At 43.7% G+C, this 57,671-nt stretch carries 48 protein-coding genes and 2 riboswitches (2 of these 50 cut by a window edge); of the genes, 30 read left to right on the top strand and 18 right to left on the bottom strand.

What is annotated here, in order from left to right:
- From ACHZES_RS21355 to ACHZES_RS21380, 6 genes are all read left to right on the top strand, one after another.
- Nucleotides 1–413 carry the 3' portion of a carbohydrate ABC transporter permease gene (locus ACHZES_RS21355; RefSeq protein WP_038280075.1) on the top strand. It extends 412 nt beyond the left edge of the window, so only the last 413 of its 825 coding nucleotides appear in the window; the start codon falls outside the window, past its left edge; it ends in the stop codon at nt 411–413.
- 15 nt (nt 414–428) lie between these two features.
- Complete coding sequence (locus ACHZES_RS21360) at nt 429–2,945, top strand: glycosyl hydrolase 2 galactose-binding domain-containing protein (protein ID WP_395546567.1); 2,517 nt, start codon at nt 429–431, stop codon at nt 2,943–2,945.
- Between the two features lie 17 nt (nt 2,946–2,962).
- On the top strand, nt 2,963–4,084 hold the full coding sequence (locus tag ACHZES_RS21365) for an alanine racemase (RefSeq protein WP_395546568.1): 1,122 nt from the start codon (nt 2,963–2,965) through the stop codon (nt 4,082–4,084).
- The gene (locus ACHZES_RS21370) at nt 4,081–5,691 is read left to right on the top strand and encodes an amidohydrolase family protein (RefSeq protein ID WP_395546570.1); all 1,611 of its coding nucleotides are present in this window, start codon (nt 4,081–4,083) and stop codon (nt 5,689–5,691) included. The genes ACHZES_RS21365 and ACHZES_RS21370 overlap by 4 nt, the downstream gene beginning before the upstream one ends.
- A 76-nt stretch (nt 5,692–5,767) precedes the next feature.
- Entirely contained in the window at nt 5,768–6,226 is a 459-nt protein-coding gene (locus ACHZES_RS21375) for a RidA family protein (RefSeq protein ID WP_038280072.1), read from the top strand.
- 22 nt (nt 6,227–6,248) lie between these two features.
- Nucleotides 6,249–8,624: a glycoside hydrolase family 9 protein gene (locus tag ACHZES_RS21380; RefSeq protein WP_395546571.1), complete on the top strand. Its 2,376-nt coding sequence runs from the start codon at nt 6,249–6,251 to the stop codon at nt 8,622–8,624.
- 120 nt (nt 8,625–8,744) lie between these two features.
- On the opposite strand, the gene ACHZES_RS21385 is transcribed toward ACHZES_RS21380, so the two are convergent.
- From ACHZES_RS21385 to ACHZES_RS21395, 3 genes are all read right to left on the bottom strand, one after another.
- Nucleotides 8,745–9,602, bottom strand: coding sequence for an ABC transporter permease (locus ACHZES_RS21385; protein WP_395546572.1), 858 nt, complete (start codon nt 9,600–9,602; stop codon nt 8,745–8,747).
- Nucleotides 9,599–10,513 carry an ABC transporter ATP-binding protein gene (locus ACHZES_RS21390; protein WP_154523635.1) on the bottom strand — a complete coding sequence of 305 codons (915 nt, stop codon included), beginning with the start codon at nt 10,511–10,513 and terminating at the stop codon, nt 9,599–9,601. Before ACHZES_RS21390 ends, ACHZES_RS21385 begins: the two co-directional genes overlap by 4 nt.
- Before the next feature lie 172 nt (nt 10,514–10,685).
- A complete protein-coding gene (locus tag ACHZES_RS21395) occupies nt 10,686–11,483 on the bottom strand; it encodes a class I SAM-dependent methyltransferase (protein WP_395546573.1) in 798 nt (265 codons plus the stop codon).
- Between the two features lie 490 nt (nt 11,484–11,973).
- Between ACHZES_RS21395 and uvrA the strand changes: the two genes are divergently transcribed.
- The 3 genes from uvrA (at nt 11,974) to ACHZES_RS21410 (ending at nt 18,416) form a co-directional block, all read left to right on the top strand.
- Nucleotides 11,974–14,814 (top strand): excinuclease ABC subunit UvrA, encoded by a 2,841-nt coding sequence (gene uvrA, locus ACHZES_RS21400; protein WP_038280069.1) that lies wholly within the window; start codon nt 11,974–11,976, stop codon nt 14,812–14,814.
- Nucleotides 14,815–15,026: 212 nt separating this feature from the next.
- On the top strand, nt 15,027–16,568 hold the full coding sequence (gene guaA, locus ACHZES_RS21405) for a glutamine-hydrolyzing GMP synthase (protein WP_353655173.1): 1,542 nt from the start codon (nt 15,027–15,029) through the stop codon (nt 16,566–16,568).
- Between the two features lie 1,152 nt (nt 16,569–17,720).
- A complete protein-coding gene (locus tag ACHZES_RS21410) occupies nt 17,721–18,416 on the top strand; it encodes a hypothetical protein (protein ID WP_395546574.1) in 696 nt (231 codons plus the stop codon).
- A 120-nt stretch (nt 18,417–18,536) separates the two neighbouring features.
- Here the strand turns inward: ACHZES_RS21410 and ACHZES_RS21415 are convergent, their stop codons facing one another.
- Entirely contained in the window at nt 18,537–19,403 is an 867-nt protein-coding gene (locus tag ACHZES_RS21415) for a MerR family transcriptional regulator (protein WP_395546575.1), read from the bottom strand.
- Nucleotides 19,404–19,850: 447 nt separating this feature from the next.
- Here ACHZES_RS21415 and ACHZES_RS21420 point away from each other — a divergent pair, with 447 nt between their 5' ends.
- On the top strand, nt 19,851–20,846 hold the full coding sequence (locus tag ACHZES_RS21420; RefSeq protein WP_395546576.1) for a helix-turn-helix domain-containing protein: 996 nt from the start codon (nt 19,851–19,853) through the stop codon (nt 20,844–20,846).
- A 173-nt stretch (nt 20,847–21,019) separates the two neighbouring features.
- Here ACHZES_RS21420 and ACHZES_RS21425 read toward each other — a convergent pair whose 3' ends face one another.
- From ACHZES_RS21425 to ACHZES_RS21460, 8 genes are all read right to left on the bottom strand, one after another.
- Entirely contained in the window at nt 21,020–22,234 is a 1,215-nt protein-coding gene (locus ACHZES_RS21425) for a cation:proton antiporter (protein ID WP_395546577.1), read from the bottom strand.
- Between the two features lie 52 nt (nt 22,235–22,286).
- Nucleotides 22,287–22,363: riboswitch (Fluoride riboswitch) on the bottom strand.
- Between the two features lie 258 nt (nt 22,364–22,621).
- Nucleotides 22,622–23,155, bottom strand: a complete 534-nt coding sequence (locus ACHZES_RS21430) for a methyltransferase family protein (protein WP_395546578.1) — start codon at nt 23,153–23,155, stop codon at nt 22,622–22,624.
- 188 nt (nt 23,156–23,343) lie between these two features.
- The gene (locus ACHZES_RS21435) at nt 23,344–24,819 is read right to left on the bottom strand and encodes a TrkH family potassium uptake protein (RefSeq protein WP_395546579.1); all 1,476 of its coding nucleotides are present in this window, start codon (nt 24,817–24,819) and stop codon (nt 23,344–23,346) included.
- A gap of 5 nt (nt 24,820–24,824) precedes the next feature.
- On the bottom strand, nt 24,825–25,490 hold the full coding sequence (locus ACHZES_RS21440) for a potassium channel family protein (RefSeq protein WP_395546580.1): 666 nt from the start codon (nt 25,488–25,490) through the stop codon (nt 24,825–24,827).
- Nucleotides 25,487–25,972: a TrkA family potassium uptake protein gene (locus ACHZES_RS21445; protein WP_038280054.1), complete on the bottom strand. Its 486-nt coding sequence runs from the start codon at nt 25,970–25,972 to the stop codon at nt 25,487–25,489. Before ACHZES_RS21445 ends, ACHZES_RS21440 begins: the two co-directional genes overlap by 4 nt.
- Nucleotides 25,973–25,974: 2 nt before the next feature.
- The gene (locus ACHZES_RS21450; protein WP_038280053.1) at nt 25,975–26,367 is read right to left on the bottom strand and encodes a hypothetical protein; all 393 of its coding nucleotides are present in this window, start codon (nt 26,365–26,367) and stop codon (nt 25,975–25,977) included.
- Nucleotides 26,368–26,536: 169 nt separating this feature from the next.
- Entirely contained in the window at nt 26,537–27,235 is a 699-nt protein-coding gene (locus ACHZES_RS21455; protein ID WP_038280052.1) for a response regulator, read from the bottom strand.
- Nucleotides 27,228–28,745 (bottom strand): DUF4118 domain-containing protein, encoded by a 1,518-nt coding sequence (locus tag ACHZES_RS21460; protein ID WP_395546581.1) that lies wholly within the window; start codon nt 28,743–28,745, stop codon nt 27,228–27,230. Before ACHZES_RS21460 ends, ACHZES_RS21455 begins: the two co-directional genes overlap by 8 nt.
- 264 nt (nt 28,746–29,009) lie before the next feature.
- On the opposite strand from ACHZES_RS21460, the gene ACHZES_RS21465 reads away from it, so the two are divergent.
- Nucleotides 29,010–29,567: a ClbS/DfsB family four-helix bundle protein gene (locus ACHZES_RS21465; protein WP_051835123.1), complete on the top strand. Its 558-nt coding sequence runs from the start codon at nt 29,010–29,012 to the stop codon at nt 29,565–29,567.
- Here the strand turns inward: ACHZES_RS21465 and ACHZES_RS21470 are convergent.
- Nucleotides 29,514–30,401, bottom strand: coding sequence for a DMT family transporter (locus ACHZES_RS21470; protein WP_395546582.1), 888 nt, complete (start codon nt 30,399–30,401; stop codon nt 29,514–29,516). The two genes, ACHZES_RS21465 and ACHZES_RS21470, sit on opposite strands and share 54 nt — an antisense overlap.
- A 232-nt stretch (nt 30,402–30,633) precedes the next feature.
- Between ACHZES_RS21470 and recQ the strand changes: the two genes are divergently transcribed.
- The 12 genes from recQ (at nt 30,634) to ACHZES_RS21530 (ending at nt 46,945) form a co-directional block, all read left to right on the top strand.
- Entirely contained in the window at nt 30,634–32,469 is a 1,836-nt protein-coding gene (gene recQ, locus ACHZES_RS21475; RefSeq protein WP_395546583.1) for a DNA helicase RecQ, read from the top strand.
- Between the two features lie 131 nt (nt 32,470–32,600).
- Nucleotides 32,601–33,770 carry an exonuclease SbcCD subunit D gene (locus ACHZES_RS21480; RefSeq protein WP_395546584.1) on the top strand — a complete coding sequence of 390 codons (1,170 nt, stop codon included), beginning with the start codon at nt 32,601–32,603 and terminating at the stop codon, nt 33,768–33,770.
- On the top strand, nt 33,767–36,940 hold the full coding sequence (locus ACHZES_RS21485) for an AAA family ATPase (RefSeq protein ID WP_395546585.1): 3,174 nt from the start codon (nt 33,767–33,769) through the stop codon (nt 36,938–36,940). The genes ACHZES_RS21480 and ACHZES_RS21485 overlap by 4 nt, the downstream gene beginning before the upstream one ends.
- Before the next feature lie 76 nt (nt 36,941–37,016).
- A riboswitch (Fluoride riboswitch) is annotated at nt 37,017–37,090 on the top strand.
- 117 nt (nt 37,091–37,207) lie between these two features.
- Nucleotides 37,208–38,434, top strand: a complete 1,227-nt coding sequence (locus tag ACHZES_RS21490) for a chloride channel protein (protein ID WP_395546923.1) — start codon at nt 37,208–37,210, stop codon at nt 38,432–38,434.
- An 80-nt stretch (nt 38,435–38,514) separates the two neighbouring features.
- Nucleotides 38,515–39,135 carry a hypothetical protein gene (locus tag ACHZES_RS21495; protein WP_395546925.1) on the top strand — a complete coding sequence of 207 codons (621 nt, stop codon included), beginning with the start codon at nt 38,515–38,517 and terminating at the stop codon, nt 39,133–39,135.
- 21 nt (nt 39,136–39,156) lie between these two features.
- On the top strand, nt 39,157–39,648 hold the full coding sequence (locus tag ACHZES_RS21500) for a dihydrofolate reductase (protein WP_038280046.1): 492 nt from the start codon (nt 39,157–39,159) through the stop codon (nt 39,646–39,648).
- A 207-nt stretch (nt 39,649–39,855) separates the two neighbouring features.
- Entirely contained in the window at nt 39,856–40,746 is an 891-nt protein-coding gene (locus tag ACHZES_RS21505) for a sulfide/dihydroorotate dehydrogenase-like FAD/NAD-binding protein (protein ID WP_038280045.1), read from the top strand.
- Complete coding sequence (gene gltA / locus ACHZES_RS21510) at nt 40,746–42,134, top strand: NADPH-dependent glutamate synthase (RefSeq protein WP_038280044.1); 1,389 nt, start codon at nt 40,746–40,748, stop codon at nt 42,132–42,134. Before ACHZES_RS21505 ends, gltA begins: the two co-directional genes overlap by 1 nt.
- Nucleotides 42,135–42,273: 139 nt before the next feature.
- Nucleotides 42,274–43,653, top strand: coding sequence for an MATE family efflux transporter (locus ACHZES_RS21515; protein WP_154523690.1), 1,380 nt, complete (start codon nt 42,274–42,276; stop codon nt 43,651–43,653).
- Between the two features lie 104 nt (nt 43,654–43,757).
- Nucleotides 43,758–45,008, top strand: coding sequence for a C40 family peptidase (locus tag ACHZES_RS21520; RefSeq protein WP_038280043.1), 1,251 nt, complete (start codon nt 43,758–43,760; stop codon nt 45,006–45,008).
- 158 nt (nt 45,009–45,166) lie between these two features.
- The gene (locus ACHZES_RS21525; protein ID WP_013273550.1) at nt 45,167–45,859 is read left to right on the top strand and encodes an iron-sulfur cluster assembly scaffold protein; all 693 of its coding nucleotides are present in this window, start codon (nt 45,167–45,169) and stop codon (nt 45,857–45,859) included.
- A gap of 75 nt (nt 45,860–45,934) precedes the next feature.
- Nucleotides 45,935–46,945 carry a GGGtGRT protein gene (locus ACHZES_RS21530; protein ID WP_038280042.1) on the top strand — a complete coding sequence of 337 codons (1,011 nt, stop codon included), beginning with the start codon at nt 45,935–45,937 and terminating at the stop codon, nt 46,943–46,945.
- A 155-nt stretch (nt 46,946–47,100) separates the two neighbouring features.
- Here ACHZES_RS21530 and ACHZES_RS21535 read toward each other — a convergent pair whose 3' ends face one another.
- Nucleotides 47,101–47,736 carry a superoxide dismutase gene (locus tag ACHZES_RS21535; RefSeq protein WP_038280041.1) on the bottom strand — a complete coding sequence of 212 codons (636 nt, stop codon included), beginning with the start codon at nt 47,734–47,736 and terminating at the stop codon, nt 47,101–47,103.
- Nucleotides 47,737–47,961: 225 nt separating this feature from the next.
- Here ACHZES_RS21535 and ACHZES_RS21540 point away from each other — a divergent pair, with 225 nt between their 5' ends.
- Nucleotides 47,962–49,269 (top strand): O-acetylhomoserine aminocarboxypropyltransferase/cysteine synthase family protein, encoded by a 1,308-nt coding sequence (locus ACHZES_RS21540; protein WP_395546586.1) that lies wholly within the window; start codon nt 47,962–47,964, stop codon nt 49,267–49,269.
- A 103-nt stretch (nt 49,270–49,372) separates the two neighbouring features.
- Nucleotides 49,373–50,287, top strand: a complete 915-nt coding sequence (locus ACHZES_RS21545; protein ID WP_038280038.1) for a LysR family transcriptional regulator — start codon at nt 49,373–49,375, stop codon at nt 50,285–50,287.
- 322 nt (nt 50,288–50,609) lie between these two features.
- On the opposite strand, the gene ACHZES_RS21550 is transcribed toward ACHZES_RS21545, so the two are convergent.
- The 3 genes from ACHZES_RS21550 to ACHZES_RS21560 form a co-directional block, all read right to left on the bottom strand.
- Nucleotides 50,610–51,023 (bottom strand): hypothetical protein, encoded by a 414-nt coding sequence (locus tag ACHZES_RS21550; protein ID WP_395546588.1) that lies wholly within the window; start codon nt 51,021–51,023, stop codon nt 50,610–50,612.
- Nucleotides 51,024–51,040: 17 nt separating this feature from the next.
- A complete protein-coding gene (locus ACHZES_RS21555) occupies nt 51,041–51,892 on the bottom strand; it encodes a hypothetical protein (protein ID WP_395546589.1) in 852 nt (283 codons plus the stop codon).
- Between the two features lie 178 nt (nt 51,893–52,070).
- Nucleotides 52,071–52,661 (bottom strand): hypothetical protein, encoded by a 591-nt coding sequence (locus ACHZES_RS21560; RefSeq protein ID WP_395546590.1) that lies wholly within the window; start codon nt 52,659–52,661, stop codon nt 52,071–52,073.
- Between the two features lie 275 nt (nt 52,662–52,936).
- On the opposite strand from ACHZES_RS21560, the gene ACHZES_RS21565 reads away from it, so the two are divergent.
- From ACHZES_RS21565 to ACHZES_RS21575, 3 genes are read left to right on the top strand one after another with little or no spacing between them, the layout of a single operon-like run.
- The gene (locus tag ACHZES_RS21565) at nt 52,937–53,350 is read left to right on the top strand and encodes a BlaI/MecI/CopY family transcriptional regulator (protein WP_038280033.1); all 414 of its coding nucleotides are present in this window, start codon (nt 52,937–52,939) and stop codon (nt 53,348–53,350) included.
- A gap of 1 nt (nt 53,351) precedes the next feature.
- A complete protein-coding gene (locus tag ACHZES_RS21570; RefSeq protein WP_154523708.1) occupies nt 53,352–54,512 on the top strand; it encodes a M56 family metallopeptidase in 1,161 nt (386 codons plus the stop codon).
- Nucleotides 54,496–54,762 (top strand): hypothetical protein, encoded by a 267-nt coding sequence (locus tag ACHZES_RS21575; protein ID WP_038280031.1) that lies wholly within the window; start codon nt 54,496–54,498, stop codon nt 54,760–54,762. The genes ACHZES_RS21570 and ACHZES_RS21575 overlap by 17 nt, the downstream gene beginning before the upstream one ends.
- 186 nt (nt 54,763–54,948) lie before the next feature.
- Here the strand turns inward: ACHZES_RS21575 and ACHZES_RS21580 are convergent, their stop codons facing one another.
- Nucleotides 54,949–55,380, bottom strand: coding sequence for an Rrf2 family transcriptional regulator (locus tag ACHZES_RS21580; RefSeq protein WP_089987545.1), 432 nt, complete (start codon nt 55,378–55,380; stop codon nt 54,949–54,951).
- A gap of 208 nt (nt 55,381–55,588) precedes the next feature.
- Between ACHZES_RS21580 and ACHZES_RS21585 the strand changes: the two genes are divergently transcribed.
- Together ACHZES_RS21585 and ACHZES_RS21590 are read left to right on the top strand one after the other, a co-directional pair.
- The gene (locus ACHZES_RS21585; protein ID WP_395546592.1) at nt 55,589–56,743 is read left to right on the top strand and encodes a trans-sulfuration enzyme family protein; all 1,155 of its coding nucleotides are present in this window, start codon (nt 55,589–55,591) and stop codon (nt 56,741–56,743) included.
- Nucleotides 56,736–57,671, top strand: the 5' portion of a protein-coding gene (locus ACHZES_RS21590) for a MalY/PatB family protein (protein WP_395546594.1). 249 nt of this gene lie beyond the right edge of the window; only the first 936 of its 1,185 coding nucleotides appear in the window; its start codon is at nt 56,736–56,738; the stop codon falls past the right edge of the window. Before ACHZES_RS21585 ends, ACHZES_RS21590 begins: the two co-directional genes overlap by 8 nt.

Raw genomic sequence — 57,671 nt, forward strand, 5'->3', positions numbered from 1 at the left:
TTCCCCTGATTCTTCCGGCATTTTTTGGAAAGGCATATTATATTGTTATTGTCCGGCAGTTTTTTGCAGGTATTCCAAACAGTCTGATTGAGGCAGGGAAAATCGACGGAGCTACGGAATTCCAGCGTTATTATAAAATTGCACTTCCCCTTTGCAAGCCGGTTCTTACCACCATCGGGATATATGCATTTTTGGATGCCTGGAGTGATTATTTATATCCTTTGATTTTTATAACAAAGCCTGGTATGTATACACTTTCCCTTGGACTTCAGCAGTATATGAGTGAATATTCCGTGGACTGGGCAAGGCTGATGGCAGCAGCGGTTGTATTTGTTCTTCCGGTCATTGTCTGCTTTGCGGTATTCCAGAAAAACTTTGTGGAAGGAATTGCAACCAGTGGTTTGAAGGCGTAATGAGCAGGTGAAACTATGCGAAAAATACAATCATTAAATGGAATTTGGCAATGGCATTCCGAAAGCGCCTCCCACGATGCCGTATATACGGGAGAAGTGCCGGGAACGGTGATCAGCCATATGCTTCAAAATAAGCTGATCGAGGATCCTTATTGGAGAAGCAACGAGTATGCTGTCCGGGAATTGATGGCAAATAATTATCTTTATGAAAGAAACTTTACGGTATCAGGAGAGGATTTGGATTTTTCCTGCGCAGAACTTATCTGCGACGGGATCGATACCATTGCCTCTATCAGTATCAATAGCCGCCTGGTGGCAGAAACCAGGGATATGCACAGAACCTACCGTCTCCCTGTAAAAGAATTTTTGCAGGAAGGAGAAAACCGGATCGAGGTCTTCTTTCACTCCCCTCTGGACTTCGTAAGGAAAGAGGATGAGGGAAATGATATCTTCTATGCCTCCACCGGATGTATCCACGGGAATGCAGCCCTTCGCAAGGCTCATTATATGTTTGGATGGGACTGGGGTCCTCAGCTTCCGGATATGGGGATCTTTCGCAATATAGCCATCAAATATTTCAGTGAAGCAAAAATCCAGGATGTCCAAATCAGACAAGAGCATGGGAGCAGCGGCAGCGCAGGGCTGAAATTTGAAGTAAAGATAAAGCAGCTTTCCTCTTATGAAAACAGACAGGAACAAAGGCAGACATGGTTTACCGAGACTGAAATAACAGATCCGGAAGGCGGGTTAGTATCCAGGACAGTTCGAAACAGCAGGGAATGGCAGTATGAAGAAACCATTCCGGAGCCCCGGTTATGGTGGCCCAACGGTTTAGGTGAGCATCCATTATACAGGGTGAGCATCCGCCTGTTAGATGAGGCGGAAACCTGTCATGACACCTATGAGTGCCGGATCGGTCTTCGGACCGTGACCGTTAGCACGGACAAAAATGAATACGGAAATGAGTTTGCCATTACGGTGAACGGAATTAAAATATTTACCATGGGAGCAAATTACATCCCGGAAGATAATATTTTAACAAGAGTGACGAAGGAGAGGACTGCACAGCTGATCGAAGACTGTGCCGCCGCTAACTTCAATTGTTTAAGAGTCTGGGGCGGAGGTTATTACCCTGATGACTATTTTTATGATAAATGCGATGAAGAAGGAATATTAATCTGGCAGGACCTGATGTTTGGATGCAATGTCTATGCATTAAACGACACATTTGAAGAGGACATTGTAGAAGAAACAAAGGACAATGTACGCCGTTTAAGGCACCATGCCTGTCTGGCCCTGTGGTGCGGTAATAATGAAATGGAATGGGGCTGGGCCGATGAGTGGGCAAGACTGAAAGGCCATCACCCCAGATATAAAGCGGACTATACAAAAATATTTGAATATATTCTCCCCCGGGCAATTAAGGCCTGTGATGATACCACCTTTTTCTGGCCGTCATCTCCGTCCTCAGGAGGAGCCTTTGACAATCCCAATGCGACCAACCGCGGGGATCAGCATTACTGGGAGGTCTGGCATTCAGGAAAGCCATTTACGGAATATGGAGATTTCAGTTTTTGTTCCGAATATGGATTCCAATCCTTTCCCCACAGCAAAACCATAGCCTCCTTTACCCTGCCGGAGGACCGGAATATTTTCAGTAAGGTTATGGAATCCCACCAGAAAAACCCGGCAGCTAACGGGAAAATATTAAACTACATAGCAGATTACTTCCTTTATCCAAAGGATACGGATTCCTTGGCATATATCTCTCAGATTCTTCAGTTAAAGGCCATTGAGTACGGCGTGGAACACTGGAGAAGAAAACGGGGGCAATGCATGGGTTCTCTCTACTGGCAGCTCAATGACTGCTGGCCGGTGGCTTCCTGGGCGAGCATTGATTATTACGGACGCTGGAAAGCGCTCCATTACGGGGCCCGCAGGTTTTATGCGCCCTTTACCATTTCCATCGGTGAAGAGAAGGAACTCTCTCCTCATGTTTCCTATTACGTTCATAATGATACCAGGGAGGAACAGCAGTGCAGAGCGGATATTCTTCTTATGGATCATGAATTTAGGGTATTATGGGAAGAAGCATGGGAAGGCGGCTTGCCGGCGTTGTCGGTGTTAAAGTGCAAGGAAACAGATTTTTCTCCATGGACCGATGATGAGGCCCTTTGTTCTTCTGTTTATTCCGTATTCCGGTTATTCAGGGGAGAAGAGCTTCTTACGGAACGGACGGTATTGTTTGTGAAGCCAAAGCATTTTGATTATCATGCCCCGGCTTATGATGTTTCAGTTACAGAGTCAGAGCATAGCTTTGATATTACGGTGAAGGCTTCCTGCTTCTGCCAGTATGTGGAACTTTATTTGAAAGACTTTGACGTTATTTTCTCTGATAACTTTTTTGATATCACATCACCGGAAGGAGTTACGGTTCACGTAAGCAAAAAAGACTTTAAAGACCATATGAGCCCAGACCTGGTGAAAGAGAACCTGGTGGTGCGGAGTGTGGCTGACAGTTATGGAAGCTGAGACGGGAGGAAATAAGGATGGAACTTACACAGGAACAGATACAACAATTAGAGACACCCTGCCTGGTGATTGATGTGGAACTGGCGGAAAAGAACATAAGACGAATGCAGGAAGCAGCTGATCAAGCCGGCTGTCGGCTGCGTCCTCATATCAAGACCCATAAAATGCCCTTATTTGCCGAAATGCAGATGAAGGCCGGTGCAAGCGGGATCACCTGCGCCAAAGTAAGTGAAGCTGAGGTCATGGCTGACGGAGGCATGGAGGATATTTTCATTGCTTATCCTATGGTCGGAAATTTCCGTATCCAGAGGGCGATTGCGTTAGCAAAAAGGATCAAACGGCTCATTTGGGCCATTGACAGCCTGGAAGGTGCTAAGTCGCTGAATCAGGCAGCTTCAGACCAGGATATGATCCTGGAAGTCCGTATGGAGATTGATACGGGAGCCGGACGCACAGGAGTGCCCATGGACCGGGCGGTGGAGCTGGCCCTTGCCCTTAAGCAGATGAAGCATTTAAACCTGACAGGTATATTTACATTTAAGAGCCTGATTCTGTCCGGCAAGCCAACGGAGGACAATATGCTGGCTGCTGAGGAAGAAGGAAACATGATGGCTGAAGCTGCTATGATGTTAAAAAAAGCAGGAGTAGAGATTCAGGACATCAGCGCTGGTTCGTCCCCCACCGGTGTTCAGGTTGCACAGACGGGAATGGTAAATGAGATCCGCCCTGGTACCTATATTTTTGATGATTTTATGCTGACTAAGGAAAAGGTAGCCGATATCAGTGAGATCGCTGTCCGGTTCTATGCGACGGTAGTCAGCTGCCAGCATTCGGATTATGCCGTTGTAGACGGAGGAACCAAGTGCTTTCCAACGGACGTGGTTCCTGGGCAGCCGCCGTTTTACTATCCCGGATATGCGGTGGTGGAAGGCGATGACAATCTTAAGTTATCACGAATGAATGAAGAGCATGGGATCATTACAGCTGTAAACGGGGAGACCGGGCTGCATGTGGGTCAGGTTCTGTCCCTGATCCCCATTCATGTATGTACGGCTGTTAATATGCAGAATACTGTATACATTCTGGAGAACGGTTCTCTCAGAAAACAAAAAGTAGATGCAAGAGGGATGCTGATATGAGTTACATTCTGATCAAAAACGGATTGATTTATGACGGAAGCGGAGAACAGCCGTATCAAAGTGATGTTCTGATCGAGGGGGAAAGAGTGATTGAAATTGCCCCGGATATTGAGAGGGAAGATGCCCAGGTGATCGACGCTTCCGGGAAGGCGGTAACTCCCGGTTTTATTGATATTCACCGTCATTGCGATATTGCGCCTTTTACCAATCCTCATTTCGGGGAAATAGAACTGGCCCAGGGAATAACAACCACCTTTGTGGGCAACTGCGGTCTTGCACCTGTGCCTTCGGTTCCCTCATGGCGGAAGGAATTATATGATTACCTGGAACCGGTAATCGGAAGACTTCCTGATGATATGGCCTTTGAGACCTATGAAGATTACAGGAAAGCTCTGGAAGCAGCAGATCTACCACTCAACATGGGATTTTTTGCAGCTTCGGATAGTATCAAAGTAGCTCTAAAGGGGTTTGGGAGCAAGGCCTATACAGCAGAAGAGCTTAAAACAGCTCAGGAGTACGTGAAAAGCGCATTAGCCCAAGGAGCCTTTGGGGTTACACTGGGAATCATGTATCAGCCGGAATGCTATTCAAACAGGGAGGAACTTACAACGGTTGTAAAGGCAGTTGCCGGAAACGGCGGCATTCTCTGCACCCATATCCGGGGAGAGGGAGACAGCCTGGTGGAGTCTGTGGAAGAAGTGATCGATGTGGCGGCAAAGGCAGGGGTTCCCCTAAATATCAGCCATTTAAAATCAACGGGTATCAAGAACTGGAATAGCAGGATCTTTGAGGCGATTCAGAGGATTGAACAGGCCAGGGAATCAGGGCAGGATGTCACTGCAGATTTTTATCCCTATGACGGCGGTTCCACCACCCTCCAGTCCTTACTTCCGCCAACTATTATGGAAGAGTCCTTCGAGGCTCTGGTAAAAGGTTTATCAGGCCCAGAAGGGAAGCAGAGGCTACGCTCAGAGCTAAATAAGGTTCACCAGGGCTGGGATAATATGTCGGAAAGCATTGGCTGGGACCGGATCATCATCAGCTCCGTCACCCTCGAAAAGCATATATTTATGCAAGGACAGACAATCGCAGCTCTGGCGGAAAAGCTGGGATATGAAGAGCCTTCTGATCTTGTGGCAGACTTACTTGTGGAGGAAAACGGGAAAGTGGGAATTATTGTGTTAAGCATGTCCCAGCAGGATGTGGATGCAGTGGCCCGTCTTCCCTTTACCCTTTTGATTTCTGACTCCCTGTACGGCGGTGACGGAAAGAACGCTCATCCCCGTCTCCTTGGGACGACTGCAAGATTTTTAAATGATTTTGTAATAAAGCGAAAGGTGCTGTCCATGGAGCAGGCCATCAGTAAGATGACTTATCAGCCTGCAAAACGGATGGGCCTGGAGGACAGGGGGCTTTTAAGGCCCGGATACCAGGCAGATGTACTGGTATTTCAGCCGGAGAGTTTCTTAGATCATGCAGATTACACCGGAAAACATGACCTGTGTACGGGCATGGACCTGGTGCTGGTGGGAGGAAAACAGGTGCTGGCAGACGGCATTCTTGTGGACCGCACCAGTGGGAAGCTGTTAAGAAAGGGCTTTAATTAAATAGTAGGAACCCCCTTCCAGGCATATATATATGCCTTAAGAAGCCGGGCAGAAAAAAGGAAAGAAGGAAGCAGACATGAATATTTATGAAAAACTGAAGGAACTTAATTTGGAGATCCCGGCAGCTCCGCCTAAAGGAGGAGTATATGCCCCGTGCCAGGAATTTGGAAATAACCTGGTGTACATATCAGGCTGCGGGCCGGTGATCGGAGGAGAAGGGATTAGTGGAAAGCTTGGAAATGAGTTTACCACAGAAGAAGGAAAAACCTTTTCCAGAAATGCCATGTTAAATGTTCTTGCAGTGTTACAGGATAAAATCGGGGATTTGAACCGGATAAAACGTGCAGTCAAAATTCTTACCTTTGTAGCAAGTGAGGATACCTTTTATGAGCAGCCGGCAGTGGCTAACGGAGGAAGTGAATTACTGCTGCAGCTTTTGGGGCAGGAGAATGTACCGGCCCGTTCAGCCATAGGTGTCAACGTATTACCTGGAAATATTCCTGTTGAGACAGAAGCTATTTTTGAAATTGAATAATAATCTTTGATGAGGGATAAAAATGGATCGCCAATTTAAAAATAATTTAATAGAGTCATTATACGTACATTACCCATTAAAACCGGAGTACGACAAAAGCATGGAGACTTATAATTTGAAAAAGCCGGTTTTGTCTTCCGTGAGTTTATGGGATGGAACCAGCCTGGAGCCATGGAGCTTTGACGGTGAGGGTGAAGTTCAGGTAAAGGATGGAAAAATATTGTTCCTGGAAACAAAGTCACGGGCAGACCATTGGCCGGATAATGAAGTCAGGGCAAACGATGCGGCAGCAGGACTTTACGCCACATTTGGAAGCTATATTGCAAAGCTTAACGTGAAAGGGCTGGAACTTGGAAAAGGAAACCGGATATGGTTTAAAATCCGTCCCATTTGCCCTGGCCTTCACAGCCCAATCGTGCGTGTTGGATTTGTCAATAATGGGGTAACCAAGATACCGGATGTCTATTCAAGAGAAGGCTTTAATGCCATCAATTTAAAAAATAATGAATGGAATACCTGTACCTGGGAGATTGATTCCATTGCCCATGATGCAATCGAGGAGCTATCATTTAACATTCACCGATATGGCAAGGAAGTGAGCACTGGAGATGATCTAAGATTTGAGCTCTGTGATATTCAGCTTCAGGAGGTAAAACCAGGAGTTGTTCATGGATGGCAGTGTGAGGAAGAGGAAGTAGTATATTCTACAACCGGTTACTTTACAAACGGGAGAAAAACCGCAATTGCCAATACCTCAGCCAAAGAGTTTGAAATCGTGAGGGAAGAAGACGGCTTAGAGAAAGAAGTGGCATACCGCGGGCAGATTGAGAAGGTGGAAAACCACCTGGGAAGCTTTAGGGTATTGGATTTTTCAGACTTAAAAACCGAAGGCACATACAGGATCCGGTTTGGAAATACGGTAAGTGAGCGGTTTATCATAGGAAATGACTTATTGGAAAGTACCTTGTGGAAGCTGACCAATTTCATGTATTGTGAGCGGTGCGGCTATCCGGTACCTAACTGTCATGGAACCTGCCATCAGGATGTGATCGCAGAACACAACGGGGTGAAATTGGTATATGCAGGCGGCTGGCACGATGCGGCAGATGTTTCCCAGCAGACCATGCAGACGGCAGAGATCTTAGATGCCATGATCGCTTCCGCAGGGAAGGTGAAGGATTCTGATCCAATGCTGTACCGCAGAATGATGGAAGAAGCAAACTGGGGACTGGATTTTGTGCTTCGAATGCGCTTTGGAGACGGCTACCGTGCATCCCATGCGGCCATCCGCAGGTGGACCGACAACTTCATAGGAAATATGGATGATTGTGAAGCAGATGTTCACAACCGGTCCTTTGAAAACTTTGTTTTTGCTGCAGTAGAGGCCGGTGCCGGAGAAGCGTTTAAGGAACTGGATCAGGAGTTGGCATGGAAGTGCGTAGATGCGGCGAAAGAAGACTTCCGTTTTGCAGATGAACGGTTCCGGGAAGTTGGAGTGGAAGGACCGTATCATTTACTGGAACATACGGCAGGCTCCAGCCTTTCCCAATACTATGCTGTTGCAGCATGGGCTGCAGGCAGGATATACAAAATTACCGGAGACAGCTATTTTTATTATAAGGCTGCCGAGTATGCGGATAAGGTAATTTCCTGTCAGGAAACCAGGAATGACCTGCCCATGAGGGGATTCTTCTACAGAGATGAAACCAAAACCCATATCGTCCATTTCTCCCATCAGGCGAGGGATCAGGTTTTTGCCATGGCCCTGGCAGAGGTTTGCGGTGCCCTTTCAGAGCATGAAAACAAGGCGGTGTGGGAAGACGGCTTAAAGCTCCATGGGGAATATTTTAAAGGCCTTCAGAAGTATACGGCTCCCTATGGCATGCTGCCGGCCGGAATCCATCACATCAGCGAGGCAGATGACCAGGAAGCCTTCCATGTGGTGCATCCAAAGGTTGATTATGAGAGAGAACGGATCAATTATGTGGAGCAGTTAAAGCAAGGGACTGACCTGGGTAACGGATACTATGTAAGAACCTTCCCGGTTTGGTTTTCCTACCGTGGAAATTCCGCAATCCAGCTGTCTATGGGAAAAGCGGCTTCAATCATAGGAACGTATTTTGGCGATGGGGAGTTAATTGAAATTGCCAGAGAGCAGCTTTACTGGACCCTTGGAAAGAACCCATTCGGTCAGTCATTGATCTACGGAGAAGGAAACCATTATGGACAGGAATATACGGCTCTGCTTGGAGAAACGGTTGGAGAGATGCCGGTAGGTGTACAGACCAGAGGAAACGAAGACCTTCCTTATTGGCCGCCCGCCAATATTGCGACCTATAGAGAAGTGTGGACAACGCCGCCGGGACGTTTTATGTGGGTCGCAGCTGATTTGATTTAAATTAAGGATGTCTCAAATGTATTTTTAAACTCATTACTATTTACATTGTATAAAGTTGAAATTCACATTTGAGACATCCTCTTTCTTTTTGTATGAACATGGAAATAAGCCAGGCTCTCCCTATCTGTGTTTTCTCAACATATTAAAAAGGGAAAGACTATAAAATACAACAGCAGTACAAAGTAAGATCACAATGCTGGCAGTCGGTGTCACCTCATGCCCTCCAAAGCGGAATGTTACGCCCATATACTCTTTAAATTCCTCCAAATAAATGGCTGGTATTCCATCAAAGGAGTTCTGCATGGGCACCTCCATCAATACCTGACGAAACAGTGATGCGCCATGGGAAACAGGAAATACTTTTATAACCGTTTGCACTGATGCAGGCAAAGTTCCTACGGGAAGATAGATACCGGTTAAAAATCCAATCAGAGTGCCCAGAATAGTACTGGCTGTGCTGAATGCGCTATGACTCTTGAAAAATGACACAACAAAGCAAACCAAAGAAGTGTTAGTTAATGCCGTAAGAAGTATTAGCAAGAAGACCTTCATACAGGCAATGGGAGTAAGCCATTCTCCTCCGCTGTGCACGATATAAATTTCTGCGACCACAGCCGTAACAAGGGCCATGATCACGCCAATTAAAAAGGAGCTTCCAATATATCCGCCAGTGATGCTGCTTCTTTTAATGGGGGAAGAATCAAAATCCTTATTGATTTTTTGCACTTTGTCATCGATCATAACACCAAACGCACCCATAGTGGTGGTCTTAGAAGTAACTGTAAGAAGTCCTGAAACCAGCCAGCTGTTCATCATAGTCTGTGCATTCTTAAGATCCTTCATGGAATCGTTCATCCATACATCTCCTAAGAACAACGCATAAAGCCCAATAATAATGAAAACGGACAGAAGAGAGAAAAATACAGCGAGCCTGTCACGAAAAAATAACTTCAAATTACGTTCAATAAAAACTATCATTGCCGCAGCTCCTTTCCTGTAATGCTGATAAAGGCCTCATCCATGGTTCCCTGAAGGACCTGAAAGCTATTAATATAACTTTGGCATTTTTCTACAATGGGAATAGCAGCCATGGTATCCGGCAGCTTTACAACAAACTCGCCCGCCGATACGGTGAAAACCAGCTCTAGTTCCTCCATGGTTTGCCGCAGGGCTGCTTCATTCAGTACGGACATTCTTAAGGTATCAGTGGTATACTGTGTTTTTAATGCGGCAGGCGTACCCTTTGCTGCAATTTCCCCGTGATCGATGACAATCACATAATCTGATTCGGCCGCTTCCTCCATGTAATGGGTGGTCAGAAAAACCGTCATACCTGTTTTCATTTGAAGCTGTCTGATTGTATTCCAAATGCTTTTCCTGGTTTGAGGATCAAGGCCAGTAGTAGGTTCGTCAAGGAACAGGATTTGAGGCGTATGGATCAGCGCGCGGGCAATATCTGCCCTTCGCCGCTGACCGCCAGAAAGCTGCCCGTAAGGCCTGTCTGCTAATTCATTTAATTCTGTTGCTGCTATGGCTTCATGTACGGCATTTTTGATCCTGGCTTTATCCGATGTGTATAAGCCAGCCCGGATGGTCAGATTTTCTCTTACGGTGAGTAACGTGTCAAGTACACTATCCTGAAATACTACGCCGATCATTTCCCGGATAGCCTGATTATCGTGCCGAAGGTCAAGCCCGTTGATCGTGATTTCCCCTTTATCAAAATCCAATAAGGTACATAAGATATCAATGGTAGTTGATTTTCCTGCACCATTAGGACCAAGAAAGGAAAACAGCTTTCCTTGCTCCACATAAAAACTGATATCTTTTACGGCAGTTAGTTTGCCGTAATTTTTTCTTAGGTTGGCTACTTCTATAATCTTTTTCATATATGATCCCCCTTAAAGCAAGTTGTAAAAAGGACGGCAAGCTTAATCAGCCAACCGTCCAGGCATTATAAGTACATTGGTAATGTCGTTTCAGGCTTTCATTAAGTTGACCTGCCAGTGATTGAACCTCATTAAGCAGCGAAGCAGATTGCGAATATCCGATTGACTAACTCTATTTGTCATACACGGTTGCTTTTATGCTAAAGGACATTGGGAACTTATCCGTATTATAATCGTAGTTAAATAGTCCATCTCCTATATTGTGCAAGCCGCCAGCATCAAAGAAGTTTTCCTTAAATTCATTGAAATGTTCAATATGCAGTCCCGCAGAAGTAAGGGAATTGATTAAATCTGAAACCGTATACATCCAAAAATATGCCTTAACACCATGCTTTGGTTCAGAGGCATATCCACCTATAGAATCTTCAACATCGGGTTCTTTTCCGAAATAAGGATACTTTACTTCCATCACATTGTTGGAAAGCTTTTGTTCATCCATTGCCAGAAAGAACGGATGGCTGTCAAATACATAGAAAAATCCATCATCCTTGAGTAAATGACGTATGGTTTGTCCCCATTTTTTAAGATCAGGAAGCCAACCGATCGCCCCCTCGGATACGAACACGACATCATATTTTTCATTATGACAATCCATGAATTTCATGATATCGGATTCTATAAAATCAATATTTGTAATATTCAAATCCTCTGCCAGTTTTTTTGCATAGTGAATATTATCCGGCACCAAGTCAACACCTGTTGCACTGGCTCCCATTCTTGCTAGCAATATCGTATCTGCGCCGGTGTTACATTGTAAATGAATAATCTTTTTTCCGCTCAAATCTCCAAGTTCATTTTTAATATATTTATTGAACTTATGGCTGCCATCTAAAAGAGATTTTTTAAATGCAATGTAGTGGTCTTGTGAAACTTGGCTCCATGCGTGTTTGTTTGAATCTACCTCTATCATATTCCAACCTCCGTAATTAATAAAAGTGTAAATTTCATTTGGTAAATATCATTTAGCAAATCAATACAGTTAATACCCTTTTGCCGGACGTTTTGGCCTAAAGAGCATGATTCCATATTATACCATTCATTGTATGACAGAACAAGCTTTGCATGATGATCCAATATGCAAATAAATGCAGGGATTTGAGGCGGCAAAAAAAGAGGAAATGCAGCACCCATGAGCGGAATGGGCAATTAAACGCGCAAGAATCAATATTTAACAGTATTTAATGTCCATGGCTGGTTCATTCTATTTGAAAAGGATCATGGCTGGTCATGGCATGAATCGTGACTGAAGTTAAGGATTCCTCGAACAAATGTTTGCAATAAGGAAAAAGATATGATATAATGAAGAAAATCGGTTGCTAAATGATTCAGGTGCGGGCTAGATATGGTCCGCATTCTATTGTTCTCATATTTAGAATTATAGTTTATTACAGGAGTATATTATGGCAAAACAGTATATTAAGATAAGAGGTGCCAATGAGCACAACTTAAAGAATATTTCCGTGGATATTCCAAGAAATGAGCTGGTTGTCTTAACCGGCCTCAGTGGTTCGGGAAAGTCTTCCCTGGCTTTTGATACCATCTATGCTGAAGGGCAGAGACGATATATGGAGTCTCTTTCCTCCTATGCCCGGCAGTTCTTAGGGCAGATGGAAAAGCCGGATGTGGAAAGCATTGAAGGACTTTCACCGGCCATTTCCATTGACCAGAAGTCTACCAACCGTAACCCTCGTTCGACAGTGGGTACGGTTACAGAGATTTATGATTATATGAGGCTTTTGTATGCCAGGATCGGAATTCCTCACTGCCCCAAATGCGGGAGGGAAATCCGCAAGCAGACCATTGATCAGATGGTGGATCAAATCATGGAACTGCCAGAGCGGACGAAGATCCAGCTTTTGGCCCCTGTTGTCCGTGGACGGAAGGGGGAGCATGCGAAGGTTTTAGAGCATGCCCGGAGAAGTGGATACGTAAGGGTACGCATTGACGGAAATCTATATGAGCTTTCCGAGGAAATAAAGCTGGATAAGAATATCAAACACAGCATTGAGGTGGTAGTGGATCGTCTTGCGATTCGAGAAGGAATCGAAAAGCGTCTGACCGACTCCATTGAGACAGTTTTGGAACTGGCAGGCGGACTGATGACCGTAGATGTAGTGGATGGACAGCCCATTAATTTCAGCCAGAGCTTTTCCTGTCCGGACTGCGGCATCAGCATTGATGAGGTGGAGCCCAGAAGCTTTTCCTTTAACAATCCGTTCGGTGCCTGCCCGGATTGTTTTGGGCTTGGATATAAGATGGAATTTGACGAGGATCTGATGATCCCGGATAAGAGCTTAAGCATTGACCAGGGAGCCATAGTGGTGATGGGCTGGCAGTCCTGTACGGATAAGGGCAGCTATACCCGGGCTATTTTGGAGGCCCTTGCAAAAGAATATAAATTCCGACTGGATACTCCTTTTGAGGATTATCCGAAGGAAGTCCATGATGTTCTCATCAATGGAACCAATGGGAAGGAAGTCAAGGTTCATTATAAGGGACAGAGGGGAGAGGGCGTTTACGACGTGGCATTTGAAGGCCTTGTCCAAAATGTTGCCCGTAGATACCGGGAAACTTACTCCGACTCCTCCAAGGCGGAGTATGAATCCTTTATGCGGATCACGCCCTGTCCTTCCTGCGGAGGTATGAGACTTAAGAAGGAATCCCTGGCGGTAACGGTTGGAGATAAGAATATTTATGAAGCTACCAACATGTCAATTGTTAAGTTCCGTAATTTTATGGACGAAATGGTGCTGACCCCTATGCAGCACGCCATTGGAGACCAGATTTTAAAGGAAATACGAGCTAGAATATCGTTCCTTATTGATGTTGGACTTGACTATCTGTCCCTGACCCGTGCTACAGGAACTTTGTCCGGCGGCGAAGCTCAGAGAATCCGTCTGGCGACCCAGATCGGTTCCGGCCTTGTAGGTGTTGCTTACATTCTGGACGAGCCAAGCATAGGGCTTCACCAGAGGGATAATGATAAATTGTTAAAGACCCTCTTGCACCTTCGCGATTTGGGAAACAGCGTGCTCGTGGTGGAGCATGACGAGGATACCATGATGGCAGCAGATTACATTGTGGATATCGGCCCTGGAGCCGGGGAGCACGGTGGAAATGTGGTCGCTACGGGAAATGCCAAGCAGATCATGAAGAATAAGGATTCCATTACTGGCGCCTATTTAAGCGGACGGATTAAAATTCCGGTTCCCAAGGAGAGAAGACAGCCTACCGGCTATCTGACCGTAAAAGGAGCAGCGGAAAACAATCTGAAAAACATTGATGTGACCTTCCCGCTGGGAGTTATGACCTGCGTGACCGGTGTATCCGGTTCTGGGAAGAGTTCTCTTGTCAACGAGATCCTTTATAAATCCCTGGCGAAAAAATTAAACCGTGCCAGGATCATTCCAGGAAAACATAAGGCAATTGAGGGAACGGAGCAGCTGGATAAGATCATCGCCATTGACCAGTCCCCCATTGGACGGACGCCTAGGTCCAATCCGGCAACTTATACAGGAGTATTTGATTTGATCCGTGACTTGTTTGCTTCCACTTCCGATGCAAAAGCAAAGGGCTATTCCAAGGGGCGTTTCAGTTTTAATGTAAAAGGTGGACGATGCGAAGCCTGCAGCGGCGATGGAATCATTAAAATCGAGATGCATTTCCTTCCGGATGTTTATGTTCCCTGCGAGGTCTGCGGCGGTAAACGGTATAACCGTGAAACACTGGATGTAAAATACAAGGGAAAAAATATTTATGACGTCCTGAACATGACAGTAGAGGAAGCACTGAAGTTTTTTGAAAATGTTCCTTCTATTGCAAGGAAGATCGCCACACTCAATGATGTAGGGCTTTCCTATATCAGGCTTGGGCAGCCGTCTACGGAGCTTTCCGGAGGAGAAGCCCAGAGAATCAAGCTGGCTACAGAATTGAGCAAGCGGGGAACCGGAAAGACCATTTACATTTTAGACGAGCCTACGACCGGCCTTCATTTTGCAGATGTTCATAAGCTGATCGAGATTTTACACAAGCTTTCGGAAGGCGGCAATACGGTTGTTGTTATTGAACATAATCTGGATGTGATCAAGACAGCGGATTACCTCATTGACATCGGACCGGAGGGCGGCGAAAAGGGCGGTACGATAATTGCCCAGGGTACGCCGGAAGAGGTTGCAGAATGTCCTTCCTCATATACAGGGTATTATGTGAAAAGGTTTTTGAGTAGGCCGCTGGCTGAATGAGATAAGGTATAAAAGTACTTCTTTAAGCTTTGAGTTTGTGAATCAAGTAGATGTGTAAATATGTCTACTTGATTCATTCGTTTATAAAAATGTTAAAAAGATGGAACAATAGAGCAGGGAAGATTTCAAGAAAATACTTGTCAAGCAAGTGGAAGTAGAATATAATGTAACCCAAAGCTTTATTTGTTAAAGATGAAATTAGGAGGAATACCGTGGAGAGAGAAATGATTATCGTTCTGGATTTCGGTGGACAATACAACCAGCTGATTGCCAGAAGGGTTAGAGAATGCAATGTTTACTGTGAGGTTCATCCCTACACACTGTCACTGGACAAGATTAAGGAAATGAATCCGAAAGGAATTATTTTTACAGGCGGTCCAAACAGCGTGTATAAGGAGGATTCCCCACTTTGTTCAAAGGAAATCTTTGATATGGGAATACCGATTCTGGGAATCTGCTACGGTACTCAGGTTATGGCATATATGCTGGGCGGCAAAGTTGCTACAGCACCTGTTAGTGAATTCGGAAAGACAGAAGTTAACGTGGAAACTGACAGCAAAATTTTAGAAAATGTAAGTTCCAAGACGGTTTGCTGGATGAGCCATACGGATTACGTAGAGAAGGCACCGGAAGGGTTCCATGTTACTGCTCATACACCGGTATGCCCGGTTGCTGGTATGGAATGCGAAGAACGCGGCCTTTATGCCGTACAGTTCCATCCTGAGGTTATGCATACCCAGGAAGGCGCCAAGATGCTTTCCAATTTTATTTATAATGTCTGTAAGTGTTCCGGCGACTGGAAGATGGACTCCTTTGTTGAGGCTTCCATTGAGGCCATCAGGGAAAAGGTTGGAGACGGCAAAGTACTTTGCGCCTTATCCGGCGGTGTAGACTCTTCCGTAGCTGCGGTTATGTTAGCGAAAGCTGTCGGAAAACAGCTTACCTGCGTATTTGTTGACCACGGTCTTCTTCGTAAGAACGAGGGTGATGAGGTTGAGGCCGTATTTGGACCTGAGGGACCTTATGATTTGAACTTTATCCGCGTTAATGCCCAGAGCCGTTTCTATGACAAGCTGTCAGGGGTAGAAGATCCTGAAACAAAACGTAAGATCATTGGCGAGGAATTTATCCGCGTATTTGAGGATGAAGCTAAGAAGATCGGAAAAGTGGATTTCTTTGTACAGGGAACCATTTATCCTGACGTGATCGAGTCTGGCCTTGGTAAGTCAGCAGTGATCAAATCCCATCATAATGTGGGAGGACTTCCAGAGCATGTAGATTTTAAAGAGATTATCGAACCTTTGAGACTTCTGTTTAAAGATGAGGTTAGAAAAGCAGGTCTGGAGCTTGGTATTCCGGAATATCTGGTTTACCGTCAGCCATTCCCAGGTCCAGGACTTGGTGTTCGCATTATCGGTGCAATTACTCCTGAGAAAGTAAGAATCGTTCAGGAGGCAGATGCAATCTATAGAGAAGAGATTGCCAAGGCTGGTGTAGATAAGGGACTGGGACAGTACTTTGCAGCACTTACCAATATGCGTTCTGTAGGCTGCATGGGAGACGAAAGAACCTATGATTATGCCATTGCATTAAGAGCGGTGCTTACCTCTGACTTTATGACGGCTGAATCTGCAGAACTGCCTTGGGAAGTTTTAGGGACAGTGACCAGACGGATCGTAAATGAAGTGAAGGGCGTGAACCGAGTGCTTTATGATTGCACGGGGAAACCGCCGGCTACAATTGAATTCGAGTAACAAACAGTTTCGGGAACCCCTGTGTTTATGCGGGTTCCCGAACTTTTTTTATGGCAAGTGGTACCCAAATAACACCCAAAATACCAGATGTTTGAATATGGCATTATAAGTGTAAATGATTTTCTCTAAATTTTACATCATGAAAGTGGTTCTAACCAGTTAAGTGTGCTTCACCAGAAAACGCAGCAAAACATTGATTATGGGGATTTTGTTCGGGTTCTGCTGTATGAACGCTTTTGAACCTCAAGTCCATTTTGAACTTAGCAAATTGATTGTAATAGTTTAATTAATAAAGCGGGCCCGGAGTACCAAGGCCCGCTCTTATCATTAACATCTTTTTGTCTTTCCCCAGTTGTCCTTTAAGTCTTACCAGTAGGTTTCTTTTATTTCTTATATTCACCATTCACGTTCATGTTCGCATTCACATTCACATTCACGTTCATTTTCATATTCATATTCATATTCACGTTCATGCTCACATTCACATTCGTGTTCGCGTTCGCATTCGCATTCGCATTTTGGTTTGCATTCGTGTTTGCATTCGCATTCACATTTTGGCTTGCATTCCCATTTTACTTTGCATTCGCATTTTGATTCGCATTCACATTTTGGTTTGCATTTACATTTATGCTCACATTCACGTTTTGGTTTGCATTCGCATTCACGTTTTGGTTTGCATTCGCACTCACATTTTGGTTTGCATTCGCGCTCGCGTTCACGCTCGCATTCACATTTTGGTTCACAATTCTTACAAATTATTCTACATTTCATAGCTTCGTTTTTCATATACTATGACTCCTTTCATGCTGTTACATTAATAGTATATGGGACAAGCAGGCAAGGTGTGAATTTTGAGAATGGCTTACTTTTATCTCCTGAAGGCAGTCAAATAATGATACGATACTATGAATCGGCGAACCAGTTACCGGTTCCCCGCCCATTTGTATTACCGCGTTTCCATCCAAAACGTCTATTAAAGCAGCACATAAATTGTGTATCGTCCAAAGAAATTCGTACTATAATGTATGAACTAAATAGACAAAGTGTGTTAATAGCGGTTTGCCCATGACAATTCAACCAGCTCTGGATAATTTGAGTCCTAGACCTTGCAAACTGTATAATGCAAGTGTTTTCTTTAGGGAATATGGGTACTTGGAAAATTATCGTAAGTTTTATAAAGAATCAGGAGTGGTTCGGGTCAGGCAGGGTAACTTTGGATACAGTGTATTGAGAGAAAAGGATGAATTCCTCTATTTAAAATGGAAATCAACTCTAATTTATGTACGGATTGGAGAAAGCATAGGGTATAACAGGGATTTTCAAGTGACTGATATGAAGGTGATGATGGAAGAGAAGGAATATGAGCTGTCTTCAACCGTGGAAAACCGCTATTACCTCCCCTGGAAAGAGGCTCCGGATACCAGTGATTGGTGGAAAATGGACCATACGGAACGAGAGGTGCTGGTAAAGGGTGCTGTGAGGCTGTGGGTAGGAGTGACTGAAGTAGAGGGCGGCGCAGAGTTATCTCTAAAAGCAGAGGGGATAAGCCGTGTACCTATTCGGCTTCAACTGTGTGTACCGTCTGGTGCAGTGTTAGAGAGTAAGAGTTTTTGCATGGATACTTATCCGGGAGCCTCAATGATTCTGCGGGATGGGGATGTTGTTCTTCTTCATGAGGGACAGCGAATTAAGATTGGACCAGGATTTGGCCTGCATGCATTTAAAGGACATTATAGTGGTGAGAAGGTGAATTCCCAGGGGTATACCATTTACTTAAATGAATATGTACCATTTGAGCGTAAGGTGAGGTTGGTGCTGCAGGGAGAGGAAGGGGATATTTTAGAGTGAATAAGGAGTTGAAACGCTGCAGTCCGGTATTTATGCGGGCTGCAGCGTTTTTTTGAGTTGTGATTCCGGTGTAGCTTTTTCCGTTTTGATCCAAGCGGCTTTGGTTTATTATTTGAAAGTTTAATCGTGAAAATAATATTGCAATGCCTTCTTAATATAATCGGAAGCCCCGGCTCCATATTTTTTGTCAGTGATTTCCCTGATAGTATCATGGGAATAGCTTTCTATTACCATATCCCAGAATCCATCCCCCATATCTATCCCTAAATTGTTTTCATTGGAAAGTTCCACTATCTCGTGGACAATATCCTGAATTTCTCTGGAAGTAGCATCTTTTATTAAATCAGAAGTTAATTTCACGTATAAATCATTGCTTTTCTGCAATATTTCATCCTTGTTCTTGGCGAGTTCTTTTGATTGCTCCATTAAATCTGAAAAATGTTCCAGATTGTATTTCATGGCTTCCGTGTATTTTTCAATACTTCCAAATTGTTTAATGGCAAGTTTAGCTACGTTGGATTCATCATCTTTAATTTTTTGAATCAGCTGGTTGAAGTTTTCGATGCTGCCCCAATGTTTTATAACATCGTCTTCTTTTTGATTTTTGAATTGCTCCAATGCTTCGAAATATTCACTTAGGTCAAATTCTTTAAAACTCATGCACGGTTCTCCTTTTTCTAATCGATCCAGAAGCTCAATAAGTTTGTCTATCCGATCACGTTTTAAACAGAGTAACTTCTTTTGCTTCTTAAAAGCTTCAACTTTATCAAATTCTGGTTTTTGCAGTATTTCATTAATTTCTTTCAGTTTAAAATCCAGTTCTTTAAAAAATAAAATTTGCTGCAGCTTTTGCAAGGCTTCATCGCTGTACAAACGATAACCAGACGGTGTTAATTCACTCGGTTTTAAAAGACCAATTTCATCATAGTATTGCAACGTCCGTGTGCTGATACCTGTTAATTCAGCAACCTGGCTTATGGTTTTCATGTTTATCAGCCCCTTTCACTTGAATAATTGAGAACAATAAAGATATTTGCCGGCGAATAATCTGTTTCGTTCCATGTCTAAATGGTACACTATCACGTTACGTAGTAGTCAAGGCTTTTCTGCATATTTTAATGTATTATTTCCGGGATATAGTTTAACCTCATCAAGTAGGGGCACGGATTTCGAATATCCGCTTGACCAGTAATGATAAAAATTCTTTTAGTATTTCAGTTAAATCATCACATTTGTATTGTAAAAACGGTCATTGATATAGTAAAGTAGAATTTGCAACCGCCAGTTGACAAATTATACAGCGCACTTGGTGGTTGTCAACCGGTAAAAATACTACAATACAGACAGTCATATATCACCAGGTGAACGCAGATATTTATTACAGGACATTTGAAGATGGAATGACATAAATAAATTTTGAAAGGATGGTGCATTGTGATATTAGCAGAAAAAATTATTGCATTGCGTAAGAAGGCCGGATGGTCGCAGGAGGAGCTGGCTTACCAGATGGGCGTATCGAGACAGTCAGTATCTAAGTGGGAGTCCGGAACTTCAATTCCTGATTTGGAACGAATTTTAAAACTTAGTCAGGCATTCGATGTCAGTACGGATTATTTATTAAAGGAAGAGATGGAGGCAGATCCGGTATCTATTGCCATGGAAACTGACCGCGATGAAGTTCAGAAGACAGTTACCCTTGAAATGGCCAATCAATTCATGGATATCAAGATCCGCGGGGCAAAAAAGGCAGCCTCAGGTATCGCGGCTTATGTTTTGTCTCCGGTCATGCTAATTTTTCTGGGAGGATTAACAGAATTAAAAGATGTAAATATCAGTGAAAACATGGCAGGAGGATTAGGAGTGGCCATATTGCTGCTGATTGTCGGTATTGTCACAGTGTTTTTTGTAATGAATGGAATGAAAATGGAATCTTACCAGTATTTGGAGAAAGAAATCTTCCGCCTGGAATATGGAGTGGAAGGGATCGTAAGAAAAAGGATGGCAGAATATGAAGGAACCTATAGAATCTTTAATGTGGCAGGTATCTTCCTGTGTATTATCTGCGCTTTGCCATTGATGACAGCCGTTGCGTTAAGCAGCTCAGACTTTGTCTATGTTATGTGTGTAGTGTTCCTGTTGATCATAGTTGCCTGTGCTGTATTTTTATTCGTGATAGCAGGAGAGAAAAAAGGCTGTTTCCAGATGCTGCTGCAAGAGGGGGATTATACAGTAGAGAAAAAACTGGAAAAGAAGCGGACAGAATACCTGCATGTGATCTATTGGAGTACCATTACCGCAGTATATCTCGGTATCAGCTTTTATACGGGAAATTGGAGCCGGACATGGATTATCTGGCCTTGCGCAGGAGTTATGTATGCGGCAGTGCAGGCGACTGCTTCAGCATTGAAAGGTAAGAAAATGCACCATTAAGTAAGTGGTGTATGTTTCAGGCAAATCTTAATCCAACAGCTTTATCCAGACCCTTTCTCTTCCAAAGAAAGGTCTGGATTTTTAATGCCCTTTCCGAATTACGGGCATGTGGTTGGGGTGTAAGGTTCTCTGATAAACCATAAAGCCACCCTATACAACCGACATGGTTCCCATTACCGTTTGCCGGTTGTAGGGGTTTTCGTGTGACTGTTACTCTTTACAAGCAGCCTTTTATAAGTTGCATCCACGCCGATCGCCCCTATTGGAGCAGTGATCAGGATCGCTAAAACCGCAACCGTCAAAATCGTATTGCCGGCTGCAACGCCAGCCGCCAAAGGAAGTCCTCCGATTGCCGCCTGTACAGTTGCTTTCGGTAAATAGGCAATGGCACAAAACAGGCGCTCCTTTGCACTTATTGGGGTTTTGACAAGGCAGAAAAACACACCGCATACCCGTATCAGCAGAGCAATAAAGATAAGAGCGACAGCCGCAAATCCGGCCTTTGCCGCATAGCTGATATCCACTGTTGCACCTACCAATATAAACAGCATCAACTCCGCAGCCACCCAGATCTTTGAGAACTTGCCCGACAGGCGCTTTGCTAATATATCATATTGCTTCAGGATGGTACCGCCTAAAGCCATGACAGCCAGCAAACCCGACATAGGCACATACGCTTTCATGGCGGTTTCAAGAGAAACCAGCAAAAACGCAGTGCTTAATAAAATCAAAATCTTGGCGGTATCCCGCAAGTGGATTTTTTGAAACAGCTTTACCAAAACCAGGCCCAGTAAAATACCGACTAACAAGCCTGTCATAATGGCCACAGGTATTTTTATAAGGCTTATGGCATCAAAACTGCTTCCTTCGTACATCCCCATGAATGATGTAAAAAGGACAATGACATAAATGTCGTCAACGGATGCTCCGGCCATGATAAGCTGCGGAATGCTCTTTTCCCTGCCATAGCCATGCTCCATCAGCTTTAACATTTTAGGCACAATAACTGCCGGGGAGACTGCACCGAGCACAGTTCCCATAATGGCTGCTTCCAAATGAGAAATGGGGAAGAGCATAGGTGCAAAAATAGTAGTGGCGGCTATTTCAAAACTTGCCGGAATGAAACACATAAGGATTGCCGGACGGCCAACCTTCTTTAAATCCTTAATATCCAGCGCGAGCCCTGCCCTTGTAAGAATCACGATCAGGGCAATTTGTCTCAAATCTGCAGAAATATTCAACAGCTCCGGCGCGATCAAATTCAGCGCATACGGCCCTAACACAATGCCGGTGAGAAGCATGCCCACAAGGCCAGGGAGTTTAAGTTTCTGCATGGTTCCGCTCAATATCATACCGCAAAGAACCATCATCGCAAGACTGAAAAGCATATATATCCTCCTTTGTGCAGAAATGTAAAAAAGCTGACACTTCTGCAATGAAATTATTGCAGAAGTCATCAGCTTAATAAGCGGTTCGGCTATAATCAGCACAGGGAGAACTTCATTCCCTTGAGCTATTATAGCGGAGACGGGTGAAAATTTCAAGGTATAATTCATAATTCTTATAATCATCTTCACTATTCTTATTACAATACAAAGTATCGCATCAAAAGATCTTATCAAGATCCAAATCACTTATCCTTATTTAAAAACTGTTCATCATATATCTTTTGCGCATGATCCAGTGCAACTGTGGGGGATTGAACTTTGCTGTGAGCATTTTTACCGCCATACCGATAATGCTCATAAAACGGCGCTCATCAAATGTAAAACAAGTTAGAAAAACAGAAAATACCGTGCCGTGCGGCTCTTGTACTGCAAATACTCATCCCCAAAGGCACGCGGCAAATATGTTTCTTCCTCCAGAATCTGTAAATGCAGCAGCAGGATGCCAATGACCGCTGCGACCAGAAGGATGACGTTTGGCAGTGCAAGTGCTGAGCCAAGGTACAGCATGTCAAAGCCTAAAAAGGCGGGATTTCTGCTGATTTTGTAAATTCCATTTGTGACAATGGCAGTCTTTTGGCTTTCGTCTACACCTGCCCGCCAGCTGTCACGCATGGAGGTAATAGCCAGGATAAAGAAAATGACTCCGCCTCCTGTAAGCACGATACCAACCCACCGAATGCTTGTTGGAAATTTAAGAGTAAGTATGAACCGGGGAAAGAAAACACTTGCATACTGAATGACTGCAATGCTGTAGGTAGCCGTTAACAGGGCTGTTTCAATCGCAGCCGTTTTAGGAGGCTTGCGGCCCTTAGCCAACCGGTTTGTATGAATGCCCTTTTTCCGGAGAAGTATCTGTTTCATGAAATATCCAATATAAAAACAGGTAATTAATCCAAATATACTGATCTGAAAGATCACTTTATCACCGCCTTATATGTAGTAATTCAAAGTATACCATGGAACGGTTAAAATGAACATCAATTAATATTTTTAAAATATACAGTAACAGGGTTTCAGAGCCCGGGAACAAACTCTGAAACCCTATTTATTTACAATTTTCTGTTAAAGCTCTGACGCAGAATGTTCACGCCGGAATAAAATCCTATGATTACAAGAAAGATTTCAAGTCTTCCAAGTACCATTCCAAACATTTCGACAATCAAGGTACCGGCACCGGTTAAAGGTCCGGTGATGCCAATTGACAGGCCCACGGTACCCAGCGCGGATGCGAACTCAAACATTCCTTCTGTTAGTCCACAGCCTGCGGTAACCGTAGTAAGCAGTGATCCTGTTATGAATAATCCCATATAACAGACGGCAAATCCTGTTGTATCTGCTGCAAGGGAGGAGTCAATGGGTGTTTTGCCCTGTGCTTTTACATATACAGGAGCTTCCACATTGCGGGTAGGAGAAAGTCTTTTGCGTATTTCCAGGACAGCCAGTCTTAGCATTATGTAAACCCGGGATAATTTTAATCCTCCTGCTGTGGAACCCATGCCGCCGCCGATGAGCATCATCAGAATGAGTATGCCTATAGCAACAGGCGGCCATGATGTGTAGCTCATGGTGGAATAACCGGTAGTGGAAAGGGCAGATACGATATCAAATGAGGCCTTGCGCAAGCCCTGGGCAAGGCTGATGCCAAGACCATGTGAGAGGGATATCGCTGTAAGCGGCACAAATATGAGTAAAAGCAGGAACATAAACCGGATCTCGCTGATGCCAGTGAACTGCCGCCATTTTCGTTTTGCAAGCAGCAGCAATGCAGCAAAGTTGGTGGTTCCGGCCAGCATCAGGAAAATAGTGATGATCTCTATGAAAAAACTGTTATATTCTCCTATACTGTTGAGCCGTGTTGAAAAACCGCCGGTTGACAGTGCACACATGGTGTGCATGATGGCATCAAACAGTTCCATTCCGGCAATCCGGTATGCAGCCGTCCCTGCAATCAGGAGACAGCTGTACATGGCAAATACCGTCTGCGCCGTTTTTTTAAGGTTTGGCATGAGCTTATCTGGGTGCCCCTCCGCGGTAAACAAGTTCATCGAATGCTTCCCCGATACGAACATGACCATCATCATCACAAACCCTAGACCGCCGCAATACTGCATGAAACTTCGGTGAAACAAAAATATTTTAGGTGTTACCGTAACGTCCATCACGGAAAGTCCTGTTGTCGTCCAGCCGCTTACAGACTCAAACAAAGCCTGTAGAATGATTAACTGTTTACCGATAACAAATGGAATGGCACCTACAAAAATACCCCAAAACCATGCAAATAATACGGTAAGGCTGCTGCGCTGTATGGAGGATCTCCATTCAAGTCCGCCATCCCCATCCTGTCTTCCGAACAAACAGAGAATTGCCCCGAGTATCATTGATCCACCTGCAGGAATAAGGAAAGACAGCATATAGATGATGTCATCAGGATAAAAGGGCAGAACGGTCAGGGGGGTGGCTACCAGCACTCCTACAAGCAGCATGAGTTTCCCGCAACTTGAACAATCGGAAAATGTTCGATTCATAAGTATCACCTTCCAGTCAAACCTTTGACCGCAGCAATTTCCTGACCGCTGCTGGATATTAACACCAGCACATCACCGGCAAGTATCCTCGTATCGCCGCGTGGGATCATGGCCGTGTTACTCCGCAGGATGCATCCAATGATCACTTCCTTTGGAAGATCGATCTCCCAAATTTTTTTGCCAACTACCGGTGCACTGCCGGTAATAGGTACTTCTGCGATTTGGATCCGTCCTTCTCCAATGGGGACAATATTTGCCATTTCATCAACAAATGCCTGTTGTTCAATGATGCTTGTCACGGTGGAAATGGCGCATACCACACTGTCAATGCCCATTTTATAGAAGAAGTCAGTTTTCTTCGGATCGGACACCAATGCAACAGTTTTTTTAATGTGAAAACGTTTTTTGCACAGTTCGCATACAACAAGGTTGTCTTCATCCTTTGATGTCAGTGCAATTACAATGTCATAAGCTGCAGCATCTGCATCTTCTAAAACAAATGGCTTGGACCCGTCGCCGTAGATGACGGACAGCTTTTTGATTTCAGCCAGTTTCAGGCAGTCATCATAGATATCATTAATAGCGGTCACCTGATACCCACGCTTAATCAGTGAAAGGGCGAGAGATTTTGATTTGCTTCTGCCGCCCACAAGCAGGACTTTCTTTTTCATTTTGTTTCCTCCTTAAGCTCACAGGCTGTTTTATCCAATTTTTCCGTGCTGCCTGTTCTGAGGAGCATTTTATCTATCTCCTTTGCAGACAAGATGGCAGGGCAGATGGTGTCAATGCCGAATTCGCGGTATACACATTCACGCTCAGGATCATACAGCCGGGCAATAACACGGTTGACCTTAAATATTTCCCGCGCGATCTGAGCAATCATCACATTGACATTATCATTATTCGTGACGACCACAAGAACGTTTGCCTTATCGATCTGCGCTTCCTGTAACACGTCAAAATCCGTACCGTCGCCGGCAACGGATAACCCCCCGAATGATGGTGATAGCTTGCGGAAGGCCTCCTTATTTTTGTCAATGATGAGTACGTTTCCGCCCTCCTCTGACAGAGTATTTGCAAGGTTGGCACCTAACCTTCCGCATCCAACGATTATGAAATACTCAGATAAATTCTTAGATGAAACCAGTTTCATATTCATTTCCTCCTGTCCACATATCCGATGCTCTGAGCATCAGATTCTTTTGCATAATCAACCGGATGTTCTTCCGGACAATCGCTTTCGTCATAAGCAGTCCGGCCCTGGGAAAAGAATGTTCCGAAGCTTTCCAGATTTTGCCGTGCCGGCAAATAGGAAGGGTTCAATGCCCAGGCAGCGCGGAAGTGTTTCATAGCCGCTATATGATCATCCTCTTTTTCAAGAATTACACCAAACAGATTATGCGGCTCTGCTGCATGAGGGTATTTTCCCATTGCGTCAGATATAAGACGCTCACATTCCCTGTATTCTCCTGCGAGTGCAAGCCTTCGGACAGATGTACAAAGCGCGTTCAGCTCTTTTTTGCTTTCAGATATTGCCAGCTCTTTCATGATCAAGCCTCCTTTGATGCCTCTTTCCTCTTTGCATGATTATCATATCGTGGATTCCGTGACCGTGGTGTGAGAGGCTGGGGCGTCCTGTGAGAAAGATGTGAGAAAAATTAATAATTTGCAAAATAAAAAGACCATCTCGGAATCCGGGACGGTCTTTTTATCTTTATTATTCATCTACAAGCCGGTAGCCAACTCCTATCTCAGTAAGAATATATCTTGGTTTCGCCGGAGTCGGTTCGATCTTTCGACGAAGTCCGGCCATGAGTGCCCGAAGCGCCTGAGTATCAGTTCCGTACCCCACGCCGTAGATTTCTTTTAAAATGTACTGGGTAGTCAGCACCTTACCTGGATTCTTTAAAAACAGTGTCAGCAAATGATATTCAAGAGGGGTGACATGGAGTTGGGCACCATCCAGGGACACAATACGTTTTTCTAAGTCAATGGAAAGGCCTCCCACGGAAAGAACTGTCTGTGCCTTAGTCACACCGATTTTGTATAAATGGCGTAATGCAACCCGGATCCGGGCCATCAGCTCTGTCGCAGAAAATGGTTTTGTCAGATAATCGTCTGCGCCGCTGTCTAAAGCTGCCGCCTTTTCCTTATCCTGATCCCGGGCTGATACAACGATGATAGGCATTTCTGACCATTCCCGTACCTTTTTAATGACCTCCATACCGTCAAAATCTGGCAGACCAAGATCAAGGAGCATTAAGTCGATCTGGTTAGAGACAAGAATGGAAAGGGCGTTTTGTGCCGTACTTGCCGTAGTATAAGGAAAGCCTTCCTGCTTTAGGGCATAGCAGATAAAATTTCGTATTTGGGTATCATCCTCAACAACCAGGATTGTTTCATTTTTACTAGTCATGATTCTCAGCCTCCAATGGCAGGGTAAAGGTAAACTCCGCACCGCCATTCTTTCTGTTTTTAGCAGATATAGTCCCGACGTGAGCCTTAATTATGGATTCGCATATTGCAAGTCCTAAGCCTACGCCTCTCTGTGAATCCGCCTCTTTACCATGAGTCGTATAAAACATTTGAAAAATATGGGATATATCTACTGAAGCAATTCCTGTACCCCGGTCGGCGACCGTAAACACAGCAACTCCTTCTTCTATATTTTCTCTTACAGTTATGGAGATTTCCCCTGCCGGCGGCGTGTGCTTTATGGCGTTATCCAAAAGATTCACAAGAACCTGGTCTATCAGCTTTGCATCCATAGGAACCAGCATCACGGTATCTGGGATATGCACCATGATTTCACGTTCTGGCGCCCGTTTTCCAATGGCCATCACCGCAACGCCGATCACTTCTTCAACCGCTTCCATCTGCTTGTTCAGTACAAGTCTGCTATCCTGCAGACGGGTCAGGCCTAATATATTTTCCACAAGTGAGTGGAGCCAGTCGGCATCTTTGTAAATGCCTTCTGCTAAAGCATAACGGCTATCTTTCGGGTCCGTCATACCCATAAGCATTTCACTTGTTCCCATAATACCGGAAAGAGGGGTGCGCAGGTCGTGGGAAATGGCGCGGAGCAGATTGCTGCGGTAGCGCTCCTGAGCGATTTCTTCTTTGGATTTGATCCGTTCCTGAGCGCTTCTGAAACTGTCCATAGCAAGTGCGGCGCTTTCCAACATGGAACGGAGCAGACGCAGCTGGGCATCACTCATTTGTTCCGCTGCTTCATTGGGAATCCGTAATATGCCAAGCATCGTCTCTCGGCCGTAAATGGGCCAGTCATAAAATTCTGCTCCTACATCATAAGCTGTCCTTAAGTTTTCCATGCGGCGGAGGAGGGCTTCCTTGTCATCCACGTTCCGGCGAAGCTGTTCATTTGAGTTTTTCTGTTGGATAAAGCTCTGTTCCGGTTGGCCGTTTTCATCAAAGCAAAGGCAGGCGGCACGGCAGTTCAAAATATCGCTGATGGTTTTAACGGTGATCGCTGCGATGTCGGAAATGTCTGCCGCATCGGATAAATGGCTTGTAAGCTGGTACAGGGCACTGGCTTCTGCCTCTTTTTCCCGTGCCTCCAATGCATTTTGCTTTACTTTTGTAGTCAAGGCACTTGTGATAATGGAAGTAACGGTCATGATTCCAAAGGTGACAAAATAGGTGGGGTCATTAACTGAAAGTGTAAAATACGGTTCGGTGAAAAAATAATTGAACATACAAGTCGCAATGACTGTGGCAGCAATGCCATAAGCATATCCTCTTGTAAACCGTGCCGTCAGCAATACGGACAAAATATAAACAACAACAATATTTGTTTCAGGAAAGCGAAGAAAGCGGAACAGCCAGCAGATACCCGTAGCCGCTGCTATAAAAAGAATGATGGTAAGAACATAACTGCGATGCTCATCCCGAGTATTTTCTGCCATTTTTACCGCCTCCTTGCGATGTACGCCTGTTAACAGGCTTTTTATTTTCACATGTACCGTCGATCATGGTTTCCGGGCGTACATATGTTTCATCCTTTCCATAACTGATTCATATAATTATAATAGTCTGAATAAATAATTGCAACAGCAAACCATTCATTGCTGACTCGACAGGATGGGAGTATAATGCATCTATAAGAAAATCTGTTTTTTGTATCACCAGCTGGCTGCAATAGAAGATAGGAATAAGAAAGGAAGTGTCACATGATAGAATATAAAGATAAACAGGAATTGATAGATGAAATATCAAAACGGGCGGATCTATTCATTGAAGAATTTTCCCACATCCGGGAATCTGACAAAGATAAGCCAATGGACGGTGTGGACAGGACACCGGCGCAGATGGTGGCATATCAATTAGGGTGGATGAACCTCCTTCTTTGCTGGGAAGAGCAGGAGCAGCAGGGTAATACAGTTATCACTCCTCATCCTGATTATAAATGGAATAACCTGGGGGGCTTGTATGAGAGCTTTTACAGGCAATACGAAACATGCAGTTTACAGGAATTATGTACCATGTTTAACGAAGCGGTTCAAAAGATTATGAATATGACAGAAAGTTATACAGATGCTGAGCTTTTTCAGCCCGGAGGGAGGAGGTGGGCGGCTTCCACTCCCTCCAATTGGCCGGTCTGGAAATGGCTCCACATCAATACGGTAGCGCCTTTTCAGTCATTTAGAAGTAAAATCAGAAAATGGAAGAAGCTGTTACCTGTCTCTCTGCATGGGCGGGCTGAGGAAAAACAGTACCAGCCCTATTAGAATCGTAGTGATTCCCACCCCTTGCTGAAAGGAGATAGCTTCATTTAAAATAAAATAAGCAAGAATACATGTACCAATGGTTTCACCTAAAATGCTCATGGATATGACGGTTGCAGGAATCCACTTTAACAGCCAATTAAATATAAACTGACCAAATACAGTTGATATAAGGGCTAATCCCCCAAAGGCCATCCATGTGGCTGCAGGATAGCCGGAAAATGAGCTGCGTTCCATTATGGCGCAGCATCCCAGGAAAACGGAACTGCTTAAATAACTTATGACGGAGTAAGGAACCGCGGATAATTCCTTTCTAATTGCCTGGCCGATAAAAAAGTAAATGCTGATAAATCCTGCCGCCAGGAATGCCAGCAGATCCCCAAACAGGGCCTGGGAGCTTATTTGAAAATCTCCCCATCCGATCAGAAAGCAGCCGGCGATGGCGATCAGGCAGCCTCCGATGGCCAACTTATGAAATCGCTCCTTTAAAAAAATAAATCCGATGGCAATAGAGAATAGGGGCTGCAGTGTTACAATTACGGTGGAGCTTGCTACCGACGTATGTCTTAATGATTCAAACCACAGCATATAATGGGCGGATAAAAGCAGTCCTGACAAAATTCCCAGTGTCCATTGCTTTTTCGACAGGGACAGCAGTTGACGCTTGTTTTCCTTGCTGGTCAATAAAAATGGTAAAAGGAGCAAAGCAGCAAATAATAACCGGAAAAAAGCCGTTATGGCGGAGGGGGCGTTTGCCAGGCGCACAAAAATAGCGGAAGTGGAAAGGGAAAAGACACCAAAAAGAAGAGCCAGGTACAGTCCAATATTCGTCTTCAAAGTTATTCTCCTATGTTGTGAGATAAAATTTATAATGGAATCAAATGCATTAGTTATTATAATATGATCATTTGGGAAAAGCCAGCTTTATTTCACAATTACGGAAGATAGATCCAAATTCAAATATGGAGGCTCCTAAATCGACAACATTATGAAAGAATACCGGTGGAATATTTGAAGGTTAAATGGTATAATGGTAAAATCAAATGATAAGGAGCAGAAACAAAGTTATATGGATAAATTTCAAGCATTAAAGCACTATTTCGGCTACGACAGTTTCCGGGAGGGGCAGGAAATTCTTATCGACAGCATTTTGTCCGGAAGAGACGCCCTCGGAATCATGCCCACCGGTTCCGGAAAATCCTTGTGTTTCCAGATACCAGCTCTTATGATGGAAGGAATCACACTGGTTATTTCTCCCCTGATCTCCCTCATGAAGGACCAGGTAACAACTCTCAATCAAGCAGGCATTCATGCCGCATATCTTAACAGTTCTTTGACTGCAAGTCAGTATTATAAGGCCCTGGCCTATGCACGGGAAGGGCGATATCCCATTATTTATGTAGCACCGGAACGTCTTGTAACGGATGAATTTCTGGATTTTGCATTAAACACAAATATTTCCATGGTAGCGGTAGATGAGGCTCACTGTGTATCCCAATGGGGACAGGACTTCAGACCCAGCTATTTAAAAATTGTGGATTTTATTGATAAGCTTCCAAAACGTCCGGTCATCAGTGCGTTTACAGCAACTGCTACCAAAGAGGTCCGTGAAGATGTGATTGATATTCTTATGCTCAGGGAGCCAGCCGTGGTGTCTACGGGGTATGACAGACCGAATCTCTATCTGGGCGTTCAGTCTCCTAAGGATAAGTATGCTACATTAAAGAACTACGTGGAATGCCACCCGGATCAGTGCGGGATTATTTACTGTCTTACCAGAAAGTTGGTGGAAGAGGTATGCGACCGGCTGAATCAAGAGGGATTTTCGGCAACCAGGTATCATGCAGGGTTAAGCGATGAGGAGCGGCGGAAGAATCAAGATGATTTTATCTACGATAGAAGCCAGATCATGGTGGCGACCAATGCTTTTGGTATGGGCATCGATAAATCCAATGTACGGTTTGTTATCCATTACAATATGCCGAAGAACCTGGAATCTTACTATCAGGAAGTGGGCAGGTGCTCCAGAGATGGGGAGCCGGGGGAATGTATCCTGTTATACAGTGGTCAGGATGTCGTAACCAATCAGATGTTTATTGACAACAATCAGGATAATCAGGAGCTGGATTCCCTTACCCGCCAGATGGTTATGGAACGGGACCGTGAACGGCTTAAGAAGATGACTTTTTACTCCTTTACCAACGAATGTCTCAGGGACTACATCCTGCGGTACTTTGGGGAGTATGGGGAGAATTACTGCGGCAACTGTTCCAACTGCTTAAGCCAGTTTGAAACTGTGGATGTGACGGATATTGCAAAAGAATTAGTAGGATGCGTAAAGGCAAGCAGGCAGAGGTATGGAACAGCAGTCATTATCGATACGGTTCATGGAGCCAATACGGCTAAGATCAGGAACTACCGGATGAATGAGAACCCTCATTATGGAAGTCTGGCAAAGGTTCCTGCCTATAAGCTGCGACAGGTGATGAACCATTTATTCTTAAACGATTGGCTGGCAATAACCAATGATGAATACACCATTGTAAAGCTGACAGAGAGATCTAAGGCGGTACTGGAAGATAGTGAATCCGTGATCATGAAGATGGCGAAGGAACAGGAGCCTGTGGAAAAGGTTAAGAGCGGAAAGAAGATAAAGAAATCAAGTGCATCTGCCTTGGAATTAACAGAAGGGGAGGCAGCTTTATTTGAAGCACTAAGAGCGCTGCGGATGGAAATTGCCAAAGAGGAAAAAGTACCGCCTTATATCGTATTTTCCGACAAAACCCTGGTACATATGTCAGTGATGAAACCAAAAACAAAGGAAGAGATGTTGTCAGTGTCCGGAGTCGGGGAATTTAAGTTCGAAAAATATGGGGAAAGGTTTTTAACGATTTTCCAGTCATAGTTTCCGCGTTCCCTGTGCTGGCAGAGCTGGATGGAAAGGAACATCTGGTAAATATTTAAGAAAATAATGCCTGGGAGGAAACACCCTGTGGGTATACCTTATGCAAAAAGCACGGGCAGGAAAGAGGAAATATGAAGATTTTTCATCTGTCGGATCTGCATATCGGAAAGCAGTTAAACGGCTATAGTTTAAAAGAAAATCAGGAAGCGGTCCTAAATCAGATTGTGGATTATGCGGCGTCCCGGCATCCGGATGTTATCCTGATCTGCGGCGATATCTATGATAAAACGGCTCCTTCCGGGGAGGCCTATACCATGTTTGGCAATTTCCTGGAAGCTCTTTCCGGGATAAAGCCTGAAATTACGGTCCTGATCATCGCAGGAAATCATGATTCACCGGAACGTCTGTCCTATGCCTCAGCCTTTCTGGAACGGCATCGCATTCATTTATCCGTGTTTCCGCCCAGAAATCAGGAGGAGTACTTAAAAAAGGTGGTATTACGGGATGAAAATGGTCCGGTGAATTTCTACCTTTTGCCCTTTTTAAAACCTGGTTATGTCAGGCAGCTTTTCCCGGACAACCAGCCGGATGGATACGAAAGTGCCATAAGAGCTGTTCTGGAGAGGGAAACCATTGACGCCGGGGAACGAAACATCCTTTTATCCCATCAATTTTACACAGCGGGCAGCAAAGACCCGGAAACATGCGAGTCAGAGCAGGCGGTTATCATGGCGGGCGGATTGGACCGGGTAGATGCTTCTGTTCTTTTTGATTTTGACTACATAGCTCTGGGACATATCCATGGTTCCCAAAAGGTGGGCAAGGCTTCTGTTCGTTACTGCGGTACCCCATATAAATATTCCGTCAGCGAAGAAAATCATAAAAAATCAGTTACCGTAGTGAATATAGGAAAAAAGGGAGACGAACCGGAACTTGAATTTCTTCCGCTCAATGGAATCCAGGATGTAAGGCGGGAAAGAGGAACCTTGTCTGAAATTCTTAAAAGAGCCACAGAGGAAAACCGTCATGATTTTGTCAGCGTCACGCTCACCGATGAAGAGGAGCCTTACCGGGTCAGGGAACGCTTAGAAGAGGTGTTCGATCATATGCTGGAGCTTCGGGTGGACAATGAGCGCACCAGGCATAAGCGTCTGGAAGAGGGAGAGACCGTGCCGGTTCTTAAACCTTTGGAGGCTTTCCGGCAGTTTTTCAAGGCGGTAAGAGGGGAAGAGATGACAATGGAAGAAGAACAGGCCATGGAGCGGATCGTACAGGAAGCAAAGGAGGAAGATGGATTATGAAGCCACTGCAGTTGACCATGTCCGCTTTTGGTTCCTATGGAGGAAAGGAAACTGTAGATTTTGAGAAAATCGGCCACGGCATTTTCCTTATAACAGGAGATACGGGAGCAGGCAAGACCACCATTTTTGATGCCGTATCTTTTGCCCTCTTCGGGGAGACCAGCGGACAGAAGCGGGAGCCTTCCATGATGCGCAGTCAGTATGCGGCAGAAGACCAGGAAACTTATGTTACCCTGAAATTTTCTGAAGGGGGGGAGAGGTATGAAATTACAAGAAGCCCTTCCTATACAAGGATCAGCAAAAGAAGGAATAAAAATGGAGAGTATTCTGCTGTTCCTGTTCCGGCAAAGGCCTCCCTTCTCTTGCCTGATGGATCGGAATATGTTGGCAACCTTAGGGACATTAATCAGAAGATCCAGGAAATTGTAGGCGTAGATTTAAACCAGTTCTCGCAAATCGCCATGATTGCCCAGGGAGATTATTTAAGACTTCTTCATGCATCTTCCAGAGAACGGAAAGAGATATTTTCCAGGATCTTTAATACCGGGATTTATAGCCGCATTCAGTTGAAATTAAAGGAACAGAATAATCTTTATTATGACAGCCTGGAGAACAACCGCAGGCTATGTTTCCATGAACTGGAAAATGTGGTGCTTTTGGATGAAAGCACGTATCATGAACCATGGCGGGAGCTTTTGGATTTTAAGGAAACGAGGACAGAGGAGATCCAAGATCTTTTAGGCTCCATTCTGGCAGAGATAAAGGAAAAAGAACAGGAGCTTTGTGAAGAACGGGACTACAGGGGAAAGCTTCTTTCAGAAGTGGAAGGGCAGTTAAGCCGGGCTCTGGAAGTGAACCGCCTCTTTGACGGCCTTATGCAGGCAAAGGCCAGGCTGGATATTCTGGAAGGCCAGAAGGAACAATGGCTTGAAATAGAAGAGCAGCTAAAAGAAGCCGTCCGGGCGGAAAAGGCGAAAGGCCCGGAGAACCAGTTCTTAGATAAAAAATTGGAATATGAATCAGCCATAAAGAGAGCTGAACAGCTTAAAAAAGAATTGGAGGAAACAACTCTTGCCCTTGCATCTGCGGAAAAGGAGGCGAAGGAAAGCAGGGAAGCCTCCCAGGAAGAAGTACCAAAGCTGTCAGTTTTCATTGAACGGCTTAATGAGGTTATGCCGCTCTATGGCCACTGGAAGACCATGGAGATGGCATCCCTTGATAAGAAAAGAGCGGAAGAAGAGGCTTTACAATACTTCCATAAAATTGAGGCCGAGCTGCTCCGGTTAAAGGAACGTCTGGCTGCAAACGAAGCAAGGCAGGAAAAGCTGGAAGAAGGGGCACGGAGTCTGCCGGATATAAGACAGAGAAAAACTGTGATCCTGGAGCGGAAGCAGGCCATGGAAGATCTTGAGAAAGCAGCTAAGGCAGGAGAGGCGGCAGACTTAAAACTGGAAGAATACCAGGAAGCGGTTATACGCGCTCAGAAAGATTACGATCAGGCGGAAGCGCATTATAATGACAGGTTTCGGGAGTTTCTGGCATTGCAGGCTGGAATTATGGCTAAGGAGCTGGCAGATGGAGCCCCCTGCCCTGTTTGTGGTTCCGTCCACCATCCTTTGAAGGCAGAACTGATAGAGGATGCTGTCACCCAGGAAGAGGTAGAGCAGGCAAAGATAGCCAGAAATCAGGCAGAAGAACGACGTTCCCAGGCCGTTCAGACTGCTGTCAGGGCGTTAGAGGTCTGCCGTCACTTAAAGGAGCTGCTGGAGGGAGAGGAAGAAAAATGGTTTGGGACTTCCTTCCCTCAGGACCAGCTTCACGTCCGTCTGAATGATGAGAGGGAACGGGTCGGTATGCTTTTGCGGGAAGTGGAAAAAGACGTGCAGGAAGCATTGGATTCGGACCGCCTTCTTAAGAAGCTTCTGGAAGAACGAAAAGCGGACCGGGGACGAATTGAGGAACTGGAACTTAAAAAAGAAGAGACCATGAAGAACTGGCAGCAGAAGCAGCTGGATAGGGCTGCTGCTGTCGCAGAAGCGGATCACGTGAAGAAGCTTCTGCCATACCCTGAGGAAGAGGAAGCCATGGGGAAGCTGGCGGGCTTCAAAAGAAGGAAAGAAGATCTTTTAAGAGCAGAGGAGCAGTCGGATAAACGTTTCCAGTATATTTTAGTGAAAGAAAAGGAAGGGAAAGGCCGTCTGGCTTCGGAAGAGGAAAACAAAGAGACGCGAAGACTTGCACTTGAGCAGGCAGATGCCGCTTTCCGTTCTGTTTTGATGAAACTGGATTTTTTAGGAGAAGAGGATTACCACAGGGCAAAGCAGGCGCCGGAAACCGTAATGCAGTGGGAGCAGGAAATAGGAAATTATGAAAAAGAGCTGTTGAAGGCCCACACTGTTTATGACCAGTTTAAGGAACAGACTAAAGGGCGCGAAAGGATAGAAACGGAGCAATGGAAAGGACAGGCGGAAGCGCTTAAGGATGGACAGAAGCAGCTGCAGGCCAGGGAGGCAAAAGTCACGGCCATTGGCAGCAGGGCTCTTCAGGCTGCTGAAAATCTGGGGCGGCTGTGGAAGGAGAGAGAGCAGCTGGAAGAGAAATACCGTCTGTATCACACCCTTTTTCAGACGGCCAATGGAAAAATGGCAGGCTCTGTCAGCCTGGATTTCCAGACCTATGTTCAGAGGCAGTACTTTAACCAGATGATCCATGCGGCTAACAAACGGCTTGACGTTATGACAGACGGTCAGTTCCTGCTCCAGTGCAGGGATTTGGAGACCCTTGGAAAACAAGGAGAGGTTGGTCTGGATTTAGATGTATACAGTATGGCAACAGATAAGGTTCGGGATGTTAAAACCCTTTCCGGCGGTGAATCCTTTATGGCGGCTCTTGCCATGGCACTTGGAATGACGGACATTATCCAGCGTACGGCCGGAAATGTGAGTATGGATGCTTTGTTCATTGACGAAGGCTTTGGTTCTCTTGATGAGGAATCCAGGCTTAAGGCGGTCCGCATCCTTCAGGAACTGGCCGGGGGTCACAGGCTGATCGGCATTGTTTCTCATGTGACGGAATTAAAGGAACAGATCGGTAAGAAGCTCCTGGTTAAAAAAACAGAAAAAGGAAGCAGGATTTTGTGGGACTTCGATGTCCTTCCTGATGGTGTATAACAGAAAAACAGGAGATTATCCAACACTATTTATATGAGATAAAAACTTGACAACAGAGAAGAAACCTGTATAATAATTGAGAAAAGGGAATGAAGCTCTCCCATGATAGAATTATCAAAACCGCAATTTGCTGATGGCTTCTGTATATTTTGACTGAATATGCAGAAGAAATCAGCTTTTTTAATTGACGGGAATTGATCGCCTTTAAAAATGTAAGAATATAAATGACCGGACCTTTTAGAGGTGGTCGAAGGAAGGAATTGTTTGATGTTTGAGAAAGAGCTAAAAAAGTACAGGGAATTGATGATCTTAGGAATTTGCGGAGTGGTGATCGGCGCAGCAGTGGGAATACTGGATATGGGATTTGGAAGAATTTTACTTTATGTAACAGAATTACGAGAAGAATATTTTATCCCCCTGATCATTTTTCTTCCTGCCGCAGGAGCCTTGTCAGTCTGGCTGTATCATTGGGATGAGGGAACGTGTGTTAAGGGAATGGGACTAATTTTTCAGGTGGGTCATGGAGAAGAAGACCGGATTCCATTGAGACTGATCCCGCTAACGGTTTTAAGCACCTGGATTACCCATTTATTCGGGGGAAGCGCCGGAAGAGAAGGAGTTGCCGTTCAGATAGGTGCCACCTTTTCACACTGGGTCGGCCTTAAAATAAAGGTGAAGAACAACTCTAAAATCTTTTTGGTAACAGGTATGGCAGCTGGTTTTTCCGGCTTATTTGGAACGCCTGTAGCTGCCTGTTTTTTTGCATTAGAGGTTTTAACAGCAGGAACCCTGGAGTATTCTGCCCTGTTTCCAGCCATTGCCGCCTCCTTTACCGCCAGTGCGGTCTCAAGAACTCTGGGATTGGAAAATTTTCATTATGCCTTAAATACAATCATTCAGATAGACGTATCATTTATCGTGAAATTACTGGTGATGGGAGTCTTGTTTGGACTGGTAGGGTCACTGTTTGCTTATGGCCTGGTTTCGATGAAAAGCAAGCTTAGGAGAACGTTTCATGATCCGGTGAAGAAAATAGCTATAGTAAGTATCTTTCTGGTAATATTGTTTATTCTATTGGGAATGGGAAGATATTCCGGTTTGGGAACTAATTTGATTTCAGCCGGTTTCCATGGAGGCCGTATCTACGGCTGGGACTGGATTTTAAAGCTTGTTCTGACCATTATTACGATTGCAGCAGGGTTTCAGGGAGGAGAAGTTACTCCTCTGTTTGCAATAGGGACGAGCCTTGGAGCCGCTGTTGCAGGAATTTTGGGATTGCCGCTTGAATTTGTTGCCGCAATGGGATATGCGGCGGTTTTTGGCAGTGCCACAAATACTCTTTTAGCACCTGTTTTTATAGGAGCCGAGGTTTTCGGTTATTCTTATATGCCATATTTTTTTGTGGTCTGCAGCATTGCATATCTATTTAATGGAGACAGATCTATATATACAGCTCAAAAGAAATTGTATAACATAAGGCTTTTTGAGAAATAAATCAATGGATGAAACGGGTATTTTGCTCTATAATAAATAGAGCCATGAAACAAGGATTAACATACAGAAAGGATGATACCATGTTAAACTGCGAAAGAACCAGTGTTATGAACATAGAAAATGCCATTCGAGGTGCAAGAAATCCCATGAATAGCTGGGACCGGATGGACAGCGGATATAATGAGGATGGAGAATACATCCTAGGACCAAATGATCTTGGCCTTGCAAAGCGGCTGAGAAAAGCAGGAAGCGACCACCGCAAATACATTCGGCAGATCCTGGTATCTGTGGACATTACGGCGCCGATTTATTGGTGGAAAGAATACGATACCTACAAAGTGTCTACTGTGGCCAATTCCACCAGCACCATGCATAAGATCCACAGCAAGCCCTTTGAACTGGAAGACTTCAGCCATGATCATATGACAGAAGGTACTCTGGCTTTTATGGAAACTGTGGTTGCTGAAATGGAAAAGATCCGTCTCCGCTACATAGAGAATAAGAAGAAAGAAGACTGGTATGATCTGATCCAGCTCCTTCCATCCAGCTATAACCAGATGAGGACATGCACGTTAAATTATGAAACCCTGATCAACATATATTTTGCAAGGCGCGGTCATAAGCTGGAAGAATGGCATGCCTTATGCCGGTGGATCGAAACACTTCCTTATGCAAAAGAACTGATCATCGGAGAAGAATAAAGGAAAAGGAGGGGTTGACCTATGAATATCATTGTTGCAGTGGATAAAAACTGGTCCATCGGCAATCAGGGCCAGCTTCTTGTTTCAATCCCAGAAGATAAGAAGCTGTTTCGGGAGGAAACCATGGGAAAGGTGATCGTCATGGGACGAAAGACACTAGAGAGCCTTCCAGGAAAGCAGCCGCTCTATGGCAGAACCAACATTGTATTGACCAGGAACCCGGATTATAAAGTAAAGGGAGCGATTGTCTGCCACAGCCTTCCAGAGGTTCTTAAAGAGCTTAGCAATTATCCGGAGGAGGATTGTTTTGTTATAGGCGGACAAAGCATTTACGAGCAGTTTTTCCCATATTGCGACACGGCCCATGTGACTTATATTGACTATCTATACAGTGCCGATACACATTTCCCCAATTTAGACCAGGATCCGACATGGGAAATGGCGGCAGAAAGTGATGAACAGACTTATTTTGATTTATGCTATACGTTCCGCATGTATCAAAGGAAAAGTTAATAGCATGTAGATTCGTCATACAAAATTTGGCAGAAAATGAGCAAAAAATGCCTGTTTTCATAAAATTTTATTGATATTTTTTTAATAAATGTTGTCAGTGCCCTTTAAAAATGGTAATATGATACGAGTACTATTTCGCCTGATCGTTGGGGAAGGCTATCAGGAAAGGTGTACAGGTTTATTCACGAAGACATTAGGAGGATGAAGATGTATAAGATTTTAAAAGCAGAGATGTTAGCTGACAAGATCTATCTGATGGATGTGGAAGCACCTCGGATTGCCAAAGCCTGCCAGCCTGGAGAGTTTGTTATTGTTAAGATGGATGACAGAGGAGAGAGAATCCCCCTGACCATTTGTAATTATGATCGTGAGAAGGGAAGCATTACCATTGTGTTCCAGACCGTAGGCGCAAGCACGGAAAAAATGGCTGTATTAAAGACTGGTGACAGCTTTGCTGATGTGGTAGGTCCTTTGGGCAATGCTTCTGAATTTGTACACGAAGATATAGAGGAACTGAAGAAAAAGAAATTTTTATTTGTGGCAGGCGGTGTGGGAACGGCTCCCGTTTATCCACAGGTAAGATGGATGAAGGAGCACGGCATTGACGTGGATGTTATCGTAGGGGCAAAGACCAAGGACTTATTGATTCTGGAAGATGCCATGAGAGAACAGGCCGGAAATTTATATATAACCACGGATGACGGCTCTTATGAAAGAAAGGGCCTGGTAACTGAGGTAATCAAAGACCTGGTTTTAAACCAGGGCAAGAAATACGATGTTTGTGTAGCCATTGGACCGATGATCATGATGAAGTTTGCCTGCCTTGTAACCAAGGAGCTTGGTATTCCTACCGTTGTCAGCTTAAACCCGGTCATGGTAGACGGAACCGGCATGTGCGGTGCCTGCCGTGTTACGGTTGGCGATGAAGTGAAATTTGCCTGCGTAGATGGACCGGAGTTTGACGGTCATCTGGTTAATTTTGAAGAGGCCATGAAGCGCCAGATGATGTATAAGTCAGAAGAAGGGCGTGCGGTTTTAAAAGAACGTGAGGGCGATACTCATCACGGCGGCTGCGGACTGTGTGGAGGTAACGAGTAATGGATGTATTAAAGAAAGTACCAGTAAGAGAACAAGACCCAAAGGTAAGAGCGACGAACTTCGAAGAGGTTTGTCTTGGATATAATGAGGAAGAGGCAAAAGAGGAAGCCAGCCGCTGCATTAATTGTAAAAATCCCAAATGCGTAGCAGGCTGCCCGGTATCCATTAATATTCCCGGATTTATTAAAGAAGTGGAAAACGGTAATCACGAGGAAGCAGCAAAGATTATAGCTCAGTCCTCTGCACTTCCTGCTGTCTGTGGCCGGGTATGTCCTCAGGAGAGCCAGTGCGAAGGCCAGTGTATCCGCGGAATCAAGGGAGAACCGATTTCTATCGGAAAGCTGGAGCGTTTTGTGGCGGACTATTCCAGAGAGCATGGTTTCGTACCGACTGCCCCGGAAAAGACCAATGGCAAGAAGGTAGCCGTTATCGGATCCGGTCCTTCCGGATTAACCTGTGCCGGTGATCTGGCTAAAATGGGCTATGAAGTTACTATTTTCGAAGCTCTTCATGAGCCGGGCGGCGTATTGACTTACGGCATTCCGGAATTCCGTCTTCCAAAGGAAGGTGTGGTTCAGCCGGAGATTGACAACGTAAGAAAGCTTGGCGTTAAGATTGAAACCAATGTAATCATCGGTAAGTCCGTGACCATTGACGAGCTTTTGGATGAAGAAGGATTTCAGGCCATATTCATCGGTTCTGGAGCAGGTCTTCCTATGTTTATGGGAATTCCGGGAGAGAACGCAAACGGCGTATTCTCTGCAAACGAATATTTAACCAGAAGCAACCTGATGAAAGCATTCCGCAGTGATTATGATACCCCTATCCTGGCAAGCAAGAAGGTTGCAGTGGTAGGCGGCGGAAACGTTGCCATGGATGCAGCCAGGACAGCCCTTCGTCTCGGCGCAGAGGTACACGTTGTATATAGAAGAAGTGAGGCGGAGCTTCCTGCAAGAGCAGAAGAAGTTCACCATGCAAAAGAAGAAGGAATCATTTTTAACCTTTTATCCAACCCGATTGAAATCCTCACCGATGAAAAAGGCTGGGTAAATGGAATGAAATGCATTAAGATGGAGCTTGGAGAGCCGGATGCTTCCGGCAGAAGAAGACCTGTGGAGATAGAGGGATCTGAATTCGTCATTGATGTGGACACCGTGATTATGTCTCTCGGTACTTCACCGAACCCGCTCATATCCAATACAACCAATGGATTGGATATCAATAAGCGTAAATGTATCATTGCTGAGGAATCTACAGGAAAGACCAGCAAGGAAGGCGTTTATGCCGGAGGAGATGCGGTAACAGGAGCTGCAACCGTTATTCTGGCTATGGAAGCCGGACGGGCTGGAGCAAGAGGGATTGATGAATACCTTTCTTCAAAGGAATAATCCTGATAGTCAGATATCTGACATTTAAAGCAATCGCCGGATGCAGGAATGCAAGCATTTCTGTGCCTGACTCATTGCTTGCAGAAATAAAGGGCTGCCAGTTCACTGGCGGCCCTTTTGAAAGGTCGTGACATAGTTTATGAATAAAAAAATTGATTTATTAAAAGGACATATATTTACATCGCTGACCGGTCTGGCCCTTCCTATCATGGTCACGGCCCTGGTTCAGATGGCTTATAATCTGACTGATATGGCCTGGATCGGGTTTGTCGGCTCTCCGGCTGTTGCGGCGGTTGGTGCAGGGGGCATGTATGTATGGCTCTCCCAGGGAGTTGTTGCTCTGGCGAAAATGGGAGGCCAGGTAAAGGTAGCTCATGCTCTTGGAAAGGGAGACAGAAAGGAAGCGGCAATCTATGCTTCCGGCTCGCTTCAGATGGGGCTTTTATTTGCGCTGCTGTATGGGGTAGTGACGTTTTTCGGGGCAAAGCCTTTGATTGGATTTTTCGGGCTGAACGATGCTTCCGTTGCCTATAATGCCCAGGTTTATTTAAAGATTACCTGTGGTTTGATTATATTTTCTTATTTGAATACGATTATTACCGGGATCATGACAGCGATGGGGGATAGTAAAACACCGCTGCTAGCGAATTTTATCGGCCTGGTTTTGAATATGATACTGGATCCTGTCCTGATTTTTGGAGTAGGTCCGATTAAAGGCACAGGAGTTGCGGGGGCGGCCATTGCTACGGTCATGGCACAGGCGGTTGTTACTGCGGTATTCCTACTGGCTATTCGAAAAGACCAGGTGGTGTTTGATAAGGTGAAGGTGTTACATAAGGTTCCCTGGGATTATATGAAAGCCATGATCCGGATCGGCTTTCCTGCTTCCGTTCAGAACCTTATCTATACCAGCATTTCCATGATTTTGACCCGGTTTGTGACCGGCTTTGGAGATATTGCTGTGGCAGTGCTGCGAGTGGGCGGCCAGATCGAATCCATATCATGGATGACAGCAGATGGATTTGGAGCAGCTATTAATTCCTTTGTAGGGCAAAACTATGGAGCAGGACAGTATGGAAGAGTGAAAAAAGGCTATTTTACCGCAATCGGAGTCATGTTTATCTGGGGATTGTTCTGCTCCGTTCTTCTTGTCTCCTTTCCGGAGCAGATATTTGGATTATTCATCCACGAGCCGGAAGTAATTCCCATGGGAGTGCGCTATCTTGTGATCCTGGGCGTTTGCCAGATGTTCATGTGTATTGAACTGACAACAGTAGGAGCTCTTTCCGGTCTTGGCAGGACCCTTCTCTGCTCGGTCATAAGCGTTGTATTTACTTCCGCCAGGATACCTCTTGCCATGATTTTAAGCAGCACAGCCCTTGGGCTTGACGGAATCTGGTGGGCTTTTTCCATTTCAAGCATCATCAAAGGGATTTTATTCTTCTTATCATTCCTTGTGGTTTCGAGAAAACTGCCCCAGGATAAGCACCGGGTTCAACTGGAGGCGGAGCTTGAATAGATGACAGTATCTTACAATTATCAAAATTTTCCAAAAAAGACTTGAATTTCACCATGGTTATACGGTAACATATAAGGTAGAAAAAAGGGGAAAAGGAACTGACGATGAAACGAAAAATGCAGAATATGTATGAAAGAAACAGGAAAATGATTAAAAAGCTTCTCTGCGGCCTGTTGGTAAGTGCAATGGTCTGCGGCCAGACTGTTCCCGCCTGGGCCACGTCAAAAGCGGAAAAAGAAAAGCAGGAAGCACAAAAAAAGCTGGAAGAGGCAAATAAAAAAGCCCAGGAAGCAGAAGGCAAAAAGAGTGCTGCCCAGAATCAGGTGTCAAAGCTGACCTCTGATCTGACTGCTCTTTTGGCTGATATCAAGGTTCTGGAAACTGATATGGCCAACAAGGAAGCTGAGATCAAGCAGGCAGAACTTGACTATGCGGCGGCTAAGAAAGAGGAAGAAAAGCAGTACGCTTCCATGAAGAAGAGAATCCAGTACATGTACGAGAAGGGAGATACAGAATATCTTGATATTTTCCTTCAGGTAAAGAACATGTCTGATCTTCTTAATAAGGCGGAATACGTAGAAGGAATTTATACATACGACCGGAATATGCTGATAACTTTCCAGGAGACAAAGCAGAAGGTGGCCGATTATAAGTCAAACCTGGAAGAGGACAAGGCTGAGATGGAGGTCATGGAGCTGGAGTACAAAGAACAGCAGTCCGCGCTTGAGACACTGATCTCTACGAAGAAAAAGGAAGTTTCTAATTTCGACAGCCAGCTTGCGCAGGCGAAGCAAGATGCGGCTGTTTTTGCCCAGACGGTAGCTAAGAAGAATGAGGAGATCCGTAAGGCAAAAGAGGAGGAGGCCAGAAAGAAGGCCGCCGAAGAAGCCAGGAAAAAGGCAGAAGAAGAGGCCAGAAAGAAGGCTGCAGCAAATACCAGCTCTAAACCCAAGTCATCCAATGCAAACAACAAGTACACCGGTCCGACTGCAGCTAAGAGTAACGGAGGAACAGCTGAAGGCCGTGCAGTTGCGGATTACGGACTTCAGTTTGTGGGGAACCCCTATGTATTTGGAGGCACCAGCCTGACGAGTGGTACGGACTGCTCCGGTTTTGTTCTGTCCGTTTACAAGCATTTCGGTTACTCCCTTCCAAGAAGCTCTTCGGAGCAGCGCTCCGCAGGACGTGAGGTATCCTATTCGGATGCCCAGCCGGGAGACCTTATCTGCTATGCAGGCCATATAGGAATTTATATCGGTAATGGACAAATTGTTCATGCCAGCTCCCCGTCGACCGGAATTAAAGTAGGTAATGCCACATACCGGACGATCCTTTCCGTTAGAAGAATTGTATAGGGAATTTATTAAGCAGGGAGGGATCTGATCATCCCTCCTGTTTCCTTAAAAAGGGCTTGCGGAATTCGACATTATATGAGAAAATGTAATCAAGTATGATGTGATATATTTAACAAAGTACTGTTCACAATTATTACTTATTCGAAAGGAGTTTTAACATGATTTATTCACAGGAAGTAGAAGAGATGTGCACAGTGGCACAGGGCGTTCATCACGGCGCAGCTCCAATCCCAGAAGAAGCAAAATGGGTAAAATCTAGAGAAGTTAAAGATATCTCCGGTCTGACACATGGCGTTGGCTGGTGTGCTCCTCAACAGGGTGCATGTAAGCTGACTCTTAACGTAAAAGAGGGTATTATCCAGGAAGCATTAGTAGAGACAATCGGTTGCTCCGGTATGACACACTCCGCTGCTATGGCAGCAGAGATCCTGCCAGGACTTACCGTTTTAGAAGCATTAAATACAGACCTTGTTTGTGACGCTATCAACACCGCTATGAGAGAATTATTCTTACAGATCGCATACGGCAGAACACAGAGTGCATTTTCTGAAGATGGACTTCCGGTAGGTGCTGGCCTGGAAGACTTAGGAAAGGGTCTCCGTTCACAGGTTGGTACCATGTACGGAACATTAAAGAAAGGTCCTCGTTACTTAGAGATGGCAGAAGGCTATGTAACCGGTATCGCTCTGGATGAAGAAGATCAGATCATTGGCTATCAGTTCGTAAGCCTTGGCAAGATGACAGACTTCATCAAGAAGGGTGATGACCCGAATACTGCTTGGGAAAAGGCAAAAGGACAGTACGGACGCGTTGCCGAAGCTGCTAAGATCATTGACCCAAGACATGAATAATCGGACCTGCAAAAGCCTGTCGGTTACCGGTTATCAAAGTGAGGATATTTGGCCAATAATAAGGAGGACAAGATAATGGCATTATTTGAATCATATGAGAGAAGAATTGACAAAATCAATTCTGTATTAAATAGCTATGGCATTGCATCTATTGAAGAAGCTGAAAAGATTACAAAAGATGCAGGTCTGGATGTATACGAGCAGGTAAAGAAGATCCAGCCGATCTGCTTTGAGAATGCCTGTTGGGCTTACATAGTTGGTGCAGCAATTGCAATCAAGAAAGACTGCAGAAAAGCAGCTGACGCAGCAGCAGCCATTGGAGAAGGTCTTCAGGCTTTCTGTATTCCAGGTTCCGTTGCCGACCAGCGTAAAGTAGGTCTGGGACATGGTAACTTAGGAAAGATGCTTCTGGAAGAAGAGACAGAGTGCTTCTGCTTTTTAGCAGGTCATGAGTCCTTTGCAGCAGCAGAAGGCGCAATTGGTATTGCTGAGAAGGCAAACAAGGTTCGTCAGAAACCATTAAGAGTTATTTTAAATGGTTTAGGAAAAGATGCAGCTCAGATCATTTCCAGAATCAATGGATTTACATATGTAGAAACAGAGATGGATTATTACTCAGGCGAAGTGAAAGAGCTTTGGAGAAAGTCCTACTCAGAAGGCTTAAGAGCAAAAGTTAACTGCTACGGTGCAAACGATGTTACAGAAGGCGTCGCAGTTATGTGGAAGGAAGGCGTTGACGTTTCTATTACAGGAAACTCTACCAACCCAACCAGATTCCAGCATCCGGTTGCAGGAACTTATAAGAAGGAATGTTCAGAGAAGGGCAAGAAGTACTTCTCCGTAGCATCCGGCGGCGGTACAGGACGTACCCTTCATCCAGATAACATGGCAGCAGGTCCAGCTTCCTACGGTATGACTGATACTATGGGACGTATGCACTCTGATGCTCAGTTCGCAGGTTCTTCTTCCGTTCCGGCTCACGTAGAGATGATGGGTCTGATCGGTATGGGTAACAACCCAATGGTTGGAGCTACCGTTGCTGTTGCTGTTGGAATTGAAGAGAGTGCAAAAGAAGGTAAATTCTAAGGATATCCTTGATCTTTAAGGAATTTTACTTTTAGAAAAAGAAAGAGGAGTCGCTTTGCCGGTTCCTCTTTTTGATTATCAAATATAAAACCTTCAAACAGACAATATCATATCATCGGTTTGAAGGTTTGATTTTATAATCGGAGTCATCCATATTAAGACTTGGCGTTGACGCATGCCTTGTAACGTTCGTCCGCCGCCTCCCAGCTTACCACATGGAACCAGTCTTCTATGTATGCGGCCCTGTCGTTGAACCGCTTTAAAAAATAGGCATGCTCCCAACAGTCAATGCCGGCAACGACACAAAGGCCATCCGAGATAGGAGAATTTTGGTTTGGGGTTGTTACAATCTTCAGTGCACCGTTTGAATCCACCACCAGCCATGCATATCCGGATCCAAATATAGCCAGTGCATACTTTTTAAATTCATCAAAAAACTGTTCGATCGTTCCGAAGTATTGCATGATGGCGGGATACAATACTTCAGCCTGGGTCCGGGTCATGGAATTGGTCATCCCGAAGAAATAGATGGTATGATTATAAACTCCGCCTGCATTATTAATGATGCTTTGGCGGACCTCCGAAGGCAGGCTTTCCGTGTTTGAAAGCAGTTCCTCTAAAGACTTGTTTTGCAGCTGGGGATAATTCGATAGGATCCCGTTAAGATTCGCCACATATCGTTGCTGCAGTCTGTCGTGATGCAGGTACATGGTTTGCGTGTCTATGTAGGGTTCCAGTGCATCGTATGGATACGGCAGAGGCAGGTTTACAAAGGGGTAATGTTCATTCATAGGTCATTGTCCTCAATATTATTTGTATATGTATATTCAGTACTCAGGGATATATGAAGGATAAGCAGGAAGCTTGGAACAGAAATCTTTGTCAGCTTTGCTATAGGTTTTTCCTATAACCAGGTCATAATTATATCAATTAACACTTAGCCATGAAACCAGGTATAATACCAACTAAGAAGAGACGAAATAAATAATTATTATAACATTTGGGAGGATATTCATATGGCTAAGAAGATAAGAACTGAGAGAAATTTAAAATTTGAAACATTACAATTACATGTTGGGCAGGAACAGGCAGATCCGGTTACCGATGCAAGAGCAGTACCTATTTACCAGACATCTTCCTATGTATTCCATAATTGCGATCATGCTGCGGCCAGATTCAACTTATCAGATGCAGGCAATATTTATGGAAGGCTGACAAACCCAACCCAGGACGTTTTTGAGCGCAGGATTGCAGCTTTGGAGGGCGGAGTGGCTGCCCTGGCAGTGGCATCAGGAGCTGCCGCAGTTACTTATTCCATTGAGAACATTGCAAAAAACGGGGATCATATCGTAGCGGCAAAGAATATCTATGGAGGCACTTATAATTTGCTGGAGCATACCTTGCCTGAATACGGAGTGGAAACGACCTTTGTGGATCCATTTGATTATGAAGCCTTTGACAACGCTATTCAGGAAAACACAAAGCTGGTATTCATTGAAACCCTGGGCAATCCCAATTCTGACGTAGTTGATATCGAAAAGCTGGCAGGCATCGCCCATGCACATAAAATTCCGCTGATTGTTGATAATACCTTTGCAACTCCTTATCTAGTGAGACCCATTGAATATGGAGCGGATATAGTGGTCCATTCCGCCACAAAATATATCGGGGGCCATGGAACCTCCATTGGCGGCGTCATTATAGACGGTGGAACATTCGACTGGGAGGCTTCCGGAAAATTCTCTTCCCTTACAGAGCCGAACCCAAGTTATCATGGAATCAGCTTTACTAAGGCAGTAGGAGCGGCGGCTTATGTAACAAAGATCCGCGCGATCTTACTCCGTGATACAGGAGCAGCCCTTTCTCCTTTCCATGCATTTTTATTTCTCCAGGGCTTAGAAACTTTATCCCTTCGTGTAGAACGTCATGTGGAAAATGCGCTGAAGGTGGCTCAGTATTTAAAGGGTCATCCTCAGGTGGAGAAGGTGCACCATCCCTCTGTTTCAGAGGATCCGGAACAGCAGGAATTATACGGCAAGTATTTTCCGAATGGAGGAGGTTCCATATTTACTTTTGAAATTAAAGGAGATGCCAGAAAAGCAAAAGACTTTATTGACCAGCTGGAATTATTCTCCCTGTTGGCCAACGTAGCGGATGTAAAATCCTTAGTCATTCATCCGGCGTCCACGACACATTCCCAGATGTCAGAAGAGGAATTGGAAGACTCAGGAATCAAACCGAACACCATCCGGTTATCCATAGGAACAGAACATGCAGCTGATATCATTGAAGATTTAGAAGAAGCATTTAAGGCGATTCAGTAATCGCCAGGTCAGACAGGGCCAATAACAGGCTGCCATATTCCTATGGCAGCCCATTAACCTTTGTGTCCACAAAGCGTGGTCAAGCTTGGAGAAAGGAGAAACCATGACATTACAGCAGCTTCGTTATGCTATATGCATTGCAAATCAAAAATCCATGAACAAGGCGGCTGCCGAGCTGTTTATCACGCAGCCCAGCCTTTCAAGCACCATCCGGGATCTGGAAGAAGAGATCGGACTTAAGTTATTTCTACGCTCAAACCGGGGAATTGTGATCACCCCCGAAGGAGAAGAATTCCTTGGATATGCCAGACAGATGCTGGAGCAGTACCGCCAGATGGAAGAACGGTTCGTAAAGAAGGAAAAGTTTAAGAAGAAATTCAGCGTATCCATGCAGCATTACACCTTTGCCGTTCAGGCATTTATCCATATGGCAAAAGAATTCGGTATGGATGATTACGAATTTGCTGTACATGAAACCAAAACCTATGAGGTCATTGAAAATGTGAGGAACCAGAAAAGCGAATTAGGGATCCTGTACTTAAATGATTTTAACCAGAAAGCCATTGAAAAAATCTTTTACGATAATGAGTTGGAATTTGTGGAGTTATTTCAGTGCGGAATCTATGTTTTTCTATGGAAGGGCAACCCTTTGGCAGAAAAAGAACTGATCGAATTTGAAGATTTAAAGAATTATCCTTGCCTGTCCTTTGAACAGGGAAATAATAATTCCTTTTATCTGGCGGAAGAAGTGTTCAGCACTTATGAATATAAGCAGATCATAAAGGCAGATGACAGGGCCACTCTCTTAAATCTCATGGTAGGATTAAATGGCTATACCTTGTGCTCAGGAATCATCTGTGAAGATTTAAATGGAGATGAATATAGGGCAATTCCTCTTAATACCGATGATAAGATGAGGATCGGTTATATAAAAAAGAAGAAAATGCCCTTAAGTATCCTTGGTAAAAAATATATAGCGGAACTAATCAGATTGAAAGAAAAACATCTTTCAACTTAAGTTCATTGGTTAATATGAAGATAATCAGTAATATTATGCAAACAGAATATTGACACAGCACCCAGGCCATAGTGGGGAAGCCATATCAAAGCGTGGGAATAGGATAATCCAGTTTTGGATTTTCTTGTTCCTGCGCTTGGATATGGCTCTTTGTCAATAGTTGGGGTGGCATTCATTTGAATCCCTCTCAGTTCTTGTGTTTATTTTCTTCACAAATCACTTTTCTTCGTCATGATATTTCTCAATTTTATGATGATTATAGATGTGAGATAAATCGCATACCATAAAGTATACGATATTTGACGAAGCTGCTCAGTTATAGTTACTTTTCAATTTTTTTTATAGTAATCTCATTCTTTTCAATCACAACCTCATAATTCACTATGGATTCTTTACTGAAATTTTCTTCAAACTCTTGGCTAACAGAGTAATTATTTTTAGGATTGAGAGTTATTCTAAAATTATATTGTCCAATTTCAGGTATATTAAACTTTCCAACTTCTCCGGTTTTAATATTACTGTCAATAAGCGCTTCAATAGTTTCATTATTTTTGTCAGCATCACTTCTTTTTATAACAATACTTTTCAAATACAACGGAGTATTATTTGTAATTAATAGATTATAAGTATCATCATCTGTTGTTTTCTCGTAATCATTACTGCTGCTTTTTCTTCCACATCCTTGTATTGATAAAAGCAGAATACATACTATAATAATAAGAACCCTATTTTTCATAAATATTACCTCGTATTTTATTTAGTTAAAAAAAAGCAGATAGGTTCAAAAGGTACAAGATCCTGTTCTTTCCCTGAAAATCTAATTTTAATTTTGGGTTGAAAAATTATATTAGACTCTTTTTTTATTATATAATCACAACGAATTTCATAGACCTTTAATTTAGATAATTTTTCTTCACTTACCGTCTTTTTATAATCTTCTTTAATTTGCTCCTCTGTATTTTCATCTCTTGAGGTTATGAAACCGCTAATATCTATATAATCGTGAACATCCTCAGGATAAAACATTTCAACTTCTAAATCTTCGGTAATGACTCCATTTGCATCTAGAATTTTATATGCATACGAATGTTTCATATTAACGGGAACTTTATTTTGAGGTGCTATTGGAGCTTCCATAATAGAAATTCCATTTTTTTTACTTGTATAAATATTTAAATAAATAGGCTGGACCTTCATTGTTACTCTTGTTTTATTACAGGTAAAAACAATATTCTTAAAAGTCAAATCGTGCATGTCTTTCGTTCTGTTAAAAATCAAGCGTAAAGAAATCCCATTTTTAAGTAAATTGGGATTACACTGCTGCCATTCAATATTATCAGGTTTTAACATTATTTTATTATTATTATCGGCTATTAACATAATATGTATATCAGAATCAACTAAATAATTGAACTCTTCATCGCTTAAGTTATTTGTACTTGCAAAAAGTAACAGCGAGTCAGTATCTTTGGAATTGTCAATATAATATAAACCAATATCTTGATTAAAGTCAATCTTTTTAAAAATCCTTTGAAATTCATTTTGATTACACCCACTTAATAAAATTATTAATGTAGATGTCATTAAAATAAATAGCTTTTTCATAATTATTATCATTCCTTTCACTTTCAAAGCACAAATAAGCCGACTTTTATCATTGCGTATTTAGTAGAAGAGGGACGATCGATGTTGATATTTCTGATAGGATATTATATACACTAAAAAGCGATAGGAGTGAATAAGTTACCTATCCACTCCTATGCTTTATATTTACGTTACCATTCTATCTTAATGATATCTGTTGTAACGCATAATACTCATCGTAAGCGGCAGTATACCCAGAGCAATTATACGATTTGCTATTCTTAGTTACAGTATATGTGTAACGATCCTGTGAGTATCTTAATACTATTCTCCCCTTATATCCAGAAGAGATAGGATAAGAAATAGTCTGTGTTGTAGTAAATGTAACAGAACCACCAAGTGTTGAAGCTACATTGGCTTTTAAAATTTCTGCGTCTACCGTAACACCGCCTGTGACAGAAGCACTGATAGTAGTGCTAACCCCTTTTGAAACTGAGACAGTTCCCGGAGCAGCAATATAATCGGATACTGGTTGAAATAAATTATATTTTGTAGGTTTGCTTACATTTGAAATAACTATAACATCTTTTTTGGCAAGTCCAGCTTTTGCCTGAGGCTGAAAGTCTACCACCTTTTTGGTAGAAAAATTTCCTAACCTTGTTTCCTCCGCCCCCGCTTCTGTTTGAGTAATCACATCCTGATACTGAGTAGCAGCAAATGCTGTCATATTGCTTCCTAAAATAAGGAAACATGAAAGTATTATTCCTAAGTACCTTTTTACACTTCCCATAAACTTTTCCTCCAAATTTTTAAATAGTACCTGTTATAATATTGATTTTTGATCGTAAACCTCAATTCCCAATGGAATCACTACCTTTCATTTGATATTGTAAAATAAATACTGATTAATTATTTATTTTACAATATCATTAAAACATAATATTACATTAATTGTCAAGTGATTTTTTAATAAAAAGCAACTAAAAATATTGACAAGGTAATAAAAATATCATATTATTAAATTACAATAAAGAGCCTAAAGAGTAGGAGGTAATAATGATATAAATGCCTAGAGGAAAAACGGAACTTTCGTTAACAAAAAGAGAAATGGATGTAATGACAATACTTTGGGAAAGCAATACACCATTGGTTGCATCAGAAATTACAAAAATGGATGATTCATTGAATATCAACACTGTACAGGCTGTTATTAGGAAACTGTTAGATAAAAAATACATTGAAGTGGCTGATATTGTTTATAGCGGTACAGTCTTAACCCGTAGTTACAGGCCTACTTTATCAAAAAAAGAAATGACAGTTCAGCGATTTATTAGACAATTTCAAGAAAATGATAAAGTTTCTATTCCTAATTTAGTTACTACTTTACTGAAGCATGAAAAGAATGAACGAGAAGTTATAGAGGAACTGGAAGTAATGTTGGAGGAAAGAAAGAAATTGCTTAAACAAAAGGAAGAATAGTATGATTCTATCGACAGCTTCACTTATTACGATATTGCTGATTTGCAACATGTCAATTCTCGCTGTGTGGCTTTTTTTAAAGAATGATAAAAGAATATTGCAAATAAGTCTGCATGCGTTGCTGATTGGGCTGTTATTCCTGCTCTTGCGGCTGCTCATACCATTTGAGTTCTCATTTGAGTACACGATCATCGATAAATATATACTCCCCAATGTATTCATATTCCTTTATACACCGATTATTGAATCTGATATGTTTAATGTTTATGTATATCACATTTTCCTGTTGGTCTGGATTTGTGGAATTGCTCTATTTGGGTTCAGAACAATGACCGCTTATTTTAAATTCAAAAACTTGCTTGAAAAAGAACCTAGCGTGAATGATAAAGCTGTAAAAGACCTGATTCATTCAACGGAGTACCTATACGGAAAATTCACTGAGTTTCGTGTAATCAGAACAAATCTTATTTCTGTGCCGTTACTTTTTGGAGTATTTAAACCAACGATTGTATTACCTCAAATTGAATTCGCTGATGAAGAATTAGGATATATCATCAAGCACGAAGTTGCACACTATCATCATCATGACTTATGGATAAAATTACTTACCGAGTTAATTGTTATTATCTACTGGTGGAATCCTTTGGTGTATCTTTTAAGGCAGCAAATTGATAAGATTCTTGAAATACGGGCGGATACAACAGTGACAAAACGAATGTGTGAAGCGGAAAAAATCCGTTACCTGGAATGCCTTCTGATGGTTGCGAAAGGAAATACACCATCTCGGATAAACAGCTTCGCTCTGGCCTTTGATAGCAGAACAGTTTCTGTTCTTTCTCAAAGATTTCATATTGTATTAAATCATACATATAAGCAAAAATCTGGAATGCAAAACTTTATCATGTTCATAACGATTGTACTTATATTGACGATTATGTCGTTTATTGTAATAGAGCCGTACTCCATAGCGCCAGAGGATCAGCAAAAAACGGTAGAATTTACTGCAGAAACGACCTATCTGGTAGTAAATGCTAAAGGGGGGTTTGATATCTATTTGAATAATGAGTATCTGGGTACGGTTTCAGAAATAAAAGATTCATTTTCAGATATGCGTAGATACAAAAATGTAGAGGAGGCACTTTTTTATGAAGGTCAAAAGTAAAAGAATTGTGTTATCATTAATAAGTATGGCACTGAGTTTGTCGGCACTTCCTATGGAGGCATATGCTCAAGACAATAAACAACAGCTTCCACCGATTGCTGTAAATTCTCAAGAAAATAGTCAACTGCTTGGCGCAGTAACCTATGCTCAGGTTATTGGTTGGCGTTACAAGACCGAAGATGGAAAGGTTTATAGGCGCCAATATAATTACTCAAGGCAGAAATGGATTGGCGAGTGGGAATTATGTTAAACAAAATGATATAAAAATTTGAAGTATGAGATTACTAAAAACCACCCTTGTAAACTTGGCAGGGTGGTTTTCTATCTTCTATGCTGTCAACCCCTCGTATTGAGGCGGTTGTTTCTTTTGTAATTCTAATATAGCATATCTTATATATTTCATAGAAGGGGCTGGCGTGCTTAAGATTTCACTTCCCTAAATATAATATTCAGGAGACTCCTGGTACCTGTCAAGAATGTCCTGTAACGTAATGCCGTTTAAATAATCTGCAATGACATCCGCCAGTCCCTGCCAGATGGGAAGAGTCAGACAGTCCGTCTGCCTGGAGCATATGTTGGGATCGTTGTCCATGCAGCTGACAGGATTTAAACTTCCTTCTGAGCTGAGTAAGATATCTCCGATGGTGATCTGGGAGGGATGCCTTGCCAGCTTATAACCTCCCATGTGACCACGGTAGGTAGTGAGCAGATTGCTGCGGTTTAAAAAAGGAACGATCTGTTCCAGATATTTTTTTGAAATGTTCTGCCTTTCGGAAATGTCCTTTAAGGCAATGAATTCTTCGTTATAATGCTCTGCTAAATCAATCATCATTCGAAGAGAATAGCGGCCACGAGTCGATATTTTCATAATTTACCACCTTACAAAACAATTTTGTGTATCAATACCTATTTTACCATGGGTTGAATAGGTATTCAACCCATGAAATAAAATTCTTTAGCAATAGAAATTAACTATAGCAGGTGATTGCTTTTAAGTAATACCGTTGACAGCGTTCCATTGGTATACTTAGGAAAGAATAGATACATGATTCCAAATTGAGAAAGAGGGTATGAATATGGAAAACGGGATTTCTACAAAATGTTTATACGGCAATGGGGAAGGGGTTGCTACAGATAAGTCTGGGGCCATCAGCTTTCCTATATACCAGACAGCGACCTTTGCTCATAAGGGAATCGGGGAGAGCACCGGATATGATTACAGCCGCCTGCAAAATCCAACCAGAGAGCAGCTTGAAAGAGTGGTAGCTTCCCTTGAAAATGGAGTGGATGCTCTGGCATTTTCCAGCGGTATGGCAGCAATCACGGCTTTAATGGAACTGTTTCAGCCGGGAGACCATATGATAACCGATTGTGATTTATATGGCGGCAGCATCCGTTTGTTTGATAATATCAGCAAGAAAAATGGGATTTTGATCAGTTCCGTAGACTGCTCCCGCGGGGACTTAGCAGAATTTGAAACCTTGATCGGTGAGAACACAAAAGCAATCTACATTGAGACACCGACAAATCCCATGATGAATGTCATTGACATTAGAAAGCTGGCAGAGATTGCAAAAAAGAACCATTTGCTTTTGATCGTGGACAATACGTTTTTGTCCCCTTACTTTCAAAACCCGTTGAAGTTGGGAGCTGACATAGTTGTCCACAGCGGAACCAAATACCTGGGCGGACATAATGATACCATTGCTGGCTTTCTGGTCACCTCATCGGCAGAGATATCCGAAAGACTCAGGTTTATTATAAAGACGGTAGGTTCCGGTCTGGCTCCTTTTGACAGCTGGCTCATATTAAGAGGGATTAAAACCCTTGGAATCCGGATGGAACGAGGGGAGAAAAATGCCAGAATACTTGTCGATTGGCTGTGCCAGGAAAAGAAGATCACAAAGGTATTTTACCCCGGAATCCAATCCCATCCCGGTCACGAGGTCTGTAAAAAGCAGGCAACGGGATTTGGCTCCATGGTTACCTTTGAGGTGGAATCAACGGAACTGGCTCATCGGATATTAAAAGAGGTAAAACTAATCCGTTTTGCAGAAAGCTTAGGCGGCGTAGAAACGCTGATCACTTACCCGATTACCCAGACTCATGCCGATGTGCCTAAAGAAGTACTGGCAGCCAATGGTGTCACCGACCGGATCTTAAGATTATCGGTGGGGATCGAGGACTCAGAAGATTTAATAAGGGAATTGGAGAGGATATTTCATGTGTAAGAAAACGATTGATTTTGATCATGTCATAAACCGTAAAAATACAAACTGCCTTAAGTATGATTTTGCAGTAAGAAGGGGAAAGCCGGATAATCTTTTGCCTCTGTGGGTAGCGGATATGGACTTTAAAGTATCCGAAGAGGTTCTTAACGCCCTTCATGAGCGGGTCGACCATGGGATTTTCGGCTACAGCGAGGTCCAGGATGAATATTTTGCAGCCATCCGGGACTGGATGGAAAAAAAACATCATTGGAATGTGGAAAGCAGATGGCTGATCAAAACGCCTGGTGTTGTATTTGCCTTAGCCATGGCTGTCCAGGCTTTTACAGATCCGGGGGATGGGGTCATGATTCAGCAACCTGTATATTATCCATTCAGTGAAGTCATTGAGGATAATGACAGGGTGGTGGTGGATAATACCCTGTATCTTGGAGAAGATGGAACGTATCACATGGATTTAGAAGATTTTGAAAGAAAAGCAGAAGAGTTCCATGTAAAGCTATTTCTATTATGCAGTCCCCATAATCCGGTAGGAAGAGTCTGGAGCAGGGAGGAACTGGAGAAATTAGGGGAAATCTGCAACCGAAGAGATATCCTTGTGGTCAGCGATGAGATTCACCAGGATTTTGTGTTTGAGGGAGAGCACCTGGTATTTGCCGGTCTAAGTGAAGAATTGAAAAACAGGACCATTACCTGTACCTCCCCAAGTAAGACCTTTAATCTGGCAGGCTTACAGATTTCCAATATATTTATTGCAAATCAGAAGCTGAGGAGGAGGTTCCGCAAACAGGTAGCGGCTGCCGGATACAGTCAGCTTAACACCTTGGGATTAACTGCATGCGAAGCAGCATATCGTCATGGAGAAGAGTGGCATGATCAGCTTATCGAGTATTTAAAAGCAAACATTTCCTATGTACGGGAGTTTATAAAA

Source organism: Lacrimispora sanguinis, from assembly GCF_044987295.1.
Lineage (GTDB): Bacteria > Bacillota > Clostridia > Lachnospirales > Lachnospiraceae > Lacrimispora > Lacrimispora celerecrescens_B.

What these genes read in the sequence shown, in the direction of transcription:
- ACHZES_RS21500 (WP_038280046.1), top strand. Translation starts at nt 39,157, where the DNA reads ATGAATATCATTGTTGCAGTGGATAAAAACTGGTCCATCGGCAATCAG.
- ACHZES_RS21395 (WP_395546573.1), bottom strand. Translation starts at nt 11,483, where the DNA reads ATGATAGAGGTAGATTCAAACAAACACGCATGGAGCCAAGTTTCACAA.
- ACHZES_RS21425 (WP_395546577.1), bottom strand. Translation starts at nt 22,234, where the DNA reads ATGCTTTTCAGTCTTGCGATGATGGTTCTTTGCGGTATGATATTGAGC.
- ACHZES_RS21445 (WP_038280054.1), bottom strand. Translation starts at nt 25,972, where the DNA reads ATGAAACTGGTTTCATCTAAGAATTTATCTGAGTATTTCATAATCGTT.
- ACHZES_RS21430 (WP_395546578.1), bottom strand. Translation starts at nt 23,155, where the DNA reads ATGAAACAGATACTTCTCCGGAAAAAGGGCATTCATACAAACCGGTTG.
- ACHZES_RS21530 (WP_038280042.1), top strand. Translation starts at nt 45,935, where the DNA reads ATGGCATTATTTGAATCATATGAGAGAAGAATTGACAAAATCAATTCT.
- ACHZES_RS21455 (WP_038280052.1), bottom strand. Translation starts at nt 27,235, where the DNA reads ATGACTAGTAAAAATGAAACAATCCTGGTTGTTGAGGATGATACCCAA.
- ACHZES_RS21545 (WP_038280038.1), top strand. Translation starts at nt 49,373, where the DNA reads ATGACATTACAGCAGCTTCGTTATGCTATATGCATTGCAAATCAAAAA.
- ACHZES_RS21435 (WP_395546579.1), bottom strand. Translation starts at nt 24,819, where the DNA reads ATGAATCGAACATTTTCCGATTGTTCAAGTTGCGGGAAACTCATGCTG.
- ACHZES_RS21390 (WP_154523635.1), bottom strand. Translation starts at nt 10,513, where the DNA reads ATGAAAAAGATTATAGAAGTAGCCAACCTAAGAAAAAATTACGGCAAA.
- ACHZES_RS21460 (WP_395546581.1), bottom strand. Translation starts at nt 28,745, where the DNA reads ATGGCAGAAAATACTCGGGATGAGCATCGCAGTTATGTTCTTACCATC.
- ACHZES_RS21535 (WP_038280041.1), bottom strand. Translation starts at nt 47,736, where the DNA reads ATGAATGAACATTACCCCTTTGTAAACCTGCCTCTGCCGTATCCATAC.
- ACHZES_RS21465 (WP_051835123.1), top strand. Translation starts at nt 29,010, where the DNA reads ATGATAGAATATAAAGATAAACAGGAATTGATAGATGAAATATCAAAA.
- ACHZES_RS21580 (WP_089987545.1), bottom strand. Translation starts at nt 55,380, where the DNA reads ATGAAAATATCGACTCGTGGCCGCTATTCTCTTCGAATGATGATTGAT.
- ACHZES_RS21370 (WP_395546570.1), top strand. Translation starts at nt 4,081, where the DNA reads ATGAGTTACATTCTGATCAAAAACGGATTGATTTATGACGGAAGCGGA.
- ACHZES_RS21515 (WP_154523690.1), top strand. Translation starts at nt 42,274, where the DNA reads ATGAATAAAAAAATTGATTTATTAAAAGGACATATATTTACATCGCTG.
- ACHZES_RS21585 (WP_395546592.1), top strand. Translation starts at nt 55,589, where the DNA reads ATGGAAAACGGGATTTCTACAAAATGTTTATACGGCAATGGGGAAGGG.
- ACHZES_RS21360 (WP_395546567.1), top strand. Translation starts at nt 429, where the DNA reads ATGCGAAAAATACAATCATTAAATGGAATTTGGCAATGGCATTCCGAA.
- ACHZES_RS21525 (WP_013273550.1), top strand. Translation starts at nt 45,167, where the DNA reads ATGATTTATTCACAGGAAGTAGAAGAGATGTGCACAGTGGCACAGGGC.
- ACHZES_RS21480 (WP_395546584.1), top strand. Translation starts at nt 32,601, where the DNA reads ATGAAGATTTTTCATCTGTCGGATCTGCATATCGGAAAGCAGTTAAAC.
- ACHZES_RS21560 (WP_395546590.1), bottom strand. Translation starts at nt 52,661, where the DNA reads ATGGGAAGTGTAAAAAGGTACTTAGGAATAATACTTTCATGTTTCCTT.
- ACHZES_RS21490 (WP_395546923.1), top strand. Translation starts at nt 37,208, where the DNA reads ATGTTTGAGAAAGAGCTAAAAAAGTACAGGGAATTGATGATCTTAGGA.
- ACHZES_RS21365 (WP_395546568.1), top strand. Translation starts at nt 2,963, where the DNA reads ATGGAACTTACACAGGAACAGATACAACAATTAGAGACACCCTGCCTG.
- ACHZES_RS21575 (WP_038280031.1), top strand. Translation starts at nt 54,496, where the DNA reads ATGAAGGTCAAAAGTAAAAGAATTGTGTTATCATTAATAAGTATGGCA.
- ACHZES_RS21555 (WP_395546589.1), bottom strand. Translation starts at nt 51,892, where the DNA reads ATGAAAAAGCTATTTATTTTAATGACATCTACATTAATAATTTTATTA.
- ACHZES_RS21540 (WP_395546586.1), top strand. Translation starts at nt 47,962, where the DNA reads ATGGCTAAGAAGATAAGAACTGAGAGAAATTTAAAATTTGAAACATTA.
- ACHZES_RS21550 (WP_395546588.1), bottom strand. Translation starts at nt 51,023, where the DNA reads ATGAAAAATAGGGTTCTTATTATTATAGTATGTATTCTGCTTTTATCA.
- ACHZES_RS21385 (WP_395546572.1), bottom strand. Translation starts at nt 9,602, where the DNA reads ATGATAGTTTTTATTGAACGTAATTTGAAGTTATTTTTTCGTGACAGG.
- ACHZES_RS21505 (WP_038280045.1), top strand. Translation starts at nt 39,856, where the DNA reads ATGTATAAGATTTTAAAAGCAGAGATGTTAGCTGACAAGATCTATCTG.
- ACHZES_RS21565 (WP_038280033.1), top strand. Translation starts at nt 52,937, where the DNA reads ATGCCTAGAGGAAAAACGGAACTTTCGTTAACAAAAAGAGAAATGGAT.
- ACHZES_RS21440 (WP_395546580.1), bottom strand. Translation starts at nt 25,490, where the DNA reads ATGAAAAAGAAAGTCCTGCTTGTGGGCGGCAGAAGCAAATCAAAATCT.
- ACHZES_RS21375 (WP_038280072.1), top strand. Translation starts at nt 5,768, where the DNA reads ATGAATATTTATGAAAAACTGAAGGAACTTAATTTGGAGATCCCGGCA.
- uvrA (WP_038280069.1), top strand. Translation starts at nt 11,974, where the DNA reads ATGGCAAAACAGTATATTAAGATAAGAGGTGCCAATGAGCACAACTTA.
- ACHZES_RS21485 (WP_395546585.1), top strand. Translation starts at nt 33,767, where the DNA reads ATGAAGCCACTGCAGTTGACCATGTCCGCTTTTGGTTCCTATGGAGGA.
- ACHZES_RS21380 (WP_395546571.1), top strand. Translation starts at nt 6,249, where the DNA reads ATGGATCGCCAATTTAAAAATAATTTAATAGAGTCATTATACGTACAT.
- ACHZES_RS21570 (WP_154523708.1), top strand. Translation starts at nt 53,352, where the DNA reads ATGATTCTATCGACAGCTTCACTTATTACGATATTGCTGATTTGCAAC.
- ACHZES_RS21495 (WP_395546925.1), top strand. Translation starts at nt 38,515, where the DNA reads ATGTTAAACTGCGAAAGAACCAGTGTTATGAACATAGAAAATGCCATT.
- gltA (WP_038280044.1), top strand. Translation starts at nt 40,746, where the DNA reads ATGGATGTATTAAAGAAAGTACCAGTAAGAGAACAAGACCCAAAGGTA.
- ACHZES_RS21450 (WP_038280053.1), bottom strand. Translation starts at nt 26,367, where the DNA reads ATGAAAGAGCTGGCAATATCTGAAAGCAAAAAAGAGCTGAACGCGCTT.
- recQ (WP_395546583.1), top strand. Translation starts at nt 30,634, where the DNA reads ATGGATAAATTTCAAGCATTAAAGCACTATTTCGGCTACGACAGTTTC.
- ACHZES_RS21520 (WP_038280043.1), top strand. Translation starts at nt 43,758, where the DNA reads ATGAAACGAAAAATGCAGAATATGTATGAAAGAAACAGGAAAATGATT.
- ACHZES_RS21415 (WP_395546575.1), bottom strand. Translation starts at nt 19,403, where the DNA reads ATGAAAACCATAAGCCAGGTTGCTGAATTAACAGGTATCAGCACACGG.